Source organism: Streptomyces sp. NRRL WC-3618, from assembly GCF_001280005.1.
Classification (GTDB): domain Bacteria; phylum Actinomycetota; class Actinomycetes; order Streptomycetales; family Streptomycetaceae; genus Streptomyces.
Genome location: NZ_LGDW01000445.1, coordinates 1 through 55,262 on the forward strand (window position 1 = coordinate 1; position 55,262 = coordinate 55,262).

Annotated in this window: 48 protein-coding genes and 5 pseudogenes; 26 read left to right on the forward strand and 27 right to left on the reverse strand. The window is 71.5% G+C overall.

Features of this window, described 5'->3' with window-relative positions; genetic code table 11:
- Positions 1–374: 374 nt before the first annotated feature.
- The 5 genes from ADL01_RS29490 to ADL01_RS29510 are packed head-to-tail and all read right to left on the reverse strand — an operon-like array spanning position 375 to position 5,365.
- The gene (locus ADL01_RS29490; protein WP_053745047.1) at positions 375–1,256 is read right to left on the reverse strand and encodes an SDR family oxidoreductase; all 882 of its coding nucleotides are present in this window, start codon (positions 1,254–1,256) and stop codon (positions 375–377) included.
- Positions 1,253–2,317: an acyl-CoA dehydrogenase family protein gene (locus ADL01_RS29495; RefSeq protein WP_053745048.1), complete on the reverse strand. Its 1,065-nt coding sequence runs from the start codon at positions 2,315–2,317 to the stop codon at positions 1,253–1,255. The genes ADL01_RS29490 and ADL01_RS29495 overlap by 4 nt, the downstream gene beginning before the upstream one ends.
- A 9-nt stretch (positions 2,318–2,326) precedes the next feature.
- Positions 2,327–3,457 carry an acyl-CoA dehydrogenase family protein gene (locus ADL01_RS29500; RefSeq protein WP_053745049.1) on the reverse strand — a complete coding sequence of 377 codons (1,131 nt, stop codon included), beginning with the start codon at positions 3,455–3,457 and terminating at the stop codon, positions 2,327–2,329.
- Between the two features lie 4 nt (positions 3,458–3,461).
- Positions 3,462–4,226, reverse strand: coding sequence for an enoyl-CoA hydratase family protein (locus tag ADL01_RS29505; protein ID WP_053745086.1), 765 nt, complete (start codon positions 4,224–4,226; stop codon positions 3,462–3,464).
- Positions 4,227–4,273: 47 nt separating this feature from the next.
- Positions 4,274–5,365 carry an NAD(P)H-dependent flavin oxidoreductase gene (locus ADL01_RS29510; protein ID WP_053745050.1) on the reverse strand — a complete coding sequence of 364 codons (1,092 nt, stop codon included), beginning with the start codon at positions 5,363–5,365 and terminating at the stop codon, positions 4,274–4,276.
- A gap of 134 nt (positions 5,366–5,499) precedes the next feature.
- Here ADL01_RS29510 and ADL01_RS29515 point away from each other — a divergent pair, with 134 nt between their 5' ends.
- Complete coding sequence (locus tag ADL01_RS29515) at positions 5,500–6,378, forward strand: CoA transferase subunit A (protein WP_053745051.1); 879 nt, start codon at positions 5,500–5,502, stop codon at positions 6,376–6,378.
- Entirely contained in the window at positions 6,375–7,139 is a 765-nt protein-coding gene (locus ADL01_RS29520; RefSeq protein WP_053745052.1) for a CoA-transferase subunit beta, read from the forward strand. The genes ADL01_RS29515 and ADL01_RS29520 overlap by 4 nt, the downstream gene beginning before the upstream one ends.
- 46 nt (positions 7,140–7,185) lie before the next feature.
- Here the strand turns inward: ADL01_RS29520 and ADL01_RS29525 are convergent, their stop codons facing one another.
- Complete coding sequence (locus ADL01_RS29525) at positions 7,186–8,085, reverse strand: amidohydrolase family protein (protein ID WP_053745053.1); 900 nt, start codon at positions 8,083–8,085, stop codon at positions 7,186–7,188.
- 391 nt (positions 8,086–8,476) lie between these two features.
- On the opposite strand from ADL01_RS29525, the gene ADL01_RS29530 reads away from it, so the two are divergent.
- Entirely contained in the window at positions 8,477–12,352 is a 3,876-nt protein-coding gene (locus ADL01_RS29530) for a glycoside hydrolase family 2 TIM barrel-domain containing protein (RefSeq protein WP_053745054.1), read from the forward strand.
- Positions 12,353–12,370: 18 nt separating this feature from the next.
- On the opposite strand, the gene ADL01_RS29535 is transcribed toward ADL01_RS29530, so the two are convergent.
- On the reverse strand, positions 12,371–14,140 hold the full coding sequence (locus ADL01_RS29535; RefSeq protein ID WP_053745055.1) for a SpoIIE family protein phosphatase: 1,770 nt from the start codon (positions 14,138–14,140) through the stop codon (positions 12,371–12,373).
- 121 nt (positions 14,141–14,261) lie between these two features.
- A complete protein-coding gene (locus ADL01_RS29540) occupies positions 14,262–14,666 on the reverse strand; it encodes a DUF5997 family protein (RefSeq protein ID WP_053745056.1) in 405 nt (134 codons plus the stop codon).
- 67 nt (positions 14,667–14,733) lie between these two features.
- Here ADL01_RS29540 and ADL01_RS29545 point away from each other — a divergent pair, with 67 nt between their 5' ends.
- On the forward strand, positions 14,734–15,543 hold the full coding sequence (locus ADL01_RS29545) for a LysR substrate-binding domain-containing protein (protein ID WP_053745057.1): 810 nt from the start codon (positions 14,734–14,736) through the stop codon (positions 15,541–15,543).
- Between the two features lie 42 nt (positions 15,544–15,585).
- On the opposite strand, the gene ADL01_RS29550 is transcribed toward ADL01_RS29545, so the two are convergent.
- Entirely contained in the window at positions 15,586–16,989 is a 1,404-nt protein-coding gene (locus tag ADL01_RS29550) for an esterase/lipase family protein (protein WP_053745058.1), read from the reverse strand.
- 365 nt (positions 16,990–17,354) lie between these two features.
- Here ADL01_RS29550 and ADL01_RS46755 point away from each other — a divergent pair, with 365 nt between their 5' ends.
- Positions 17,355–19,187, forward strand: a complete 1,833-nt coding sequence (locus ADL01_RS46755) for a helix-turn-helix domain-containing protein (protein WP_053745059.1) — start codon at positions 17,355–17,357, stop codon at positions 19,185–19,187.
- A gap of 223 nt (positions 19,188–19,410) precedes the next feature.
- Here ADL01_RS46755 and ADL01_RS46760 read toward each other — a convergent pair.
- Together ADL01_RS46760 and ADL01_RS29560 are read right to left on the reverse strand one after the other, a co-directional pair.
- A pseudogene (locus tag ADL01_RS46760) lies at positions 19,411–19,677 on the reverse strand (HAD family hydrolase); the annotation flags it as partial.
- Positions 19,678–19,705: 28 nt separating this feature from the next.
- Positions 19,706–20,182 carry an Lrp/AsnC family transcriptional regulator gene (locus ADL01_RS29560; RefSeq protein ID WP_053745060.1) on the reverse strand — a complete coding sequence of 159 codons (477 nt, stop codon included), beginning with the start codon at positions 20,180–20,182 and terminating at the stop codon, positions 19,706–19,708.
- 201 nt (positions 20,183–20,383) lie between these two features.
- On the opposite strand from ADL01_RS29560, the gene ADL01_RS29565 reads away from it, so the two are divergent.
- Positions 20,384–21,895: an FUSC family protein gene (locus ADL01_RS29565; protein ID WP_053745061.1), complete on the forward strand. Its 1,512-nt coding sequence runs from the start codon at positions 20,384–20,386 to the stop codon at positions 21,893–21,895.
- Positions 21,896–21,980: 85 nt separating this feature from the next.
- Positions 21,981–23,006: a lactonase family protein gene (locus tag ADL01_RS29570; RefSeq protein WP_053745062.1), complete on the forward strand. Its 1,026-nt coding sequence runs from the start codon at positions 21,981–21,983 to the stop codon at positions 23,004–23,006.
- A 112-nt stretch (positions 23,007–23,118) separates the two neighbouring features.
- Here ADL01_RS29570 and ADL01_RS29575 read toward each other — a convergent pair whose 3' ends face one another.
- Positions 23,119–24,039, reverse strand: a complete 921-nt coding sequence (locus ADL01_RS29575) for a sirohydrochlorin chelatase (protein WP_107091024.1) — start codon at positions 24,037–24,039, stop codon at positions 23,119–23,121.
- A 463-nt stretch (positions 24,040–24,502) separates the two neighbouring features.
- On the opposite strand from ADL01_RS29575, the pseudogene ADL01_RS42755 reads away from it, so the two are divergent.
- Positions 24,503–25,177, forward strand: a pseudogene (locus ADL01_RS42755) (uracil-DNA glycosylase); the annotation flags it as partial.
- Here the strand turns inward: ADL01_RS42755 and ADL01_RS46765 are convergent.
- Both ADL01_RS46765 and ADL01_RS29580 read right to left on the reverse strand, forming a co-directional pair.
- A pseudogene (locus ADL01_RS46765) lies at positions 25,173–25,289 on the reverse strand (uracil-DNA glycosylase); the annotation flags it as partial. The pseudogenes ADL01_RS42755 and ADL01_RS46765 sit on opposite strands and share 5 nt — an antisense overlap.
- A 46-nt stretch (positions 25,290–25,335) precedes the next feature.
- Positions 25,336–26,421, reverse strand: coding sequence for a WD40/YVTN/BNR-like repeat-containing protein (locus ADL01_RS29580; RefSeq protein ID WP_053745064.1), 1,086 nt, complete (start codon positions 26,419–26,421; stop codon positions 25,336–25,338).
- Between the two features lie 212 nt (positions 26,422–26,633).
- On the opposite strand from ADL01_RS29580, the gene ADL01_RS29585 reads away from it, so the two are divergent.
- Both ADL01_RS29585 and ADL01_RS29590 read left to right on the forward strand, forming a co-directional pair.
- Entirely contained in the window at positions 26,634–27,200 is a 567-nt protein-coding gene (locus tag ADL01_RS29585) for a hypothetical protein (protein WP_053745065.1), read from the forward strand.
- 767 nt (positions 27,201–27,967) lie between these two features.
- Complete coding sequence (locus ADL01_RS29590; protein WP_053745087.1) at positions 27,968–29,260, forward strand: SGNH/GDSL hydrolase family protein; 1,293 nt, start codon at positions 27,968–27,970, stop codon at positions 29,258–29,260.
- A 61-nt stretch (positions 29,261–29,321) separates the two neighbouring features.
- Here ADL01_RS29590 and ADL01_RS29595 read toward each other — a convergent pair whose 3' ends face one another.
- A complete protein-coding gene (locus tag ADL01_RS29595; protein ID WP_053745066.1) occupies positions 29,322–30,401 on the reverse strand; it encodes an NADH:flavin oxidoreductase/NADH oxidase in 1,080 nt (359 codons plus the stop codon).
- Between the two features lie 154 nt (positions 30,402–30,555).
- Between ADL01_RS29595 and ADL01_RS29600 the strand changes: the two genes are divergently transcribed.
- Positions 30,556–30,924 (forward strand): ArsR/SmtB family transcription factor, encoded by a 369-nt coding sequence (locus tag ADL01_RS29600; RefSeq protein ID WP_053745067.1) that lies wholly within the window; start codon positions 30,556–30,558, stop codon positions 30,922–30,924.
- Here ADL01_RS29600 and ADL01_RS29605 read toward each other — a convergent pair.
- Both ADL01_RS29605 and ADL01_RS29610 read right to left on the reverse strand, forming a co-directional pair.
- Positions 30,835–31,793, reverse strand: a pseudogene (locus ADL01_RS29605) (nucleobase:cation symporter-2 family protein); the annotation flags it as partial. The gene ADL01_RS29600 and the pseudogene ADL01_RS29605 sit on opposite strands and share 90 nt — an antisense overlap.
- 26 nt (positions 31,794–31,819) lie before the next feature.
- Entirely contained in the window at positions 31,820–33,172 is a 1,353-nt protein-coding gene (locus ADL01_RS29610) for an FAD-dependent oxidoreductase (protein WP_053745088.1), read from the reverse strand.
- A 203-nt stretch (positions 33,173–33,375) separates the two neighbouring features.
- Here ADL01_RS29610 and ADL01_RS29615 point away from each other — a divergent pair, with 203 nt between their 5' ends.
- On the forward strand, positions 33,376–33,849 hold the full coding sequence (locus tag ADL01_RS29615) for a DUF6214 family protein (RefSeq protein ID WP_053745089.1): 474 nt from the start codon (positions 33,376–33,378) through the stop codon (positions 33,847–33,849).
- A 44-nt stretch (positions 33,850–33,893) separates the two neighbouring features.
- Here the strand turns inward: ADL01_RS29615 and ADL01_RS29620 are convergent, their stop codons facing one another.
- Entirely contained in the window at positions 33,894–34,550 is a 657-nt protein-coding gene (locus ADL01_RS29620; protein WP_053745068.1) for a DUF305 domain-containing protein, read from the reverse strand.
- Positions 34,551–34,742: 192 nt separating this feature from the next.
- Between ADL01_RS29620 and ADL01_RS29625 the strand changes: the two genes are divergently transcribed.
- Positions 34,743–36,245, forward strand: coding sequence for an LVIVD repeat-containing protein (locus ADL01_RS29625; protein WP_053745069.1), 1,503 nt, complete (start codon positions 34,743–34,745; stop codon positions 36,243–36,245).
- A gap of 260 nt (positions 36,246–36,505) precedes the next feature.
- Here ADL01_RS29625 and ADL01_RS29630 read toward each other — a convergent pair whose 3' ends face one another.
- From ADL01_RS29630 to ADL01_RS29650, 5 genes are all read right to left on the reverse strand, one after another.
- Positions 36,506–37,195 (reverse strand): HAD family hydrolase, encoded by a 690-nt coding sequence (locus tag ADL01_RS29630; RefSeq protein ID WP_053745070.1) that lies wholly within the window; start codon positions 37,193–37,195, stop codon positions 36,506–36,508.
- Positions 37,196–37,205: 10 nt separating this feature from the next.
- Positions 37,206–37,955 (reverse strand): phosphatase PAP2 family protein, encoded by a 750-nt coding sequence (locus ADL01_RS29635; RefSeq protein ID WP_078960819.1) that lies wholly within the window; start codon positions 37,953–37,955, stop codon positions 37,206–37,208.
- Positions 37,956–38,091: 136 nt separating this feature from the next.
- Positions 38,092–39,027, reverse strand: coding sequence for a M56 family metallopeptidase (locus tag ADL01_RS29640; protein WP_053745071.1), 936 nt, complete (start codon positions 39,025–39,027; stop codon positions 38,092–38,094).
- Positions 39,028–39,106: 79 nt separating this feature from the next.
- Positions 39,107–39,667: a DUF5134 domain-containing protein gene (locus ADL01_RS29645; protein WP_053745090.1), complete on the reverse strand. Its 561-nt coding sequence runs from the start codon at positions 39,665–39,667 to the stop codon at positions 39,107–39,109.
- Between the two features lie 193 nt (positions 39,668–39,860).
- A complete protein-coding gene (locus ADL01_RS29650; RefSeq protein WP_053745072.1) occupies positions 39,861–40,253 on the reverse strand; it encodes a VOC family protein in 393 nt (130 codons plus the stop codon).
- Between the two features lie 69 nt (positions 40,254–40,322).
- Here ADL01_RS29650 and ADL01_RS29655 point away from each other — a divergent pair.
- A pseudogene (locus ADL01_RS29655) lies at positions 40,323–40,886 on the forward strand (GNAT family N-acetyltransferase); the annotation flags it as partial.
- Between the two features lie 15 nt (positions 40,887–40,901).
- Here ADL01_RS29655 and ADL01_RS29660 read toward each other — a convergent pair.
- The gene (locus ADL01_RS29660; protein WP_053745091.1) at positions 40,902–41,585 is read right to left on the reverse strand and encodes a glycerophosphodiester phosphodiesterase; all 684 of its coding nucleotides are present in this window, start codon (positions 41,583–41,585) and stop codon (positions 40,902–40,904) included.
- 290 nt (positions 41,586–41,875) lie between these two features.
- Here ADL01_RS29660 and ADL01_RS29665 point away from each other — a divergent pair, with 290 nt between their 5' ends.
- From ADL01_RS29665 to ADL01_RS29685, 5 genes are all read left to right on the forward strand, one after another.
- The gene (locus ADL01_RS29665; protein WP_053745074.1) at positions 41,876–43,273 is read left to right on the forward strand and encodes a DUF6421 family protein; all 1,398 of its coding nucleotides are present in this window, start codon (positions 41,876–41,878) and stop codon (positions 43,271–43,273) included.
- Positions 43,274–43,314: 41 nt separating this feature from the next.
- Positions 43,315–44,070, forward strand: coding sequence for an SDR family NAD(P)-dependent oxidoreductase (locus ADL01_RS29670; protein WP_053745092.1), 756 nt, complete (start codon positions 43,315–43,317; stop codon positions 44,068–44,070).
- Entirely contained in the window at positions 44,067–45,137 is a 1,071-nt protein-coding gene (locus tag ADL01_RS29675; RefSeq protein WP_053745075.1) for a threonine aldolase family protein, read from the forward strand. Before ADL01_RS29670 ends, ADL01_RS29675 begins: the two co-directional genes overlap by 4 nt.
- 83 nt (positions 45,138–45,220) lie before the next feature.
- Positions 45,221–45,814, forward strand: a complete 594-nt coding sequence (locus tag ADL01_RS29680; protein WP_053745076.1) for a transglutaminase domain-containing protein — start codon at positions 45,221–45,223, stop codon at positions 45,812–45,814.
- Between the two features lie 8 nt (positions 45,815–45,822).
- The gene (locus ADL01_RS29685) at positions 45,823–46,515 is read left to right on the forward strand and encodes a B3/4 domain-containing protein (RefSeq protein ID WP_053745077.1); all 693 of its coding nucleotides are present in this window, start codon (positions 45,823–45,825) and stop codon (positions 46,513–46,515) included.
- A 229-nt stretch (positions 46,516–46,744) separates the two neighbouring features.
- Here ADL01_RS29685 and ADL01_RS29690 read toward each other — a convergent pair whose 3' ends face one another.
- Both ADL01_RS29690 and ADL01_RS29695 read right to left on the reverse strand, forming a co-directional pair.
- On the reverse strand, positions 46,745–47,473 hold the full coding sequence (locus ADL01_RS29690; RefSeq protein WP_053745078.1) for a lysophospholipid acyltransferase family protein: 729 nt from the start codon (positions 47,471–47,473) through the stop codon (positions 46,745–46,747).
- Between the two features lie 191 nt (positions 47,474–47,664).
- Entirely contained in the window at positions 47,665–48,081 is a 417-nt protein-coding gene (locus tag ADL01_RS29695) for a DUF4395 domain-containing protein (RefSeq protein WP_053745079.1), read from the reverse strand.
- A 75-nt stretch (positions 48,082–48,156) separates the two neighbouring features.
- Between ADL01_RS29695 and ADL01_RS29700 the strand changes: the two genes are divergently transcribed.
- The 5 genes from ADL01_RS29700 (at position 48,157) to ADL01_RS29715 (ending at position 51,396) form a co-directional block, all read left to right on the forward strand.
- Positions 48,157–48,570 (forward strand): thioredoxin family protein, encoded by a 414-nt coding sequence (locus ADL01_RS29700; protein ID WP_053745080.1) that lies wholly within the window; start codon positions 48,157–48,159, stop codon positions 48,568–48,570.
- 106 nt (positions 48,571–48,676) lie between these two features.
- Positions 48,677–48,757, forward strand: coding sequence for a putative leader peptide (locus ADL01_RS47930; RefSeq protein WP_420719747.1), 81 nt, complete (start codon positions 48,677–48,679; stop codon positions 48,755–48,757).
- Positions 48,758–48,801: 44 nt separating this feature from the next.
- Positions 48,802–49,320 carry a flavin reductase family protein gene (locus tag ADL01_RS29705; protein WP_053745081.1) on the forward strand — a complete coding sequence of 173 codons (519 nt, stop codon included), beginning with the start codon at positions 48,802–48,804 and terminating at the stop codon, positions 49,318–49,320.
- A gap of 247 nt (positions 49,321–49,567) precedes the next feature.
- Positions 49,568–50,353, forward strand: a complete 786-nt coding sequence (locus ADL01_RS29710; protein WP_053745082.1) for an electron transfer flavoprotein subunit beta/FixA family protein — start codon at positions 49,568–49,570, stop codon at positions 50,351–50,353.
- An 80-nt stretch (positions 50,354–50,433) separates the two neighbouring features.
- On the forward strand, positions 50,434–51,396 hold the full coding sequence (locus tag ADL01_RS29715; RefSeq protein WP_053745083.1) for an electron transfer flavoprotein subunit alpha/FixB family protein: 963 nt from the start codon (positions 50,434–50,436) through the stop codon (positions 51,394–51,396).
- Positions 51,397–51,464: 68 nt separating this feature from the next.
- On the opposite strand, the gene ADL01_RS29720 is transcribed toward ADL01_RS29715, so the two are convergent.
- Positions 51,465–52,370, reverse strand: coding sequence for an endonuclease/exonuclease/phosphatase family protein (locus tag ADL01_RS29720; protein WP_053745084.1), 906 nt, complete (start codon positions 52,368–52,370; stop codon positions 51,465–51,467).
- A 203-nt stretch (positions 52,371–52,573) separates the two neighbouring features.
- Between ADL01_RS29720 and ADL01_RS29725 the strand changes: the two genes are divergently transcribed.
- The gene (locus ADL01_RS29725; protein ID WP_053745085.1) at positions 52,574–53,896 is read left to right on the forward strand and encodes a DUF6986 family protein; all 1,323 of its coding nucleotides are present in this window, start codon (positions 52,574–52,576) and stop codon (positions 53,894–53,896) included.
- A 267-nt stretch (positions 53,897–54,163) separates the two neighbouring features.
- Positions 54,164–55,262 (forward strand): serine/threonine-protein kinase (locus ADL01_RS29730; RefSeq protein WP_234354843.1); only part of this gene is annotated, 1,099 nt, incomplete at its 3' end.

Below are 55,262 nucleotides of genomic sequence, written 5' to 3' on the forward strand. Positions count from 1 at the left end.
GCCGGTGGGCCGGTGGGCCGGTGGGCCGGTGGGCCGGTGGGCCGGTGGGCCGGTGGGCCGGTGGGCCGGTGGGCCGGTGGCGGCCACTGATCCGCCGCGGGCCCTGGCCCGCTCAACAACCGTCGGGGTCACCCGGGCCCGCTGTCGGACGTCACAGTGGCGGCCACCGGTACCCGCACCCGCGCCGGCACCTCGGGATCCGCCTGCGACACGGACCGCGTGGCGACCCGGAGACCGCGTCGAGGCGCCGGCTGCTGGGGCTGCTGGGCCACTGCGGGAGGGGCCGTGGTCGAACGCCCCACGATCACCCCCCTCGCCCGGCCCCGCCCCGCCCACGCGGCCGAGCGTCAACGCCGACCACCCGAGGGCCGCTCTCAGGCGCCGTACACCGGTGCCGGCGGGGGCGCTTCCGTGAGCAGGCCGCGTACCGCAGGGCCGATCTCAGCCGGGGTCCAGCGGCGGTCGCGTACCCGCTGGGGGCCGTGCTGCCAGCCGTCGGCGACGCCGATCACACCGCCCTCGGCCTCGAACACGCGTCCGGAGACGTCGCCCGACTCGGCGGAGGCCAGCCACACCACCAACGGGGAGACGTTCGCCGGGTGCGGGGCGTCGAAGCCGGACTCCGGTGCGCGCATCTGCTCGGCGAACGCCTCGACCGCCTCGGTCATCGGCGTACGGGCAGAGGGGGCGATCGCGTTCACGGTGACGCCGTACCGGGCCAGTTCGGCGGCGGCGATCACGGTGAGCGCCGCGATACCCGCCTTCGCGGCGCCGTAGTTGCCCTGGCCGACGCTGCCCAACAGCCCGGCGCCCGACGTGGTGTTGACGATCCGGGCGTCGACCGGCCGGCCCTGCTTGCTCAACTCCCGCCAGTACGCGGCGGCGTGCCGCAACGGTGCCGCGTGGCCCTTCAGGTCGACCTTCAGGACCAGGTCCCAGTCCGCCTCGGTCATGGAGACCAGCATCCGGTCGCGATTGACGCCCGCGTTGTTCACCAGCGCGTGCAACGCGCCGAACTCGGCTATGGCCCGCCCGATCAGCCGCTCCGCGTAGCCCCAGTCGCTGACGTCACCGAGGTCGGCGACAGCGATGCCACCGGCCGCCGTGATCTCCTCGGCCACCGCCTTCGCGGCCTCACCGAGGTCGTTGACGACCACGCGGGCTCCTTCAGCGGCCAGCGCGAGGGCGTGTTCGCGTCCAAGGCCCTGTCCTGCCCCGGTGACGATGACGGTCCGGTCGTGGCAGATTCCGCTCATGTGCCCGCCCCTTCGCTCACGATGTCCGCCACCCCGGTGAGCCCGAGCTGCCGCGCGATGAACTCCCGGTGCTCTGCGGGACTTCCCCAGTCCGCGGCCAGGGCCCAGGTCCGTTTGACGTACAGGTGGAGGTCGTACTCCGTGGTGCAGCCCATGGCGCCATGGCACTGGATCGCCGTACGAGCCGTCCGCCGGGCCGCCTCCGAGGCGAGCACCTTGGCCATCGACGTCCGTACGGCGGCCTCCGGATCCCCCGCCGCCTGCGCCCAGCCCGCCGCGAGGACCGCCGGCCGGGCGAACCGTACCGCCAACTCCACATCGGCCAAGGCGTGCTTGACCGCCTGGAACGAGCCGACCGGGACACCGAACTGGTGCCGCTCCCGGACATGGGCCACGGTCAGTTCGAGCATCCGCGCGCTGAGCCCGACCAGGAGAGCGGCCGTGGCCAGCACACCGCGTCGGTAGGCGACGGCGAGCTCGACGGGCCCTTCGGCCAGCAGCAGCCCGCCGCCCGCCGGAGCGTGCACCCGGGCCAGCCGCCGGGATCCGTCCACCGAGTCGACCGGCTCGGTCTCCACCTCGTCGCGTGAGTACAGGCGCAGCCCGTCGCGGACACGTACGGCGATCAGGTCGGCGCGGGTGGCGAAGGGAACCGGGGCAGCACGGGTGAGGGACACCGTGAACAGTGCTGATCCCCCTAGCACAGCTGGGAGTTGAGGTGCGGCTGCAGCGGTGAGCAGGGGGGCGCCCACCGCTATGGTCTCGGCGGCGGGCACCGGCAGACCGCTGCGGCCCAGGGTTTCCATCAGCGGCACAAGCGCGTTCTCGTCGAGGCCGAGGCCGAGGCCGAGGGGGGGACCGACACCGGTGCCCTCCGCGTTCTCGGGGATCAGCGCGCCGGTGATACCGACCCCGGCCAGGGTGCGCCACACGGCGTCGACGCTCTCGGTGCGGCCACCCGGCCATCCGGCCCGGATCTGTTCGGCGCCGACCTGTTTGGCCAGCACCTCACCGGCGGCCTCGGCGAGAGCCGCGTCCCGTTCGGCTACGGCGAAGCGCATCGCGTCCGGTCACCTCCTCGGCAGGCCGAGCAGCCGCTCGGCGACGATGTTGCGCTGGATCTCGTTGGTCCCGGCGTAGATGGGCCCCGCCAGCGAGAAGAGGAAGCCCCGGCTCCAGGGCCCGTCGACCTCGGCCTCGGGACCGAGCAGTTCGGCGGCCGTCTCGTGCAGCGCGATGTCGAGCTGGGACCAGAACAGCTTGTTCAGACTGGACTCGGCGCCGACCTGCCGCCCTTCGACGATCGAGGTGACCTGTTCCAGGGTGAACAACTCGTAGGCCTGGGCCTCGATCCACGCCTGCACGACCTGGTCCCGATGCGCCCCCGCCCCCTTCGCCCGCGCCAGGTCGAGCAGCCGGTCGGCGGTGTGCAGGAAGCGGCCGGGGGAGCGCAGCGTCAGCCCGCGCTCGGAGCCGGTCGTCGCCATCGCGACCCGCCAGCCCTCCCCGACCCCGCCGAGCACATCGGTGTCGGACACGAGGACGTCGTCGAGGAAGACCTCGGCGAACCCCTCGTCCCCGTCGAGCCGTTCGAAGCCGCGCACCGTGACCCCGGGCGCGTCCAGCGGCACGAGGAAGTACGTGAGCCCGCGATGGCGCTCCGCCTCCGGGTCCGTACGGAAGAGCCCGAACAGGTGCGTGCAGAAGGCGCCACGGGTCGTCCAGGTCTTCTGACCGGTCAGCCGCCAGCCACCGGCCGCCTCGTCACGGACACCCCGACTGCGGATGCCGGCGAGGTCGCTGCCCGCGCCGGGCTCGGACCAGCCCTGCGCCCACAGGTCCTGGGCGGCGGCCATCCTCGGCAGGATGCGCCGCTGCTGCTCCTCCGTACCGAACGCGAAGACGGTGGGGGCGAGCAGGAAGATGCCGTTCTGGGTGACCCGGGCGGGCGCCCCGGCCCGGTGGTATTCGTCCTCGAAGACCAGCCACTGCCACAGCGACGCGCCCCGTCCGCCGTACGCCTCGGGCCAGGACACGACCGACCAGCGGGCCTCGAACAGAGCACGCTCCCAGTCCAGATGGACCGCGAACCCCGCACGGGTGTCACCGGACGGCAGCGGGTCCCTGGGCACGTTCGCCGCGAGCCACTCGCGCGCCTCCTGCTGGAACGACTCCTCCGCAGAACTCCAGGTCAGATCCACGGGCTCAGCCCTCCCCGTCCGTACGGCCGCCGAAGGTGTCGCGGACCTCGGCGGCGACACCCGAGAGGTTGATCTCGAACGTGAAGCCCTGTTCGTAGCGGTAACTGCGCTTGACGTCCCACAGGTCGATGCCGTTGAAGGCCTCCTTGGCGGCACGGATCACCACCGGGTTCTTCGCGGCGATGTCGGCGGCGATCTCCAGGGCCCGGTCCCGCAGCCGGCCGGCCGGGACGACGTCGAACACCGAACCGAAGGCGTGCAGTTCGGCGGCGGAGGCGGTGGCGCAGGTGTACATCATCGCCCTGGCCCGGTGCTGCGGGACGAGACGGGACAGATGCGTCGCGGCGCCCAGCGCGCCCCGGTCCACCTCGGGCAGCCCGAAGTAGGCGTCCTCGGCCGCGACGATCACGTCCGAGTTGCCGACCAGGCCGATCCCGCCGCCCAGACAGAAGCCGTGCACAGCGGTGACCACCGGCACCGCGCAGTCGTAGACCGCGGCGAACGCGGCGTAGCAGCCCCGGTTCACCCCGATGACAGCGGCGTGCCCGGTGTCGGCCCGCAACTCCTTGACGTCCACCCCGGCGTTGAAACCGCGTCCCTCGGCGCGCAGCAGCACCACCCGCACATCCGGGTCGCGGCCGAGTCGTTCGACCGTCTCCGCCAGCCCGTACCAGCCCGCCACCGGCAGGGCGTTGACCGGCGGACAGTCGACGACGACCTCGGCGATGCCCCGCCCGTCCACGGTGGCCTTGATGATGTCGGTGCCCATGGGCTCTCCCTGTGTCGCGGGCCGGTTCGCGGCGCGGTCGGCCGTGGTCACCGTTTCGCTCCGGCGGTGGTCAGGCGGGTGAGGACGGTGTCGGCCTCCATGACGATGCGTTCGACGAGGTCGGCGCAGCTGGGCAGGTCGTCGATGACGCCCGCGACCTGGCCGGAGGCGAGGGTGCCCAGGTCCGTCCGGCCGTCGACCATGCTCGCGCGCAGCATCATCGGGGTGTTCGCCGCCATCACGACCTGGGACCAGCCCAGTTCATGGCTACGGCGCATGGCGAGGCCCTCGCGGACCAGGTCGGACCACGGCGTGCCGGACACCTTCCGGAACGCGACAGCGTGCCGCAGGGAACGGACCAGTCGCGCGGGCGCCCGTTCCCGCAGCAGCCGTTCCACCGCTTCGGTCCGCAGGACGCGCTGGGGGATGCCGTCGAGGGCCGGGGTGACGACGGTGTCGGCGACGCCCCGCTCGAGGTACTCGGCCTTGACGGAGTCGCGCACGGTGCTGTCGCTGGTCAGCAGGAATCGCGTGCCCATCGCGATGCCCACGGCCCCCTGGGCGAGCGCGGCGACCAGCCCCCGCCCGTCGCGAAACCCGCCGGCCGCGATGACCGGGATGCCGACGGCGTCCACGACCTGCGGGAGCAGGATCGACGTGGGCACGGCCCCCGTGTGGCCGCCGCCCTCGGCGCCCTGCGCGACGACCGCGTCCACCCCCCACGCCTGGACCTTCTCGGCGTGCCGGCGTGCGCCGACGGAGGGGATGACGACCAGCCCGGAGTCCTTGAGCTCGCGGATGACACGTTCGGTGGGCGCGAGGGCGAAGGACGCGATCTTCACGCCTTCGCGCACCAGAAGGGCGCCGCGCTCCAGCACATCGGGGGAGTCGCCGCGTATGTTCACGCCGAACGGCGCGTCGGTGCGCTCCCGGACGGCGCGGATGGCGTCACGAGTCTCGTCGAGGGAGAGCGTCGCACTGGCCAATATGCCCAGCCCGCCGGCCGCTGCGGTGGCCGCCGTCAGTTCCGGGCCGGACACGTACCCCATGCCGGTCTGCACGATCGGGTAGCGGACGCCGACCAGGTCGCACAGCGCGGTGTGCAGCGCGGGATGGACGGGTGAGGTGGGGGCGCTCATGCCGGTCTCCTTCTCGCGCCGTTCGCCGGGTCGGGAGTCCCGGCTGCCGAGGGGTTGTCGGTCCAGCCAACGTAACCTAACAATTGTTTGCTAGGTAAGACTCCGAACGGGTGGCAGCGCGGGAGGAACAGCCCATGGGTGACAAGTCGATGTCCCTGGAGGACTTCGCCACAACCGTCGAGTCGGGCATGACGATCGGTATCGGCGGGTGGGGATCGCGACGCAAACCGATGGCGCTCGTGCGCGGGCTCCTGCGGGCCGGTGTGCGCGACCTGACCGTGGTCACGTTCGGCGGCCCGGACGTCGGACTGCTGTGCGCGGCGGGCCGGGTCCGCAAGCTCGTCTACGGCTTCGTCTCGCTGGACAGCATCGCCCTCGACCCGCACTTCCGCGCCGTACGGGAGCAGGGCGCCGTGGAGACCGCCGAGTACGACGAGGGCATGTTCGTCACCGGCCTGCGGGCCGCCGCGAGCCGCCTCTCCTTCCTGCCCACCCGCGCCGGCCTCGGCTCCGACGTCCTCACGATGAACCCCGACCTGGTCACGATCGCCTCCCCGTACGCCGACGAGGAGTACGTCGCGATGCGGGCACTGCGGCTCGACGTGGCCCTGGTGCACGTCAACCGAGCCGACCGGGCGGGCAACGCCCAGTACCTCGGCCCGGACCCGTACTTCGACGATCTGTTCGCGATGGCGGCCGACCGCTGCTACGTCAGCACGGAGCGGATCGTGGAACCGGAGGACCTGCTCGCCGCCGGACCCGCCCAGTCACTGCTGATCAGCCGGCTCTTCGTCAACGGCGTGATCGAGACACCCCGTGGCGCCCACTTCACCTCCTGCGCCCCCGACTACGCGCGGGACGAGGCCTTCCAGGCGCACTACGCGTCGGCGGCGCGGGACGCCGACTCCTGGAAGCTGTTCCACAAGACGTTCCTCGACGGCGACGAACAGGCGTACCACGAGGCCGTGGCGGAGTTCCACGCGCGCCGCGACGGACAGGGGGAGGGGCGATGACGGCCGTCACCCGCGCCGAGGTGTGCGCCGCTGCCTGCGCCGACGCGTGGCGCGACGCCGGGGAGGTGCTCGCGCACACGGCCGGGGTGCTGCCCTCGATCGGCGCGCGGCTCGCCCGTCTGACGACCAGCCCCGACCTGGTACTGACCGACGGTGAGGCCTACTTCATGAGCGATCCGCCGCCCCTCGGCCGGACAGCGGCCGACGGAGGCGTCGTCGAGGGCTGGGTGCCCTACCGGCGGGTCTTCGACATCGTCGCCAGTGGCCGGCGGCAGAGCATGATGGGGGCCAGTCAGCTCGACCGGTACGGGAACCAGAACATCTCCCTCATCGGCGACTGGCGCCGTCCCACGCGCCAGCTCATCGGCGTACGTGGCGCCCCGGGCAACACCGCCAACCACCGCACCGACTACTGGGTGGCCCGGCACACCCCGAAGGTCTTCGTCGAGAAGGTCGACGTGGTCTGCGGTGTGGGCAACGACCGGGCGCGCGGCGGGAAGGGGCTGAGGTTCCACGACCTGGGCGTGGTGATCACCAACCTCGCCGTCCTCGACTACGGGGACGACGGACGGCTGCGTGTGCGTTCGCTGCATCCCGGTGTCACCCCGGCGGAGGTCCACGCGAACACCGGCTTCGCACTCGACGCGACCGGCGCCCCCGAGACCCGGCTGCCCGACGCGACCGAACTGCGGCTCATCCGCGAGGTCGTCGACCCGCGAGGACTGCGCGACCGGGAGGTGAGCCGGGGCACCGGGTCGTAGGACCTGGCACCCCGGCACGGCCTGCCCTCAGGCACGGCCGGCGCCGTCATCTCCCGGTCAGCAGCCGCCGCGGATTGGTGATCCGGAAGGCGTACGCGGCCGCTCCGCCCAGCCCGAAGCCGGGATGCAGCGGCGGCTGCGCGTACGGCCGGTCCGAGCCCTGGACGACGGCGCCGGCGCCCAGGGCGCGGACGATCGCGTCGACGGCGCGGGGACCGTACGACGACGTGTCGACGAAGACGCCCGAATCACCGTCCGCCTCCCCGTCACCGCCCCGGGCGGCGAAGCGCTCCCCGTGCAGCGGGGCGAGCCCGGCCAGCAGGGCGAAGCACACGCGCAGACCGGGATGGCGTGGCCGGCCGAACGCGCGGAAGGCGAACCAGGCGGCGTGCATCTGCTGGACGTACGGGACCATCGCCGGCCACCAGATCGGACCCGCCGCCCCGCCGGGCGCCGGCCCGGGGTGGACGAGCAGCGGCAGGCCGCGTTCCTCGAGCAGGTCGAGGAGCGGGGCGCACCGCGCGTAACCGGTGGCGTCGCCAAGGGCGTTCGCCGGGAGCTGGAGGCCGGCGAACCCGTGGTCGAGGTCCTTGGCCGCCGCCTTCGGGTCGATCTCCCGCACGCAGGCGGCGGCCCAGGCGTCGAACGGTCTCGGAAGCGCGGCCGAGCCCTCGTGGTACGCGTCCAGCAGGGGCCGGGCCTCGGCGGCGGGCAGCCACTCCACGCCGATCGGGGCGGACAGCGAGACGAGCACCCGGCCCAGGCCGTCGTCGGCGGCGAGTTCCGCGCGGCGGGCGATGTCGTGGTCGGCGGGCGGGACCTCGTAGGGCGGCTCACCGCGCAGGTGCAGGGTCCAGCCGTCCAGGAACGGTGGCTCGCGGCGGGCGCGCAGGGCCGCCACCAGCGAGGGGGTCCACAGATGCTGGTGCACGTCGACGCTGGTCATGACGTTCCTCCCGCCGGGACTGACGATTCTCCCAGCAGCGCGCGCAGTGCGCCCCGGACGTCGTCGGACCCCAGGATGCCGTGACGCACCGCCTCCCCGTCCACCCCGCGGCGCGGGCGCCTGCCGAGTCATCAGGATCCAACAGAGTCCGACAAGATCCTTGCTTCGTCTGTGTGCGGAGTCCTAGGGTGAGCCTGGCTCGGCAGCTCCCACAGTCCCCAGTAGCTGTGTGCCAGCGCCATAGCAACTCCCGCACCGCCCAGGTGGGTTGAGACACCACCGATGACCACAGCGCTGCCGGATTCCGGGTCGGTTTGTCAACAGTAACGAACATGATCTGACGCGCCCTCAGTCCGTACAGCGCACTGTCGTACCGAGGAAGGCCACGGGCATGCCGCACCCCCACGAGTTCGCCGTCAGCCGCCGCCGTCTCCTGGAAGGAGGAGCCGCCGTTCTCGGCGCGCTCGCCCTGTCCGGTCCGGCCGCCGCCCACCGGGCCGCCGCCGAGGGCGCGGCCGGGGCCACCCCCGAGTGGAACGGCCACATCGACGTCTTCCGCGTCGGCACCGAACCCGCGCACACCACGCTGATGCCCTACGCGACGCTCGCACAGGCCCTCGCCGCCGACCGCACCCGCTCCCCGTACCGGCTGAACCTCGACGGCACCTGGAAGTTCGCGTACGTGGACCGCCCCGACGACCGGGCGACGGACTTCTACCGCACCGACCTCGACGACCGCGCCTGGGACACCATCCCCGTCCCCTCCGTCTGGCAGCTGCACGGGTACGACAGCCCGATCTACGTCAACAGCGACTACCCCTGGTGGGGCGCCAACGGCCGGGGCGAGGACGTGCGGCCGCCGGCCGCCCCGACCCGCCACAACCCCGTGGGCCAGTACCGCCGTACCTTCACCCTTCCGCGCGACTGGTCGGGACGGCGTACGTTCCTCCACTTCGAGGGCGTCAAGTCGGCCCACTACGTGTGGATCAACGGCACGCTGGTCGGCTACCACGAGGACTCCTACGACCCCTCCGAGTACGACATCACCCCGCATCTCAAGCCGGGCACCAACCAGATAGCCGTGGAGGTCTACCGCTTCTCCGACGGCGACTGGCTGGAGGACCAGGACATGATCCGGCTGAGCGGCATCTTCCGCTCGGTCTACCTCTACTCCACCCCGGCCGTGCGCCTGCGCGACTTCCGCCTCGACACCCCGCTGAGCGACGAGTACACGGCGGCCGAACTGTCGGTCACGGCGAACGTACGGGACTACGGCGGTACGGGCGCCGGCAGCTACTCCGTCGAGACCCAGCTGTACGACGCCGGCGGGCACCCGGTCTGGTCGCGTCCGCTCCAGCAGACCGTCGCGCTCGGCGCCGGCGAGGAGAAGTCCGTACAGGCCGCGAAGGCCGTGCCCGCACCGCGTCTGTGGTCGGCCGAACACCCGAACCTCTACACGGCCGTGCTCCGCCTGCGCGATCCGGCCGGCAAGGTGATCGAGACCCTCTCCCACCGGGTCGGCCTGCGCGAGTTCGCCCTCAAGGACGGGCTGATGCGCATCAACGGCAAGCCGATCTCCCTCCGCGGCACCAACCGGCACGAGATGCACCCGCTCCGCGGCTCGGCTCTCACCCGCGGGGACATGGTCGAGGACATCGGCATCATCAAACGGCTCAACATCAACACCGTCCGCACCTCGCACTACCCGAACAACCCGCTGTGGCTGGAACTCGCTGACGAGTACGGCCTGTACCTCGTGGACGAGACCAACCTCGAGACCCACGGCATCAGGGGCGAGTACCCCGGAAACCACGCCGAGTGGACCACGGCGTGCGTGGCCCGCGCCCAGAACATGGTCCACCGGGACAAGAACCACGCCTCGGTCATCATCTGGTCGCTCGGCAACGAGGCGGGCGGTGGCAGCACCTTCAACGCCATGCACGACTGGATCCGCTCCTACGACACCACCCGCGTCATCCAGTACGAGGGCGACGACCGCCCCGGGATCAGCGACATCCGCTCCGAGATGTACGACAGCCCCGCCCGCGTCGAGCAACGGGCGAAGGACACCGGCGACACCCGGCCGTACGTGATGATCGAGTACTCGCACGCGATGGGGAACTCCAGCGGCAACTTCAAGAAGTACTGGGACCTCGTCCGCCGCTACCCGGTCCTCCAGGGCGGTTGGATCTGGGACTTCGTCGACCAGGCCCTCAGCTGGCCCACCCCGACCCGCAAGCTGCTCACCGAGACCGGACCCAGCACGCTCCACGGCGAGATCATCGCCCCCGCCGGCACCTTCACCCGCGACAAGGGCCTCTCCGGCGGCACCGTCTTCGCCCGCGACAAGAGCCTCGACCTCACCGGCTCGCTGACGCTGGAGGCGTGGATCACCCCGCACTTCCTCGGCTACCACCAGCCCGTCATCGCCAAGGGCGACACGCAGTACGCCCTGAAGCAGTCGGACGGGGGCCTGGAGTTCTTCATCTACGGCGGCGGCCAGTGGATCAGCGCGTACTGGTCGCTGCCCGACGACTGGACCGGCAAGGAGCACCACGTCGCAGGCGTCTTCGACGCGACGGCCGGCACGCTGACCCTCCACGTCGACGGCGTGGCGCGGGCCACCAAGGCCACCACCCAGCGGCCCAGCAACAACACCGCGCCCCTCGCCCTGGCCACCGACGTCGACAACCCCACCCGCGAGTTCAGTGGCACCATCCGACGGGCCCGTGTCTACGCCCGCGCGCTGAGCGCGGCCGACCTCGCCTCCGACAGCCGGGGACCCGGCGACGACGGCGTACGGTTCTGGTTCGACGCCGCCACCGTCGGCCTCACCGAGAAGCGGCCCCGCGACAAGACGTTCTACGCCTACGGCGGCGACTGGGGCGACAACCCCAACGACGGGGCCTTCGCCGGGGACGGCCTCATCACCGCCGACCGCAGGCTCACCGGCAAGTCCGCCGAGATCAAGCGGATCTACCAGGCGGTGCAGATCGCGTCGGGCACGACGCCGGGCACGGTCACCCTCACCAACGAGTACCTCTTCACCAACCTCCGCGAATTCGACGGACGGTGGGAACTGGTCGCCGACGGAGAAGTGGTCCGGCGCGGAAAGCTGACCCGGGCCCAGCTGGACGTGGCGCCCTTGTCCGGCAAGACCATCACCGTGCCCTTCGAACTGCCGGACGACCCGGCGCCCGGCGCGGAGTACTTCCTGGAACTGTCCTTCACCACCAGGCAGAGCACGAAGTGGGCCAAGGCAGGCTTCGAGGTGGCCCGGCAGCAGCTCGCCCTCGACGCGGGCAGCCCAGCCGTCACCCCCGCACCGCTGGCCGGCGTCCCGGCGCTCCGGCACGAGGACGGCGCCACGTCGGTCACCGTCAGGGGCAAGGGCTTCTCGGTCACCGTCGACAAGGCGACCGGCGTCATCACGTCGTACAAGGCGGGCGGCGCCCAGCTGATCGAGGCCGGGCCCACCCCCAACTTCTGGCGGGCACCCACCGACAACGACCGGGGCAACGGCCAGCACACCCGCAACGAGACCTGGCGCGACGCGGGCACCGGACGAGCGGTGAGCGGCGTGAACGTCCGCGCCCTGCGGGACCGGGCCGTCGAGATCAAGGTCGCCGGCACCCTGCCCACGACACCCGCGTCGACGTACACCACCACCTACACCGTCCTCGGCAACGGTGAGATCAAGGTCGACAACACCCTCCACCCGGGCGCCGCCTCGCTGCCGTACATCCCGGAGGTCGGCACCCTGCTCCTGCTGCCCGGCCGCCTGGACAGGCTGCGCTACTACGGCCGCGGCCCCGAGGAGAACCACTGGGACCGCAACAACGCCACCGACGTGGGCCTCTACTCGGGCACCGTCGACGGGCAGTGGAGCGGCTATCTGCGCCCGCAGGAGAACGGCAACAGGACCGACGTCCGCTGGATCGCTCTGACCGACCGCAAGGGTGCCGGCCTGCTGGTCTCGGCCGACCCGCTACTGGAGGTCAACGCCTCGCACTTCACCCCGGAGGACCTGTCCGTCGGGGCCCGCCACGACTACCAGCTCACCCCGCGCGACGCGGTCGTCCTGCGCCTGAGCCACCGGCAGATGGGTGTCGGCGGCGACAACAGCTGGGGCGCGCACACCCACGACGAGTACAAGCTGTTCGCGAACCGTGACTACGCGTACAGCTACCGCCTGCGTCCCCTGACGGACGTCGACGACGCGATGTCGGCCGCCCGCAGGCCCACGGCGGTGACGTTCACCGAGTAGAGGTCAGGGCCAGGGGCGTCACCCTTTGTCGGGGGTGGCGCCCTGGCCCGGCCGCGAACGGGCCGCAAGTACGGCGATGTCGTCCTCGGCGGGGGCGTCCGCGAGCTGTGCCAGTACGTCGTCGAGGATGACGTCCAGGGAGGCGCGTGGCGACAGGCGGAGCCGGGTGAGGCGGCGCAGCGACACGTCGATGTCCTCGCCGCGCCGCTCCACCAGGCCGTCCGTGTAGAGGAGAAGCACACCGTCCGGGACCGTCGGGCTGGTGAGCGTCGTGTAGCTGCCGAATCCCGTGCCCAGGGGCGGGCCGGACGGGACGTCGACGAGAGCGACCGTGCCGTCCGGGGAGAGGACGGCGGGCGGGAGATGGCCGGCGTTCGCGTAGGACACCGTCTGGTGGGCGGGATCCTCCAGGGCCAGCAGACAGGTGGCGACCCGGTCGAACCCGGAGTCGGCCACCGTACGGTCGGCGTGCGTGAGCAGCAGATGCGGGTCGAGGCCCGCCATGGCCAGGGCGCGCAGCGCGGAACGGTAGTGGCTCATGGCGACGGCCGCCTCGACCCCGTGCCCCATGACGTCCCCGATGACCAGCAGATTCCGGCCGTCGGGGAGGGGCAGGCTGTCGAACCAGTCGCCGCCGATGAGGGCCACGTCGTCGGCGGGCAGATAGCGGGACGCGGTCGGTGCGTGCGGGTTCGGCGGCGCGGAGGTGTCGTTGAGCAGCGCATGCTGGAGCTCGAGGGCCATGCTGTGCTCGCGGGTGTGCAGGGCGGCCCGCTCCAGGGCGCCGGCGGCCCGCTGCGCCAGTTCGAGGGCCACTGACACATCGTCGACCGTGAAGCCGGGGGAGTCGAACGCCCGTACGAGGGAGAGGGTGCCCAGGAGGCGCCTGCCCGCGATCAGGGGCAGGACGAGGGCCGAGTGGACGCCGACGCCCGGGTAGGCGTCGGTCCCGTCCGCGCGGAGCACCCCGGACTGCCATTCCTGCCCGGCGACGCCGTTGCTCAGCCAGGGGAGGCCGGCGTCCAGGCACGCCCGGACCTCCGTACCCGGCGGATAGTCCAGCGTGTCGCCGACACCGGGCAGGGCGAACACGGCGTCCTTGATGCCCGGCACCGCCACGAGGGCGGCCCGGCGCACGCGCAGCACTCCCGGGGGCGGCCGATGCGGGCCGGCCTTCACATCGAGGTTCAGCTCGACACCGGCCGCGTCCGCCAGGTCCGGCACCATGAACCGGGCCAGCTCGACGCAGGTCGCCTGCACGTCCGAGGTGGTGCCGATGCGCGCGGTGGCCGTGTCCACCAGAGTCATCCGGCGGTGCGCGCGCTCCAGCTCGTCGACGTGCTGCTGCGGGGCGCTGATCTCCAGGAAGATCCCGGCGAGACCGACCACCCGGCCCCGCTCGTCCTGGAGCCGGTGGTAGGTGGCGTGCCAGGCGCGGCGGGTGAAGGGCGAGTCCGCGCGGGTGTGCCCTGTCCCCACGAGCTCACGGGGCTTCCCGTCGTGCAGCACCTGCCGCAGCACGCCCTCGGGCCGGTCGACCCCGGGCGACGCCTCGGACAGCGTCCGCCCCAGAAGTTCCTCCGCCGACAGGCCGCTGATCCGGACCATGTGCGGATTGACGTAGCGGAAGCGCAGGTCCGGGTCGAGGATGACCACCCCGGCGGCAGTCCCCTCGACGAGCTGACGCAGCAGGCCGTACTCCTCGACCAGCCGAGGCATGTCCCCGGCGGCCGACCCGGCGAGCAGCGCCTCGACGTCGTCGAAGAGCAGCGGCCGGATAGCGTCCATGGCCACCGCACCTCTCGTCGTCGTAGCGCTTGCCGTACGGCAGAGACAATGATCGGCGAGACGGGGGTGTCGCGCACGTCGGAACCGTCGACGTGGGCATCCGGTATCCGGACCGTTTCGCCTACCTGCCCTGGTTCTGCCGCTTCTCCTGCTGCTCCTTGTGCAGCTCCTTGACGCGCGCCGCTTCCTTGCGCACGTCGACCTGCACGGAGCGTTCCTGGCGGAGCCACTCGGGGTCGTCCTGCTTCAGGGCGTCGATCTGCTCGGTGGTGAGGGCCTCGGTGATTCCGCCACGGGCGAGCCCCGCGATGGACACGCCCAGCTTCGACGCGACCACCGGACGGGGGTGCGGGCCGTCGCGCCGCAGGTCGCGCAGCCAGGCCGGCGGGTCGGCCTGCAACGCGGTCAGCTCGGCGCGCGTGACGACACCCTCCTGGAACTCTGCGGGGGTGGCCTGGAGGTACACACCCAGCTTCTTCGCCGCGGTCGCGGGCTTCATGGTCTGGGAGGTCTGGTGCGTCGTCATGACGTCAAGGGTATCGAGCGTATGAACCGGCGCCGACCACGGCCGACAGGGCAGGTAGCCTGGCGCGGTGACTGGCTCGGAAGATTCCCCCGCGTTCCGGCTCGCGTACGTCCCGGGAGTGATCCCCGCCAAGTGGGTGCGGATCTGGAACGAGCGGCGCACCGACGTCCCCCTGACCCTGCTCCAGGTGTCCGCCGCCGAGGCGGGCGGCCTGCTGCTGGCCCAGGACGCCGACGCGGCCCTCGTACGCCTCCCGGTCGACCGTACGGTGCTCAGCGCGATCCCCCTCTACACCGAGACCTCGGTGGTCGTGGTCCCCAAGGACCATGTCGTGACCGCCGTCGAGGAGGTGACCGCCGAGGACCTCGCCGACGAGATCGTGCTGCACCCCCTCGACGACACCCTCGCCTGGGAGAACCTCCCCGGCCGCCCCGCGATCGAGCGCCCGGCGACCACCGAGGACGCCATCGAACTGGTGGCGGCCGGGATCGGGGTCCTCGTCGTCCCCCAGTCCCTGGCCCGCCTCCACCACCGCAAGGACCTCACCTACCGCACGGTCACCGACGCGCCCGAGTCCCAGGTCGCCCTCTCCTGGCCGGAGGAGCGCACGACCGACCTGGTCGAGGACTTCATCGGCATCGTGCGGGGCCGCACCGTCAACAGCTCCCGTGGCCGCCGCGAGGAGCCGAAGGCGGAGCAGCCGAAGGCCAAGAAGCGCGGCGGAACAGAGGGCACAGCACGCAAGCCCGCCGCAGGACGGTCGGCCGGCCGGGGCGCCGGAGCCGGAAAGGGCGGCGCGGCGGGCAAGGGCGCCCGCAGCGGCGGTTCGGGTCGCTCGGGCGGCGCCCGCCCGGGCAAGCCCCGCCGCAAGTCGTAGCACCGGCCGGGCCCTGACGCCTACGAACCGCCCACGAACCGTTCACGAAGCGGCGCGCGGCAGGACCGCGAAGCAGTCCTGGACCGCTTCCGGCACTGGTGAACCCGAGTCCGCGCCGATCTCGACGTCGTACAGCCCGGCCGACAGAGCGCTCCGCACCTCGTACCGGGCGGGCGCGACCTCGAGCAGGACGAGGGAGAGCGTCTCGCCGTCCTCCCGGGTCACCGTCGCGAGCAGTCGCCGCGGTGGCCGGGCGGCGCCCACGACCCGGGCGCGCAGGGTCGCCGGTTCCTCGCCCGCGTACGCGTCGTCGACCTCGCTGCTGATGGCCGGGGCCACCCGGGCGAGCTGGTCCGACGGGCCGCGCACGTCCAGGGGGCCGGGCGACTGGAGGCGCACCAGGAGTTCGAGGAGCCGGCCGGTCAGCACGCGCGGCGACTGGAGGGCGCTGTGTGCCGCCGCCACGAACCGGCAGCGGTCCTCCGGCAGCGCGGGCGGCATCGCCGAGACCCGGGGAACCACGCCGTCCCCGTCCGCCAGGACCGGTGGGACCAGCGCTCCCGGGGGTTCGGCCGAGCAGACCACCCTGTGCCCGTTCCAGCGCGCCGACTGGAGCGTGCCGCTCTGCCGGGTGCCCACAAGAGGGAGCGTCACATGCTGGTGCGTGTACGCGGGAAAGCTCTCGGCGTTGTACGCCGCTGCCGCCGCGATCTCCCGGTGGAAGCCCAGGCCGTCGCCGACGAGATCCGGGCGCACCCCGGGCAGCGGCGCCGCGTCCTCGATCCGGATGTGCCCCGCCCCGGTGTCGATGACCGAGTACACCGGCAGGAGCTGGTGTACGGAGGGAAACCCGCGCGTCAGGGTGCGTACGCCGGGCAGGTGCCGGAAGCCGCCGGTGAGCGTGTCGAGCGCGCGCACCGAGCCGCGGTGCGGGGTGCCCAGGGTGATCAGCGCCCGGCAGTCGCGCCAGCCGCCCAGCACCTCGACGTAGTAGCGGGCGATCAGGCCGCCCATGCCGTGGGCGATGACGACGGCCTTCGCGTCCGCGGTGCCCGTCCGCTCCCGGAACTCGGCGACATGCAGGTCGATCACCTCGGCCAGCCTGCGGGCGTGCACCCGGTTGTCCAGCCGCCAGTCGTACGGGAACGTCAGCAGCCCGCCGCCCGGGGCCTCCGTCACGGCGAAGTGCTCGCGCACCCAGCCGACGGTCCGCGCGTAGCCCGTGGTCCGCAACAGGCCCGGCAGCACCGCGACGTCGGGAAACAGCCGTGACGCTCTGACCGACGACGTGTCACCGGGCAGCGTCAGCGGATGCCGGGCGGTGTCCGGATCCCTCAGCTCCGCCAGGGTCTGGAGCAACGGTTTGCCGGGCGCCCACAGCGGGCCCGTCGGCCCGTCCAGGACACTGCCCAGGAATCCCGGGACCAGGACGATCGGATGTCTCACCGGGCAACGCACGGCTCTGCCCCCGGAAGCCGGACAGTAATCCGGACATTGAGGTCCCAGGTGCCCACCCCCGTGGAGCACCCGGGACCTCCGCCTCGACACCTCGGACCAGTACCGAGGAGACATGAGAGACAGAGGAGCCGGGGGCCAGGAAGGGGGGAGGAGCCCCCTCGGGTCCGGCCCGGCGACTCCCTTCGCCCGATCCTGATCCTCAATGCTCTCTCCCTGCGTTCGACGGGACGCCCCGTACGCCTTTCGGGTCAGCTTTGTCCGATCTCGCCGAGAGAGGGAGAGATCCGGTGTTGCCAGGGCATATTTGGCAACACCGGGCAACAAGCGGGCGAATGCGTGCAGTTGGGGGTCGCATGGACGACACGGCGAACGGCGTGACGCATGAACCGGCGCGGTTCGGCCGGGAGTTACGACGCCGGCGGCTCGCCGCCGGCCTCTCCCTCGCCGACCTGGCAGGGCTCGTGCACTGCAGCCGGGGCTACCTCAGCCGCATCGAGAACGGTCATCGCCGGGTCACCCGTGAACTGGCCGAAGGGTGCGACGACGCACTGGACGCCAAAGGGCAACTGCTGGGCCTCGCCCCCGAGTCACGCAACGGCACCACCGACGCGCCGCCCGTACGAACCCCGGGAGTCCGGCGCGCGGCACCGACCCGCGTCGGCGGCGCTGTCACGGCCCAACCCTCCCGGTTCGGCGCGGAATTCGACCGGTTGCTGCATCGCGGCGACACCAGCTACCTGGCCGGGCGCATGGAGGAGGCGGACGCCTACTACCGCCAGGCCCACCGGTGGGGCGCGGCAGATCCCGAAGCGCAGGCCGTCGCCGTCGTACGGCGGGCCCGGCGCTGGTCCGACCCGGGCCGCGTCGACCACGAACTCCTGCACCTCGTACGGGAAACCCTCGCCGTGCTCAGGACCCGCGAGGGCAGTGAGGCGGCCGGGCTGCGGCTGCGGCTCGGCGCGCATCTGGCGAAGAAGCTCGCCATGTCCGTCAGCGAGGACACCGCCTGGCCGGGCGCCGGACCCGAACGCGGCGCCGAACTGGCCCGACGGACCCTGGAGGGGCTCGCCACCGGCGGCCAGGACGACGAGACGCGCTGCGAAGTGCTCACCGAGTGCCGCTGGGGCCTGTACGACTTCGTCCCGGCCATCGAATCGCTGACCCTCTCCCTCCGGCTGCGGGACTGCGCCCTGCGCGCCCGCTCCCCGTACTTCCTCGGCGAGTCCCTCGTCGCCCTCGCCATCGACCAGCTCCGGGTCGGCCGCGTCCACGGCGCCACGGGGACAGTCGCCGAACACCGCAGGCACGCGGCCCGTACGCGCAGCACCCTGGCGCGCTGGCAGCAGTGCACCCTGGACACCCTGCTCGACCTGTGGTGCGGCCGGTTCGACTCCGCCACCGACTGGATCTTCGGCGAGTCGCGGGAGATCGTCGCCGGCCTGGAGGCGGACCTCGCCGTCCCCGCCGACACGCTGCTGCAGACCCGGCTGGGCCAGGTGTTCTGGCTGCTCAGAGAGCAGGGCAGGATGGCCGAACTCTTCAGCTCCGGGCTCGCCGACGGCGTCGAACGGCACGGCTACTTCCCGGTCTGGCGGGCGGGGTTCGCGCTGGCCCGCTGCGAGGTCGGCGACCATGACGAGGCGGCCGACCGCCTGCTCGCGCTCCTCCGGGAGACCGGCGACTGCGCCTCCCTGCCGCCGCACGGCTGGTCCGTACCGGCGCTGGTCCTGCTCGCGGAGGTGTGCGCCGGACTCGACGCACACGGCGGGTACGAGGCCGAACTCGCCCGCGCCGTACCGGTACTGCGTGAGGCGCTCGCCCGCAGACCGGCGGGCATCGCGCTCGCGGGCTGGCCCGTGGTGCTGGTCGGCCCGACGGAACGGGCCATGGGCCTGCTGGCCCTCGCCGAGGGCGACACCGCGACGGCCCTCGGCCACTTCCGCCAGGCAGAACGCCTGGTCGTCGGCAGCTCACCACCCCAGACGGCCCGCCTCAGAGCGAACGAGGCCCGAGCCCTCCTACGCGAGAAGGGCGCCTCCCACCGGCCCGAGGCGCTGACACTACTGCGCTCGGCCCTGACGGGAGCGGAAGCAAACGGAATGCGCCTACTGGCGACGGAATGCCGGGACCTACTCGCGGACGATCCCCCGACCACCTCCCCAGACCAACCCCGCCCACACGCCTGAACACCCCACACCGGGACCGACTACCGTCCCGGCGACGACGTTGAAGCGCCGGGCCCGCCCCGAAGCGGCCCGACCGACTTGCCCGGTCCGCATCGGCGGGTCCGGTCGGTACCGGCTGATCCACGCCGGAAGCGGCTCGACTGCCCTGTCCGGACCGTATCGGCCTGTCCGGCCGACACCGGCTGGTCCGGTCCCGCACCGCTCGTCCCGCCCGAAGCGGACCGGTGTCGGCCCTGGCCAGCTCCAGATAGTGGCGGTTCTTCTCCGCGAGCAACTCCTCGACCGGTGCGCGCAGCCCGTACCGCTCACGCCAGAGCGTGACCGTCTCCCGCGTGCTGATGCCCACGGACTTCTCCTGGTCCGCCCAGGTGGAACCCATGACGCCGTACGCGGCGAGAGTCCGCCGGCTTGCTTCGAAGTAGTTCGGCTCGCTGTCCACGAGGGTTCCGTCGAGGTCGAAGACGACCGCGGTGGTGCCGAGAGTGCTCATGGCTCTCAGGATGGCGCAGGGCTCACGATCAGGCCGTCACCGTACGGCCGATCGACTCGACCAGGGGCAGCAGCCGGTGCGGGACCCGTTCGCGCAGCGCCACCTCCGTACGGGTGCGGACCACGCCCGGCACGCTGATCAGCGCCTGGATCACGTCCTCCAGGTGGGCGTTGTCGCGGGCCACGACCCGCGCGAGGAGATCACCGCCGCCGGCGATGGAGAACGCCTCGATGATCTCCGGTACGGCGGCCAAAGCGTCCCCGACCTCGTCGAGATGGCCCTGGGTGACCTCGATGTGCACGAACGCGAGCACCGGGTGGCCCAGCGCGACGGGGGAGAGCGCGGGACCCGTACCGGTGATGACACCGTCCCGTTCGAGGCGGTCGAGCCGGGCCTGCAAGGTGCCGCGCGCGACGCCGAGCACCCGTGCGTACTCGCGCACGCTGGTGCGGGGCCGCTCCAGCAGCAGCCGCAGAATGCGGGTGTCCAGTTCGTCCACTGCCATGGCGTCCGACCTCCTCCGTCCCGTACATGGTCCGTTGGCTCGGCGATGGACGCTCGCGGACCGAAATGTCTGTGCCAATGGTTCAGTCTATTCGAGGTCACTTGAGCCAGTGGTGGCGGAGGTGCTGCAATGTCCCCGGTCGATGGCGCTGCGGACTCCGCGGCGCCTTTTTCATGCCGATTTCAGTGGGGTGGGACAGCAGTGCTGAAGAGGGTGTTCATGGCGCCGGACCCGGGTCGCGCACGGTTGCGTTTCGCCGCGCGGGCCGTGCTGGGCATCGCGCTGGCCGTCACCGTCTGCGGCCTCGCCGGGCACTCGCTCACCGGGGCCGTGACCGGCGGCCTCGCCGCGCTGCTGGCCCTCTTCACGGTCACCGACACCACGGTGCGCGGCCAGGCGCTCACCACCGCGCTGCTGCCCGCCGTCGGCCTCCCGGTCCTCGCCGTCGCGGCCGAACTGCACGACCGTCCGCTCGCCCGCGCGCTCGTCCTCCTCTCCGTCGTAGGCGCCGGCGTGTACGCGCGCCGCTGGGGCCCGCGCGGCCACAGCCTGGGCGTCTTCGCGTTCATGACCTTCTTCGTCGCCCAGTTCCTGCACGCGGCACCCCGGCAGCTGCCCGAGTTGGCCGCCGCCGTCGTCCTGTCCGTGCTCACGGCCTCGGCGGTGCGCTTCGGGCTGTGGTGCTACGAACGCCGCACGCCCCCGCCGCCGGCCCCCGTCACCCTGGCCGGCGAACGCGGCCTGGCCCGCGCCACCACACGTCAGGCCGTCCAGGCGACGGTCGCAGCCGGCTTCGCCCTGGTCGTGGGCCACATGGTGTCGGGGGACCGCTGGTACTGGGCCGTCGGCGCCGCCTGGTGGATCTTCGTGAACACCGCCTCGCGCGGCGAGACCTTGGTCCGCGGCTTCCGCCGCATCCTCGGCACGGTGCTCGGCATCGCGCTCGGCCTCGCGGTCGCGGTTCCGGTGGCCGGGGCCGCCGTCCCCACCGCCGTACTCGTCGCCGTATGTGTGTTCGGCATCTTCTACTCGGCCGCGGTCTCGTACACGTGGATGATGCTGTCGGTCACCCTGCTCGCCGAACTCCTGTACGGCCTCCTGGGCGTCCTCGACCCGGCGCTCCTCGCCGTCCGGCTCGCGGAGACCGGCGTCGGCGCCCTGGGCGCTCTGCTGGCCGTGGTGCTTGTGCTGCCGATCACCACGCACGCCACCACCGACGCCTGGATCCAGCGAGCCCTGCACTGTGTCCACGCCTGCACCGCCGAGGCCACCGCCCGGCTCGCCGGCGGACCGGGCATGGACGCGTCCCCCGATCCGGCGTCGCGCGTGGCCGAACTGGAGCTCCTGCTGGGGCGTGTCCGGCTCTCGGTCGCGCCGCTCGTGCATCCACTCAACCCCCGGCGAGCCCGTAAGCGCCGCGCGCGCCGGGTACTCGCGCTCCTCGACGACTGTGCCCGCGAGATCCGAGGTCTGGCCGCCGTGACCACGGGCCCGGAGGCCTCCCACGACGTACGGCTCGCCGCCGCCTGCCGACGCGTGGAGCGTGCGGTGGAAGCGCTCACGGAGGGCCGCACCGACACCGTCACGGCCCCCGTGGACCGGTCCCACGCCACCGAGCCCGCCCTCGCCCATCTGCACGGACTGGAACGGGCCCTGGCCGAGCTGGCCAAGCCGCTGGGCGGCGCCTGGGCCTCTCCGCCGGCCCGAGCCTGAGACTCTCTCGTACGCCCGCAGATGTGGTCTAGACCGATAAGGTAGCGTCGCCCCCGGCCGAACCGGTGACCGGGAGGGGACGACTGTGGGGCAACGGCGAGCGTTCATCGGCTCGTTCACGGCAGCGGGTGGCCCAGGTGCGCTGGTCGCCGCCGTGGACGAGGACAGCGGCGCGCTGACCGCGCTCGGCGCGGCGGACGCCGTACCCGACCCGTCGTATCTCGCCCTCGCCGCCGACGGGAACACGCTCTACGCGGTCAGCGAGACGGCCGCGGGCGCGGTGGCCGCCTACTCGGTGACCGGCGACAAGCCCGAACTCGCCGGGCCGCCCGTCCCCGTCGGCGGCAGCGGGCCCACGCACGTCGGTCTCTTCGCCGGGCACGTGCTGACCGCCAACTACGGCTCCGGCAGCGTCACCACGGTGCCCGTCCGCGCCGACGGCACCCTCGCCACCGCCGCGTCCCACGTGTTCCAGCACACCGGCTCCGGCCCGCACCCGGCACGTCAGCGCGGACCGCACGCCCACCAGGTACAGCCCGACCCGAGCGGTCGATGGGTCGTCTGCGTCGACCTCGGCACGGACTCCGTCCGGGTGGCCGCCCTGCGCGACGGCGGCCTCGTGGCGCACCGCGAGACCGCTCTGCGCCCCGGCTGCGGACCGCGCCATCTGGCCTTCCATCCGGCCGGCTCGTACGCGTACGTGCTGAACGAACTCGCCCCGACCGTCACCGTCTGCCGCTGGGACGCCGCCGAAGGCCTCCTGACCCCCCTGCGCGAGACGCCGGTACTGCAGGGCGCAACGGACGCTGACGCCTACCCGTCGGGCATCGTCGCGTCGCCCGACGGCCGCTTCGTGTGGACCGCGACGCGCGGCCAGGACGTCGTGTCCGTGCTCGCCGTCGACGACGCCGGAGCCACCCTGCGGCTGATGGCCACGGTGCCGTGCGGCGGCCACTGGCCCCGTGCGCTCGCCGCCTCGGACGGATTCCTGTACGTCGCGAACGAGCGCTCCGGGGACGTGACCTGGTTCGCCCTCGACCCCGACACCGGTATCCCGCGCCGGACCGGTGCGATCGTGGTCCCGGCGGCGTCCTGCGTGGTCCTCGGCTGAGCGAACGCCACGGGCCGGACACGCCGAGGGCCCGCTCCTGGAAAGGGGCGGGCCCTTCGGCGTACCAGCTGCTTCGGCGGTCCTGCTTCGCCGTACGGGGATGCTGCCCGGGTCAGCGGACCGGGGACCCCTGCGGCTGCTGCGGGGCGATGCCGAGTGCCGTCGTGTACTTGGCCAGCGCCAGCTTGCCGATGGCCGGGTACGGGCCGAGCGCGTCGGAGGACGCACAGCCCGCCTCCTTGGCCGCGGCCTCCAGCAGACCGGCGTCGATCTCCGGGCCGATCAGGTACGGGGCCAGCGCGAGGTTCTGCGAGCCCGAGGCGCGCAGCTGCTCGGCGATGGCCGCGATCGAGCCGTCCTGGTCGAGGGCGGCCGCCATCACCGGCACGGCGAGGCGCGCGGCGAGCAGCATGCCCGTGATACCGGCCGCCTGCACGGCCTCGTCGCCGCCCACGGAGGCCAGGATGATGCCGTCCGCGGCGGTCGCCACGGTGAACAGCCGGGCCCGGTCGGCGCGCGCGAGGCCCGCCTCGGACAGCCGCACGTGCAGGCCCTCGGCGAGCAGTGGGTGCGGGCCGAGGACATCGGTCAGCTCGGCCGCGATACGGCTCTCCATGACGGCCTGCCGGACCTGGCGCAGCAGCGCGTTGTCCGGACCGGCGAGCAGCGGCACGACGACGGCCACGGGCCCCTCGGGCTGCTTGACGTCCGCACCGGCGGCGAGGGCCTGCTCATAGCGGGCCGTGCGCTCCTGCGCGGCGTGCGTGAGCACGGACTGGAGCGTGGGGAACTCCGCGTCGTCACCGTCGAGGTACCCGATGCGGGCGTCGAGGCCGGGGAGCTCGGAGCGGGCGATGCTCACGACCTCCTCGGCGAGGCTCCGCGTGGCGGGGCTGGGCGCACCCGGGACCGCGAGGACGAGCGCGGGCGCCCCCTCGGGAGCCGCCAGAGGCTCGGGGCGGCGGTGCCGGCCCGGCTGGCGGGGGCGCGGCATTCGTACTGGCAGGCCGGCGGGCCCAGTGGGGGAGCTCATGGCGCCGCATGTTACTGGCTTACTGGGCTCCCTTGTTCGGGGAGGGTGCAGGTGAGCGGTATCCGTCCGCTTTTGTCTGATGAGTTACGTACGGATCGGAAGTGATCGGTACGTGACGACTTCGCTGTCAGGCCGGGGACGGCTTCGCTCGGCAGGGCATTCCGTCGCTGGTCAACCGGCCTTGACCGGTAAGTGCACCTGAGTTGACCGGCGTTGACCGGTGTTGTCCGGCGAAGGACGAGTCGTCTTCTGTCCGGCAATCAGGAATCAGGCTCGCATGTCGGTCATTGTGGTTCGCCGGCTCGGTCGGTATATCCGGATTTTGGTCGTCCGCGTCCCCCTGCCCGGTGACCTTGCCGGTGACCTTGCCAGTGAGGAAGAGTAGCGCCGAGGGCGGTGTCCGCGTGCGGGGGCTTCCCCTGTTCGTGCGGGGCCGCGCTGCGTGCCAGTAGGGTGACGGGCTGTGGCACCACGACCCTTGCATGAACTTGTTGAAGCGGGCTGGGCGAAGGCTCTTGAACCTGCGGCCGAACGCATCGCCGCGATGGGGGACTTCCTCCGGGCCGAGATAGCGGCCGGCCGGACGTACCTTCCGGCTGGGGCGAATGTCCTACGGGCTTTCCAGCAGCCGTTCGACGACGTCCGCGTCCTGATCGTCGGCCAGGATCCCTACCCCACGCCGGGGATGGCGATCGGGCTGAGTTTCGCGGTGGCGCCGGAGGTGCGTTCACTGCCCGGCAGCCTGGAGAACATCTTCCGGGAGCTGCATACGGACTTGGGGCTGCCCAGGCCCTCCAACGGCGATCTGACGCCGTGGACGGAGCAGGGTGTGCTGCTGCTGAACAGGGCGCTCACTACGGCCCCGCGTAGTCCCGCGGCGCACCGGGGCAAGGGGTGGGAGGAAGTCACCGAGCAGGCGATCCGGGCGCTGGCGGCGCGTGGAAAGCCGCTGGTGTCCGTCCTGTGGGGGCGTGACGCGCGCAATCTGCGACCGTTGCTGGGGGACCTGCCCGCGCTCGAGTCAGCCCACCCGTCGCCGATGTCGGCGGACCGCGGGTTCTTCGGCTCACGGCCGTTCAGCCGCGCCAACGACCTGCTCGCCAAGCAGGGCGCCCAGCCGGTGAACTGGCAACTGCCGGAGAGAGCGTCAGCGAGCTCGGCTGCCCTGGGGTCGGATACGGGTCCTGCTCGACAATCAGGACCCGTACGTCGACGAAGGGCTGATGGACGGCCCGTAGGGCGTTCGGTCCAACCCGGGATCCCACCCGTGCACACCGCGCCCTTTGTGACCGGTCCTCAGTCGATCACCGCTGCCCGCACGCACAGCACGTCCGGCAGATGGGACGCCAGCTGCTGCCAGCTGTCGCCGTCGTCCGCCGACGCGTACACCTCGCCGTTGCGGTTGCCGAAGTAGACGCCCGCCGGGTCCGCGTTGTCCGTGCACAGCGCGTCGCGCAGCACCGTGCCGTAGTGGTCTTCCTGGGGCAGCCCGGCCGACAGGGGTTCCCAGCTCCTGCCCGCGTCCGCCGTACGGAAGACGCGGCAGCGGCGTTCGGCGGGGACGCGGTCGGCGTCGGCGTTGATCGGGAAGACGTATGCCGTGTCCCCGCGGTGCGGATGGGCCGCCACCGCGAAACCGAACGTCGAGGGGAGGTCGGCGCCGATGTCCGTCCACTTCCCGCCCGCGTCGTCGCTCCGGTACACCCCCCAGTGGTTCTGCAGGTACAGCCGGTCCGGGTTGGCCGAGTCCTTCGCGACCTTGTGCACGCACTGGCCGAACTCCGGGTTCGGATCCGGCAGGAACACCGCGGAGACACCGGAGTTGGACGGGGCCCAGCTGGTGCCGCCGTCGGCCGTGCGGAACACTCCGGCCGTCGAGATGGCGACCGTCATCGCGCGCGGGTCACGCTGGTCGGTGACGATCGTGTGCAGGCCCTCACCGCCACCGCCCGGCACCCATCGGGAACGGGTGGGGTGTTCCCACAGCGGGCGGACCAGCTCGAAGGACTCACCGCGGTCCTCGGAGCGGTACAGCGCCGCCGGTTCCGTGCCCGCGTACACCACGTCCGCCTCCGCCGTGGAGGGATGGAGCTGCCAGACGCGCTCCAGCGAAGCGCCCGTGTCCTTGGGGAACTTGACGGCGGGCCGCTCCGGTTCGGTCCAGGTCCGGCCCAGGTCGTCGGAGTGGAAGACCGACGGCCCCCAGTGCGCGCTGTCGCCGCCGACCAGCAGCCTCGGGATCTCGCGCCGGGTGTCGATCGCGACCGAGTACACGGCCTGTGCGTTGAAAGAAGGGCTGTCGTCGAACTCCCACGTGCCACCGCGCCGGTGCCCGATGAACAGGCCCTTGCGCGTGCCGACCGTGAGCAGTACCTCGGTCATGCCGATCACCTCCGGGACGTCTATGTCCAGTCATCGGCCAGTCTGCACCCCACCACTGACAGTCACCTCTGGAAACAGCGTCGTCGCAGGTCAGGGCGGTTTGTCGGCGGGATGTGGCGGATACCTCCGGTGAGTCGTGAGCAACGGCGGCGCACCGCGCGTATGGGAGGACGGCAGGGCAAGTCCGTGTGCGCGTGAGGAGGATGCCTTCGATGGCGGCATTCCGTGGTCCGAGGGTGTGGCTGTGGCGTTGGCGGCGCAATCCGCTGAGACGACGGGTGGACGCCGTGGAGGGGTGGGCCGTACTGGCCACCTGGGCGCTCATCGCGCTCACCGGAGTCCTCGTCGGGCTGGTGGCGGCCCACTCCGTCGAACAGGGACTCGCGCGAGAGCGCGCCGAGTGGCGTCCGGTGACGGCGCTGGTCGTCGAGGACGCGCCCGGCACCGTCGGCAGCGAGAAGGTGTGGGCGAAGGTCCGCTGGACCGCCGCCGACGGCACCCGGCACACGGGTCAGGCCCGCGTCGACTCGGGCAGCACCGCGGGCAGCCCGGCGACGGTCTGGACGGATCCGCAGGGCCGCCTGGTGTCGAAGCCCGCCACCGAGTCCGAGGCCCGTCTCAGGGCCGCGCTGGTCGGCGCCCTGGCGGGCGCGAGCGGGGCGACCGTGCCGTACGTCGGCTGGCGTCTCCTGCGCGGCCGGTTGCAGCGGCGGCGGATGGAGGAGTGGGACGAGGCGTGGGAGCGGTTCGACCCGATGTGGGGGCGCAACACGCGCTGACGCGCGCCGACACGGGCTGACACGTGTGGAAGGAGACGGGGAAGCGGGGGCGGGGGAGCAGCGGTGAGGAGCCCTCACCGGGTCCCCGGTTCCCGGTCGTCGCCGACAGCGAGAGCGGTGCGATGTGGTGCGGTGTCCGGCGATGTCGAGCCGGGCCGCCGTCCCCCAGGGCGCACCCTCGGCTGAGCCCGCCTGCGACGGCACGGGCATGTGCGACGCCGCCGGCCATCCGCGAGCAGCCGCAGGGGGAAGGGGGATGGCTGGTTCCCGGCGCCGAATCCGATGGGTGTGTTCTCAGCCGCCCCGCCGTGCTCCCGGGCAGGTCCGCAGCCGCTGAGCGGCGAATATTTTCGACGTGTGGGAGCGCTTCCATGGCGGCCATGCTCATGCCACGATGCGGCGGGCGGCTTCGCAGAGCGGGACTTCCACTTCCGCCACGCGTTACCCCGCGAGCCGTGATCAGGAAGGGACAAGGACGTGTCCACCCCTGCCGGCGACAGCGCGGCGCCGTCCGGCTTCACGCTCAACGCAGCGGTCTGCACGGCCGGTTGAGCACCGCCGGGCGATGACCGGGTGCGTGCCACGAGCGCGCACCCGGTCGTCGCTCCCGCCACCCGACCCGAACCAGCCCCCCAGCCAGATGACGACGCCCGACGGATCCCCAGAAAACGTCCCGGACAGAGAGAGGCACCCGGCCCGTGAAGTCCCCCCATCTCGCGCAGCCGCCCAGGCCCCAGCGGCCGTCCGCCAGAGCAGCGCTCACCCACCTGGTCGCCACCTGTGTGTTCGTGCTGGCCGTAGTGGTGGTGTCCTCCGTCGTGGTGGCCCTGGTCAGGAGCCCGCAGTCGACGGCCGCCGACCCGGGCCGGTCCGCCCTGCGCTGGGTCAACACCTGGACGTCGATGCCACAGCTCACCGAGCCCGGCAACATGCCGCCCGCGCCCTTCACCGGGGAACGCGCCGTCCTCGTCGACACCACCCTGCGCCAGACGGTGCGCGTCACCACCGGCGGTGAGCGCGTCCGGCTCCGCTTCTCCAACGCCTTCGGCACCACCCCGCTGCCCCTGACCGCCGTGACGGTCGCCCTCCCGCTGGAGGGCCGGGCCGGGGTCAGCGCGATCGAACCCGGCACCCTGCGCGAGGTGACGTTCGCCGGACGCCGGTCCACCACCGTCCCCGCCGGTGCCCAGGTCGTCTCCGACCCGCTGGACTTCGGGCTGCGCCCCGCGACCAACCTGACCGTGACGACGTACCTCGCGAACGGCCAGGCCTCGCTCGCGCTCACCTCGCACCCGGGCTCGCGCACCACCTCGTACCTCCGCACCGGCGACGGCACGGCCGAGCAGGATCTGGCCGGAGCCACCCCGGTCAACCACTGGTACCTGCTCAGCGACGTCGAGGTGCTCTCCCCACCGGACACGCGGGCCGTCGCGGTGCTGGGCGACTCACTGTCCGACGGCCGGAGTTCCACGACCAACGGCAACAACCGCTGGCCCGACCAGCTCCTGGACCGGCTCCGGGGCCTTCCGGGCGGCAACCGGATCGCCGTACTCAACCAGGCGGCCGGTGGTAACCGGGTCCTCAACGACGGCCTCGGGCCCAACGCCCTCGCCCGCCTCGACCGGGACATCCTGGCGCACAGCGGCGTCTCCTGGCTGATCGTCTTCGAGGGCGTCAACGACATCGGCACCGCCGAGCCGACCTCGGCCGCCCAGCAGCGCGTCACCGACGACCTCATCGCCGCCTACCGACAGATCGTCGTCCGCGCACACGCCCAGGGCATCCGCGTCTACGGCGCCACGCTGACGCCCTTCCGCGGTAACACGCCGTACGACGATCCGGCGGGCCTGCGCGAGACGACCCGGCAGGCCGTGAACGACTGGATCCGCACCGGTGGCGTCTTCGACGCCGTCGTCGACTTCGACCGAGCGGTCCGCGATCCGGCCGATCCGGGGAGGCTGCGCGCGGACCTCCACGACGGCGACTGGCTGCATCTGAACCCCGAGGGATACCGGAGGCTGGCCGCCGCCGTTCCCGCGCGCTGGTTCGGGAAGAGCTGATCCCGGGTGGATGAACAGGCGCTGACGACAACTCCCCGATTCGCCAGGGGGCTTGCTGGACTCACACCGACCGGTGGTACTGGTTCGGCACATGCACCTCGCCGCCCAGTTCACGGGCCGCCTGCCGGGCCCACGACGGGTTGCGCAGCAACTCGCGGCCCAACAGCACCGCGTCGGCCTCGCCGTTGGCAAGGATCTTCTCGGCCTGCTCCGGGTCGGTGATCATTCCCACGGCGCCGACGGGCAGCGACGTCTCGGCCTTCACCCGTGCGGCAAAGGGGACTTGGTAGCCCGGGCCGGTCGGAATGCGTACGCCGGAGACGTTGCCGCCGGTCGAGACGTCGAGCAGGTCGATGCCGTGGGCGTGGAGGTCGGCGGCGAAGCGGACGGTGTCGTCGGCGCTCCAGCCGCCGTCCGCCAGCCAGTCCGTCGCCGAGATACGGAAGAACAGCGGCTTGTCCGCGGGCCACACCGCCCGTACGGCGTCGACGACTTCGAGCGCGAAGCGGACCCGGTTCTCGTACGAGCCGCCGTAGGCGTCGGTGCGGTGGTTGGAGTGCGGGGACAGGAAACCGTTGATCAGATAGCCGTGTGCGCCGTGGATCTCGGCGACCTCGAAGCCCGCGTCGAGGGCGCGCCGGGCCGCGTCCGCGAACTGGCCGACGACGTCCGTGATCTGATCGACCGTCAACTCGGTCGGGACCGGGTGCTTCTCGTCGAACGGCAGTGGGCTCGCGCCGACCGGCTGCCAGCCGAGCGCGTCCGGGCCGATCGGCGCGCCGCCCTCCCAGGGCAGACCGGTGGACGACTTTCGGCCGGCATGGGCCAGCTGGATCCCCGGAATCGTGCCCTGGGACACCAGGAAGCGGGTGATCCGCCGCAACGCCTCGACCTGCGTGTCGTTCCAGATGCCGAGGTCGTACGGAGTGATCCGGCCCTCCGGGCTGACGGCGGTCGCCTCGACGAGGATCAGGCCGGTGCCTCCGGCGGCGCGTGCCGCGTAGTGCGCGAAGTGCCAGTCGTTCGGGGCGCCGGTCTCCGGGCCCTCGGGCGTCGCGGAGTACTGGCACATCGGCGCCATCCACACGCGGTTGGGGATGGTCAGGTCACGGAGGCGGTAGGGCTCGAAGAGCGCGCTCACGGCGGACTCCCTTTCGTCTCGTCGTACGTCACGAGGTCGCTGGACGACTCATACGATAGGCATCGTAGTACGGTGGATGTCAAACTACGAGAGTTCTCGTACAATGGGATTCCGGAACGCAGACGAACTGACGAACCGACGACCTGGAGCCGCCGTGACCACCGCAGCCACCGCCCCCGGCAGCCGCGCTCTTGCGCACCCTGGGTGCGAGGAGATCCGGCTGGAGGGGGTGCTGCACGCGCTCTCCGACCCGATGCGGCTCCAGGTCGTGCGAGAGCTCGCCGCCACCGACGACGAGCTCTCGTGTTCGCATTTCGTGCTGCCGGTCACCAAGTCCACGACCACGCACCACTTCCGGGTGCTGCGCGAGAGCGGGGTGATCCGCCAGGTCTACCGGGGCACGGCGAAGATGAACGGCCTGCGCCGGGACGACCTAGACGACCTCTTCCCGGGACTTCTCGACAGTGTCCTGACCGCCGCCGTCCGCCAGGCCGACCGCCTCGGCGGAGGCGCCACCGGCTGAACCGCTCCTCCCCGCAAGGTGGTTGAACAGCAGGTTCAGCGGGATCGCCGTCAGGCAGCCCGCGCTGATGCCGCTGTTCATCACCGTCTGGAACCAGTCCCGGAACTTCGCGTACACCGTGGGCACGCCGACCGGCAGCATGCCCACGGGCACCGAGACCGCCACGACCGTCAGATTGTGGTTGTCCCGGAACTCGACCCCGGCAAGCGTCCGCAGCCCGCTCGCGGCGACCGTCCCGAACATCACCAGCCCCGCACCGCCCAGCACCGGCGCCGGTATGGCCGCGACCACGGCGCCGAGCTTGGGCGGCAGGCCGAGCGGCACGAGAATGCCGCCGGCGGCCGCCACGACCCAGCGGCTGCGCACCCGGGTCCCGACGAGGCCCACGTTCTGCGCGTACGCCGTGTACGGGAAGGTGTTGAAGACGCTGCCGAGGACGGTGGAGAAACCGTCGGCGCGCAGCCCGTCGGCGAGGGAGCGCGGCTCGATCTTCCGGCCGGTCATCTCGCCGACCGCGATCAGGTCACCGGTCGTCTCGGTCATCGTCACGAGCGCCACCACCAGCATGGAGATGATCGCCGAGGCCTCGAAGGTGGGCGCCCCGAAATGGAACGGCGTGCTGATGCCGACCCAGTCGGCGTCCCCGACCCCGTCGAAGTCCGTGAAGCCGAAAGGAACGGCCACGGTCAGCCCCACCACGATGCCCGTCAGTACCGCGATCCGGCTCAGGAACACCGGCGCGAACCGCTGCACACCGAGCACGACAGCCAGTACGAAGGCGGCCAGCGCCAGGTTCCTCGGCTCCCCGAACTCCGCCGAACCCACCCCGCCGCCGCCCAGTTGCCCGCCACCGGCAGCAGCGACAGCCCCCTCGGACAGCGCGCTGCGGCGTCCCTTACGGGGCGTCCGCCCCCTGCGCCGCCGCGAGCAGCGACTCCCAGTCGGGGAGCTTCACGGTGCCGCGGCCCAGCGTGGCGCCGAGCTCCGCCTCGGCCCGTTCGATGGCCTGCCAGCCCGCCCAGCCGACCGGCCGGAATCCCGCCGCGCGCAGTTCAATCAGCGGGTCGCCGGGCCTCTCCCGCCGTACGAGTCCGGCGGCGTCCGCGAGCAGGGAGGTCGCCGTCTCCTTGGCGCAGGGGCGGTTGGTGCCGATGACACCGGTCGGGCCGCGTTTGATCCAGCCGGCCACGTACTCGCCCGGGGAGGGTCTGCCGTCCCGCAGGACGCGCCCCGCGAGATGGGGCACCGTGCCCAGGACCGCGTCGAACGGCAGCCCGTCGACCGGGACGCCGCGATAGCCGACCGAGCGGAGCACGAGCTGCGCCTCGATGTCCTCGTACTGCCCGGTGCCCGTCACCCCGCCGGTCCCGTCCGGCACCGTCCGCTCGAAACGCACCGCCCCCACCCGGCCCCCGGCGGCCAGCAGCTCGACCGGACGGCGGAAGAAGCGCAGCCGGATGCGGCGGCCCGCGCCGGTGGGAGGCAGGGCGGCCCAGCCGCGGAGCGCCTCCACGTTGCGGCGTTGCGCGGCGGGCAGGGCGGACGGGTCGGCGTACCCGGGATCGAGCGCCGACTCGGCCTCGTCGACGACGACCTGGGTGTCCGGCAGGGAGCCCAGCTCGCGCAGCTCCTTGGTGGTGAAGCGGGCCTGCGAGGGGCCGCGTCGGCCGACCATGTGGATGTCGGTCACCCGGTTCGCGGTCAGCGCGGTGAGCGCCGCCTGCGGCATGTCGGTGGGGCTCAGTTCGGCCGGGCCGCGCGCCAGCATCCTGGCCACGTCGACCGCCACGTTCCCGACGCCGATGACCACGGCGGTACGCGCCCCGTGGACGAAGGTGTCGGCGACCGCGTCCGGATGGGCGCTGTACCAGGACACGAACTGGGTCGCGGACCAGCTGCCCGGCAGCTCCTCGCCAGGAATCCCCAGGTGGCGGTCGGTGGCGGCGCCCACGCAGTACACCACCGCGTGGTACAGCTCCCGCAGCCGGGCGCCCGGCAGCTCGCCGGGTCCGGAACCGACCGGAACGCCGCCCAGGAAACGCACCCGTTCGTGTTCCAGGACCGTACGCAGACTGTTCTGCAGCGACTTGATCTTCTCGTGGTCGGGCGCCACCCCGTACCGCACCAGACCGTACGGCGCGGGCAGCCGGTCGAGGACGTCGACCAGCACCTCCGGGTCCTGCTGGACCAGGCTCTGGGCGGTGTAGACCCCACTCGGACCCGAACCCACGACGGCGACACGCAGCACGGCGATCCCCTCACTGCGGGACACGACGGAACTCCCTGTTGCTGACACTTTCAGGATCGCACCGCCGGAGCTGCTCTGACAGGGTGCCGAGCCGTCCGGGCGCGCGTGTCCGTTCGTATGGAATGTGATCATGCGGTTACGTTCAGTATGTGCTGGAAGCATCCTTTCTTCATCTTTCCGGTCGCTGCCCGACGCAGGGCACGGTGACGGTGCGGCCCGCCTGGGAAGTGCGGGAACACGAGGGCTCGGCGACGACAGCGTGGTACGAGGTCCGGCTCGCCTTCACCGACGGCGCCCAGGTCGACCTACTCGCCGTGGTCCGCGAGGCGGGCGTCTCCATCGAGGACGTACGGGCGCAGCCGGCGCTGTCGCTCGACGATCTGGCGGCGCTCGCGGACTGGATCGAGGGTCCGCTCTTCGAGACGTGCGGATACGGGCCCGGGGGGAGCGGATCGACTGACGTGTGCCCGCGGCCCCGGCGCGCCCGGCCCGCCTGGCCGCGTGGCGTCGAGGGGCGGTGGCTGGTCGCGGAGGAGTACCGGGCCGCTCAGGAAGAGGGCGCCGACCCTGTTCTCGCCGTGATGTGCGCGACCGGGCACAGCCGGCGCCGGTCCCTCAGGATGATCTCGCAGGCCCGCGACGCCGGATTTCTGACGCCCCGTCATGCCCGGCGCTGAGCGGGGGCCTTGAGGGCGGGCGGGTCCAACGCGGCGTACCCCGGCTACATTCCGCGCATCCTGTTGATCTCGCTCGTCTGCTGAGCGATCACGTCGTCGGCCATCTCCTCGACCCGGACGTTGTTGCCCTGCCCCTTCACCTCGGTGGCCATGGTGACGGCCCCCTCGTGATGCGTGATCATCAACGTGAGGAACAGCTTGTCGAACGCCTTCCCCTTCGCCGCGCGCAGTTGGGCGAGCTGCGCCTCGGTCGCCATGCCGGGCATCGCCCCGTGGCTGTGCCCGGTCATCTTGTCGTCGCTGCCGTGGTCCTTCAACCACCCTTGCATCGAGGCGATTTCAGGGCGCTGAGCGGCGGCGATGCGCTCGGCCAGCCGCTTCACCGATGCCGACGCCGCGCGCTCGGGGACGAGTTCGGTGAGCTCGATCGCCTGGGCATGATGCTCGATCATCCTGCGGGCGTACGAGAGATCCGCCGAGTTGGGCGAGTCGTCGGGCAGCTTGGCCTTCGCCTCCTCGGGGGACAGCGTCTGAGCCGCCTCACCGGGCAGGCCGGGCGCGATCACCGAAGGCCCGCCCGTCTTCGGGGACTTGGCGTCCGAGGATGAGGGCGAGGACGAGTCGCAGGCGCTGAGAGCGAGGGTGAGCGCGAGCGCGGCCAGGACCGGGCGGAAGGTACGGGACGCGCGACGGACGGGCACAACAGCCTCCTGGGTCAGGTGAGTTGAGGGACACCTCGTGAGTGCTGTGTCCGTCCTAGCACGCTTCCATTCGCCCGTGATCAGAAACTTTTATGACAAGTGCATTGCTCACTGTTGATCAGTGCATGATGAAGACGATACTTCGGAGGAACGTGAACCGTTCTGACCCGAACGGCTACCAGGGAGGACGCAGTGACCCTGTTAAACAATCCCCGAACGCGGCCCAGACGTCTGGGAGTCGCCGCCGCGGCGGCCGGACTGCTGGCCGCGCTGCTGACCGCCGGTCCGGCGGCCGCGACCCCCGACCCGGGGGACGGCCCGACGGTGCCGGAGAAGATCTCGAAGAGTGTGCAGGCCCAGGTCAAGAAGGCCCTGGCCGAGGGTGAGATACCCGGCGTGGACGAGATCGTCCACTCCGACAACATCACGCACCTCACGAACATCCCCAAGGACGCGCTGCCCGGCGCCAACACGGACCTCGCCTTCCAGGGGAAGTACGCCTTCGCCGGCAACTACGACGGCTTCCGCATCTTCGACATCAGCAACCCGAAGGCCCCGCAGACCGTCGCCCAGGTGCTGTGCCCCGGCAGCCAGAACGACATCTCGGTCTCCGGGAACCTGCTCTTCCTGTCCACCGACTCCTCGCGCAACGACAGCAGTTGCAAAAGCGTCTCGCAGCCCGCGACCGAGAAGTCGTCGTGGGAGGGCATGAAGGTCTTCGACATCACGGACAAGGCGAACCCGAAGTACGTCGCCGCCGTGGAGACCGACTGCGGCTCGCACACCCACACGCTGGTGCCCAAGCGCAAGAACGTCTACATCTACGTCTCCTCGTACTCGCCGAGCGCCGCCTTCCCCGACTGCCAGCCGCCGCACGACGGCATCTCGGTCATCAAGGTGCCGCGAAAGGCCCCCGAGAAGGCGGCAGTTGTCGGCTTCCCGGTCCTCTTCCCCGGTGAGGGCCCCGACGGCGGCGGCAACCCCGGTTCGCCCACCAACCCGGGCGTCTCCAAGACCACCGGCTGCCACGACATCACCGTGCTGCCCTCGGAGGACCTCGCGGCGGGCGCCTGCATGGGCGACGGCATCCTGTTCTCCATCAAGGACCCCGAGCACCCGAAGGTCATCGACCAGGTCCAGGACAACGTGAACTTCGCGTTCTGGCACTCGGCGACCTTCAACCAGAAGGCCAACAAGGTCGTCTTTACGGACGAGTTGGGCGGCGGCGGAGCGGCCACCTGCAACGCGGAGATCGGTCCGAACCGTGGCGCCGACGGCATCTACGACATCGTTGGCAAGGGCGACAAGCGCAAGCTCGTCTTCCGCAGCTACTTCAAGATCCCCCGCTACCAGGCGGACACCGAGGTCTGCGTGGCCCACAACGGCTCGCTGATCCCGGTCAAGGGCAAGGACATCATGGTCCAGGCCTGGTACCAGGGCGGTGTCTCCGTCTGGGACTTCACCGACTCCTCGAAGCCCAAGGAGATCGGCTTCTTCGAGCGCGGCCCGGTCAGCACCGACCGCGTCACGACGGCCGGCCCGTGGTCGACGTACTACTACAACGGCTACATCTACTCGAACGACATCGCCAAGGGCCTCGACGTCCTGAAGCTCGACGACCGGCGCACGAACCCGGCCAACAAGGTCCGCGTGCCCGAGCTGAACGTCCAGACGCAGCCGGACTACTTCGACTGACCGTCACCTGCGGACCGCTCTCCCACGTCCCGCCGGACACCTCTGTGTCCGGCGGGACACGCATGTCCTGCCAACGCCACAGCAATTCCTCATTGACCGAGGCGCCGCGTGGGGACATGCTGTTACTTCCGCGTTGACTTTTTGTCAGCTGACTGAGGTCGACGCGGCCGGAGCGACCCGTACGGGCCGTTCCGGACGGCCGTCTGTCTGGGGTGACGCGGGGGATCACCTCAGGCCGACGTGCCCTTCCCGCCTAGGTCTCAGCCCGCCAGCTCCAGCACCGGCCGTAGCCCGTCCGGCCGTTGCGACACCGGCAGATGGTCCACGAAGTGCACCGCGCACCCCAACTCCGACGCGCCCCCGTCCGCGCGCCGGTCGTCGCCGACCATGAGCACGTCGTGCGGGGCGACGTCGAGCGCCTCGCAGGCCACCGCGAACAGACGCGGGTCCGGCTTCTGGATGCCGTGCTCGTACGACAGGACGTACGTGTCGATGTACGGGTCCAGCCCGTGCGCCCGGAAGACGGGACGCAGATCCCAGCCGATGTTGCTGACCACCCCGACGGAGATCCCGCGCTCCCGCAGCGCGCCCAGCACCTCGACGGCATCGGCGTACGGGCTCCACGCGGCCGGGGTCATGTGCCGCTCGTACAACGCGTCGTACAACGCCGGGTCGGGCAGCGGCACTTGACGGGCGAGGCCGGTGTACGCGGCCCGGTGCAGCTCGGCGCTCCGATCGCGGATCCCCCACAGGTCGGCCAACGCCTGCGGCAACCGCTCCGGAGAGGCGCCGCCGGGCAGCGCTCCCGCTGACTCCAGCGCCCGCGCCGCCACGGCGACCTCCGGCTCGGGCAGGACGACACCGCGCTCGGCGAGCACGGCGCGCAGCCAGGAGTCGGAGGACTCGATACGGAAGAGGGTCCCGGAGAAGTCGAACAGCACGGCAGCCATGCGCCGGACCTTATCCGGCGTACGGCCCGCCTCGTCCGCTGTCGTGTGTCTCCGCAGTGCAGCGGGAGGTCAGCGCCGCTCGCTTGCCCGCCCGCTCGAACCGCCCGTACGACGCCACTGCCAGCGCCACCACCAGCGCCCCGAGGAGCCAGCCGCCGAGCACGTCCGACGGCCAGTGGACGCCGAGCCAGATCCGGGTCAGGCCGGCGCCCGCGACCGAGAGCACCGCCACGGCGACCGCCGTACGCCACACGGCACGCCCGGCCTCGTACCGGCGCAGCAGCCACAGCAGGAGCCCGCACACCACCGTGGCGGTCATCGCGTGGCCGGAGGGGAAGGCCGCGTAGTGGGCGGAGTCGACGGGATCGGGCCAGACGGGGCGGGCGCGGCCGACCGCCGCCTTCAGTCCCTGCTGGAGCAACGTGCCCAGCGCACAGGTGGCCACCAGCCACAGCGCGAGCCACCACGCCGAGTGCCGCCACACCAGCCACACCGCTACGGCCGCGGCCAGCAGGCGCATCGTCAGCGGGTCCCACACCCAGTCGGTGAGGATCCGGAAGGTGTGCGTGAGCCCGGGTTCGTCGACCGCCCAACGGTGGGTGGTGCGCGCGATGTCACCGTCGAGGGCGATCAACGGGTGCCAGTCCACCGCGACCAGGGTCAGCAGGAGCACGGACGCGAGGGCCAGGGCGACGGCGACGCGGACGGCCTGGAGACGGGCGGGGTGTCGGAGCCGGGAGGTGAGGTGGGGGGAGCGCATGAATCGATCCTCGCCGACCCGCCGGGCCGGAGGCCAACCGGCCCCACCCTGCCCGCGGGCAGTCGTGCCGCTGGGGCGGCACGGGTGGGTGTAGGCGGCACCCGGCAGGTGCCGGCGAGCGGTGACCGGCGACGCGCTACCCGAGCGCCCGCAACCCGGGTGCGAACGCCACCAGTACCGGGATCACCGGAACCAGGGCCGCGGCCGCCGTCAGGCGCAGCCTTCGGCCCGCCGTCAGCCGGTCCGGTGCGGTCAGCAACCTGCGCACCCGCAGAGGGAGATGGGCCTGCGGGGTCGGGGACGGGCCGAACACGCCCCGGTCCTTGTTGAGTTCGACCAGGGCGAGGGCGGTCGTCACACGGCCGAAGCGGCGGGAGGCCATGTCGTCGGCGGCGAGTTCCACCAGCCGGTGCATCTCGTCCCGGAACGAGGCGAAGACGGGCACCTGCGGAAACCCGCCCGCCAGCGCGCCCGAACAGTGCAGCAGCCAGTCGTGGCGGGCCCGCGCGTGCCCCTGCTCGTGCGCGAGAACGGCGTCCAGCTGACGCCCGTTGAGTCGGCGCAGCGCGGCCGTGGTGACGACCAGTCCGGGTGCGGTGCCGGTCAGCCACCAGGCGTCGGCGCGCTCGCCCTCCAGCACCACGAGCCGGTCGGGACGCGGCTCCTCGCCGGGCAACAGCGGGGCGCGGACGAGGAGTTCGGCCCGCCGCAGCCTGCGCCGACGGCGCGCCCGTACGACCTCACGGACGAGCATCGCCGCGGTCCACAGCCCGCCGCAGGCAAGCGTCACGGCCGTCGCCGCGGCCCAGGGGCGGGAGGCGCCGAGGACGTACGCCTCCACGACCGCGTGCGGCGCCGGGGCGAACACATGGCCGCGTACGGCCTGCCAGGCCGCCGCCGCGCTCAGCGTCATCGACAGCACGCAGCACATCAGCACGGCCGCCACCACGCACTGCCATACCCACAGGGCGACCACCGGCTCACGGTCCGGCCAGTCGGCGCGCGCGAGCAGCCGCGGGGCGACGACGGCGGTCAGCGCGCCGAGCAGCAACAGTGCCGCGGGGACCATCATGCGTTCACCCTATGAGCGGGGCGGCGCTCACACCTACGGTCCGTGGCGGCAAAGTGACGCAGACCACGGTTTCGTGGCGTCAGAGCGTGATCAGCATGGCGAGCGTCGCGATCCCCATGGACAACCGGCAGGCGCGCACCAGTTCGGGCCGGTCGCCCCAGCCGGGCGAGCCTGTCGGGCCCCCGCCGCCGGTGGCCAGGACCGGTACGGACACCAGGCGGACGCCGGACAGCAGCACGTACCCGGTGAAGTAGAGGAGCAGTGTCGCCGTCAGCGCAGGGACCCCGGAGCTGCCCGACCCGTGGTGGTGACCGGGGGCGGCGGCCATCGCGGACGCCATGTAGGCCATGGCGAACGCCCCCACGAGGTGGTGCAGATGGTGCGGCCCGGTGCGGGTGGCCCACAGGGCGCGCAGCGCGGCCGTGCCGAACACGGCCGTGTACACCAGCCAGGCCCAGCGCGGCGGGGTCAGTACGGCGGCGGGCACGGCCATCGCGGCCATGCCGAAGCCCATCAGCGCCTCGCCACCCGCGGCCCGGCGCTGTTCCCCGGCGGTGCTGCGCATCCGCAGCAGGCAGTACGCCCCGGTCGCGGCGCACAGCGCGACCAGCAGCCACCCGGGCGAAGCCGGACCGTGCACACGAACCTCCCCCTCGATCCCGGTTCCGGGACCTCCGTCGAAGGGATGCCCACGCCGGGCGGTGCGCATGCGAGCGCAAGGGAGTACGCGGGGGAGCGCGCTCCGGAGCACCGCAGGTGAAGGGGGTTGCGGCATGCCCCGAGGGAGGAACTCACGGCGCCGCCGGGCGAGTTGCGCCTCCGGCTCCGGGGCGTCAGATGCCGGGCCGGTACCGCAGCGGATGGTCGGCCGGTACCTCCACCAGCACGATCCGGGTGCCGTCCGGGTCGGCGATCCACATCTCGACGAGCCCCCACGGCTCCTTCACCGGCGGCCGCACGATCTCGACGCCCCGGGACGCCAACTCGTCGTGGGCGGCAGCCACGTCCGCCACCTGGAGCCACAGCCGTACGGACGGCGACGGGGGTTCCTCGGCCCGCCCCGAGAGCTCCAGGAACCCTCCGCCGAGAAAGTAGACGGTGCCCCGCTCCGGCCCGGTCCCGAACTCGCGGTGGACGGCGAGCCCCAGGCGCTCGCCGTAGAAGATCCGGGAACGCTCCGGGTCGATGGGACGGACAAGGATGCGGCTGCTCAGTACATGCACCATGCACCGGAGCCTAGCGGGAGTGCCCGCGCTCGGCGTTAGGCTCATCGGTGCCCGCGCCGCAGGAGAAACCCGAGAACCCGGAGAACCGCCGCCATGGACAGCGCCGCCATCACACCGACCTTCCGTGACGCCACCGAGGACGACATCGACACGCTGGTCGCGCTCGTCGAGTCCGCCTACCGGGGCGATGCCAGCCGGGCCGGCTGGACCACCGAGGCGGACATCCTCGAAGGGCAGCGGACCGATCCGGAGGGCGTGCGGGACGTCGTCAAGTCGCCCGACAGCCGGCTGCTGACCGTCGAACAGGACGGCCGCGTCGTCGCCTGCTGTCACCTCGAACACCGAGGCGACCACGCCTACTTCGGTATGTTCGCGGTCAGTCCGGCCGTCCAGGGGGCGGGCCTGGGGAAGGTCGTCCTCGCCGAGGCGGAACGCGCGGCGCGCGAGACCTGGGGCGCGCGGGCGATGCACATGACCGTGATCTCCGTACGGAACGACCTGATCGCCTGGTACGAGCGGCGCGGTTACCGCCGTACGGGAGAGATGAGCCCCTTCCCGTACGGCGACGAGCGGTTCGGTGTTCCGCTGCGGGACGATCTGCGGTTCGAACTGCTGGTCAAGGAGCTGGTGTGAACCCCGGCGTGCCCGCTACGCGGTGAAGCGGCCCGTGACCTTGATCTGCGGGTAGTCGGTGGTCGCGCCGTCCAGCTGCAGGGCACGAACGAGGCGTAGCTGGTCCTGGGTGTTCACCACCCAGCCGATGATGCGCAGGTCCGCCTTTCGCGCCCGCTCGACGATCTCCAGCGTGAGACGGCGGATGTCAAGACACACCGTCGAGGCGCCGGAGCGGGTGGCGCGGTGCACGACGTCGGTGCCGTAGCGGGCGGCGATGAGCGCCGTGCTCACCTCGGGGACGAGGCGGGTGACCTCGGCGATCGCGTCCTCGTGGAACGAGGACACTTCGACCCGTCCGGCCAGCTCCCGGCGCTCGATCACCTCGGCCAGCGCCCGCGCCGCCGCCGTGTCCTTGATCTCGGCCTGGAGCGGTGTGCCGACGGCGTCGAGGACCTCCTCGAAGGCCGGGACGCGCTCGCCGCGGCCCGCGTCCAGGGCGCGCAGTTCGGCGAGGGTCAGCTCGGCGACGGGGCCGGTGCCGGTCGTCGTGCGGTCCACGGTGGCGTCGTGCATGACGACGAGGTCGCCGTCCTTGCTGAGCCGCAGATCGAGCTCGATCATGTCGAGGCCCGCCTGCTCGGCGGCGACGAACGACCGGAGGGTGTTCTCGGGCTCCACGCCCATGATTCCCCGGTGCCCGATGGTCAGGAAGTTCAAGGCCAACTCGCTTCCGTCGACGGCGGTTCGGCTGCCGCAGCCTAACCGCCCGGCCCCGCGTTGAACCCGTACGGACGCGCGGCAACGGCCTGGCCGGAATCAGTGATCAGCCGAGGGGTGTGAACCGGCCCGTGTCGGGTAGAGGAAGTCACTGTCGTCATGGTTTCCGGCAGGAAAAATTATGGTGACCATGAGGGTCCGCAGGACAATCTCTTCCAGCACGCCTTGTGATCGGGAACCTCGTACGCATACGGTGTCCTTACGAGAGGTTCTCCCGTGGAGGATGGGACATGACGGAAATTCTTGAGCAGATAGTTTCGGACCAGCGGGTTTCTCCGCTCGCCAGGGTGGTGGAGCACCCGGCCTGGCCCGTGCTCAAGGACGCCGTCGAGCAGATCCGGCCATGGCAGGCCAAGGACGGGTCGATCGACTTCGACCGGGAGGACGCCCCGGACCCCGCGGACGCCGATCTCGCCGTACGCCGGATCGTGGACGCCGTCGCCGAGCTCTCCCCGCTGCTGCCGCACGACAGCGCCTATCACCAGGCCCTCGCCAAGGATCTGCGCCGCTGGTCCGACAGCGGATTCCGGGTGCCGGACTTCCTCGACTCACTGCTGGCCTTCCAGCCCGCCGCGAGCCGCGCGGACGGCCTTCAGCACCTGGTCGTCTTCCCGATGTACACGCAGAACGGCAACCCGGACCGCAACCTCGAAGCGGTCGTCCTGCGCATGGTGTGGCCCGACTGGCTGGCCGAGCTGGAGCGCACCCGCTACGACAACCCGCTGTTCTGCGGCATCACCTTCGAGGACTTCACCGCCGGGTACGACACCAACTCGGCCGTCCTCTTCCCGGAGACCATCGCCGTGCGCGAGGCACCGGAACGGTTCACCTGGGGCGGTATCTTCTGCGACCGCGAGGCCGCCCGCTTCCGCCGGGTCACCGACGCCGCCGTCGACATCCTCGGCCTCGAACTGCCTGAGGACGTCGCCGCGATGGTGCACGACCAGAAGCGCTGCGAAGAGGCGTTCGTCCTGTGGGACATGGTCCACGACCGCACCCACAGCCACGGCGACCTGCCCTTCGACCCCTTCATGATCAAGCAGCGCCAGCCGTTCTGGATGTACGGCCTGGAGGAGCTGCGCTGCGACCTCACCGCCTTCAAGGAGGCCGTGAAGCTCGAGGCGGAAGGCGTCTCCCAGGCCCGTGACGTGCAGTTCGCGGTGCTGTTCGACCGGATGTTCCGCTTCCCGGTCACCGGCGAGCGGGTCCGCAACTACGACGGCCTCGGTGGCCAGCTCCTCTTCGCGTACCTGCACCAGCACAACGTGATCCGCTGGACCGACAACAAACTGCACATCGACTGGCAGCGCGCCCCCCAGGTCACCAACCAGCTCTGCGCCGAGATCGAGACCCTGTACCGCGAGGGCATCGACCGGCCCAAGCTCGTCCACTGGTTCAAGGCGTACGAGCTGGTCTCCGCGTATCTTTCCCCGCACCCCGGCTCCCGCTGGGCCAAGGGTCCCGACGCCCTCGACCTGAGCCAGCCGCCCCGCAAACTCGTCGACGAGGTGCTGCCGGACGAGTTTCCGCTGAGCATGTTCTATGAGGCCCTCTCCAAGAAGCTGAAGAACGTGATCGCCTCCACCAGGGGGATCACCGCGGAGAGTGCCGAGCGGGTCGCCGCATGAGCGGCCGCGCCACCGAAAACACTGCTCAGGAGGCGATGAACATGGGGAACGGGGCTCTCAGCGGTGCGGTGATCGCGGTCGCGGGCGCCGGCGGACCCGCCGGCCGGGCGACACTGCTCAGGCTCGCCGAGGCCGGCGCGACCGTCGTCGGCTCGGACAACGACCCGGAGCGGCTCGCGGAGGCCGTGGACGCGGCCAGCTACGCGCACGGCGGCGCAACCGTCGTCGGCGACACCGTCGACCTGCTCGACCTGCAGTCGACCCGGGACTGGGCCACGCGCGTCGAGAAGGACTTCGGGCGTGTCGACGGCCTGGTCCACCTCGTCGGCGGCTGGCGCGGCAGCGAGACGTTCACCAAGACGGTCCTCGACGACTGGGACCTGCTGGAACTCCTGCTCATCCGCACCGTGCAACACACCTCCCTCGCCTTCCACGAGGCCCTCCAGCGCAGCGACCGCGGCCGGTACGTCCTGACCAGCGCCGCCGGCGCGAGCAACCCCACCGCGGGCAACGCCGCGTACGCCGCCGCCAAGGCCGCCGCCGAGGCGTGGACGCTGGCCATGGCCGACTACTTCCGCAAGGCCGGAGCCGCCGAGGGCGCCGACGGACCGACGTCGGCGGCTGCGATCCTGGTCGTGAAGGCGTTGGTGCACGAAGCGATGCGCGCCGAGCGCCCCAATGCGAAGTTCGCGGGCTTCACCGACGTCAAGGAGCTGGCCGAGGCCATCGCAGACGTCTGGGAGCGGCCCGCCGCCGAAGTGAACGGGAAACGTCTGTGGCTGACCGAGAAGCCGTGAACCCTCCGAAGACCGACGCGGGCCGTCATCACGACCCGGAGAGCCGAGGCTTCGCCAGCGACAACTACGCGGGGGCCCACACCGAGGTGCTCGCCGCCCTGGCCCTGGCCAACGGCGGGCACCAGGTCGCGTACGGCGAGGACGACTACACGGAGAACCTCCAGCGGATCGTCCGCAGCCACTTCGGCGCCACGGCGGAGGCGTTCCCCGTCTTCAACGGCACCGGAGCCAACGTTGTCGCGCTCCAGGCGGTCACCGACCGCTGGGGCGCCGTGATTTGCGCCGAGAGCGCGCACATCAACGTCGACGAGGGCGGCGCCCCCGAGCGCATGGGCGGGCTCAAGCTGCTCACGGTGGCCACACCGGACGGCAAGCTGACCCCCGACCTGATCGACCGGCAGGCGTACGGCTGGGACGACGAGCACCGCGCGATGCCGCAGGTCGTCTCGATCACCCAGAGCACCGAGCTGGGCACCCTCTACACCCCGGACGAGATCCGCGCGATCTGCGACCACGCCCATGCTCACGGCATGAAGGTCCACCTGGACGGCTCCCGTATAGCCAACGCGGCGGCCTCGCTCGACGTCCCGATGCGGACGTTCACCAACGCGGCCGGCGTCGACATCCTCTCCCTCGGCGGGACGAAGAACGGCGCGCTGTTCGGCGAGGCGGTGGTCGTGATCAACCAGGACGCCGTCAGCCACATGAAGCACCTGCGCAAGCTGTCCATGCAGCTCGCCTCCAAGATGCGCTTCGTCTCGGTGCAGTTGGAGGCGCTGCTCGCCAAGGACCTGTGGCTGCGCAACGCCCGCCACGCCAACGAGATGGCTCAGCGGCTGGCGGAGGGCGTACGGGCCGTGCACGGGGTCGAGATCCTCTACCCGGTCCAGGCGAACGCGGTCTTCGCCCGCCTTCCGCGCGATGTGAGCGAACGCCTGCAGAAGCGCTTCCGCTTCTACTTCTGGGACGAGACCGCGGGCGACGTCCGCTGGATGTGCGCCTTCGACACGACCGAGGACGACGTGGACGCGTTCGTGGCGGCGCTGAAGGAGGAGATGGCGCGCTGACGCCCTCCCACTGAATGCATAGGTATGCGGTCACCTGAAAAGTCATTGACTCTTCGGTGATCGCTTTCCTATGCTCTGGAGCCATGGAGCTGATCCAGAACACCTCTGACCTGTCCGCGTATCTGGCCGCTGACGAGGTCATCGACCACCATCACCCGCTGGTACGGGAGACCGCCGCGCAGCTCGCCATGGGTGCGGTGGACTCGTATGCCTATGCGCGAGCTGCGTACGAATTCGTGCGCGACACCATCCCGCACTCCGCCGACAGCGGTGACCCGCGGGTCACCTGGCGGGCCTCGGCGGTCCTGGAGCAGCGCACCGGCATCTGCTACGCCAAGGCCCACGCGCTGGCCGCGCTGCTGCGCGCCGAGGACATCCCCACGGCGCTGTGCTACCAGCGGCTCGCGCACGACGACGGAGGCGGTCACGTCGTGCACGGGCTGGTCGCCGTGCGATTCAACGGCGCCTGGCATCGCCAGGACCCCCGAGGCAACAAGGCGGGCGTGGACGCGCGGTTCTCCCTCGACGGTGAGCGGCTGGCGTGGGTGCCGGATCCGGAGTCCAATGAGGTGGACTATCCAGTACTGTACGCTGAACCGCATCCGGCTGTGCTGGGCGTGCTGAAGGCCGCGCCCGACAGGCCGTATCTCTGGAAGACGCTCCCCACCGCACTCTGAGGCAAGCGATGACTCTCACCCTGACCGTGTCCGACGAGGTGCGCGCGCTCGCACCCGGCTTCACCCATGTCGCCATCGAGGCGCACGGACTCGTCAACGGGCCCAGCACCGACGCCAGTTCGGCACTCCTGGACGACGCGGCCCGCCGGCTCGCCGTACGCCTTGACGGCCGGCCCCCGCACGAGGACCCGCACATGGTCGCCTGGCGGGACACGTACACGGCGTTCGGCTCCAAGCCGTCGCGCACCCGCAACTCGGCCGAGGCGCTCGCCAAGCGGGCGCTGACGGACGCGGGGCTGCCCCGGATCAACGTCCTGGTCGACGTCTACAACGCGATCAGCGTGGCGCACCTGGTCCCGGTCGGCGGCGAGGACCTCGACCACATCCGGGGCGGGATGCGGCTGGTACGCGCCACGGGCACCGAGGACTTCGTGACCGTGGCCGGCGGCGAGGAGACCGTAGAGCACCCCGACGCCGGTGAGGTCGTGTGGTGCGACGAGACGGGAGTGACCTGCCGCCGCTGGAACTGGCGCCAGGGCCCACGCACCCGCCTCACCGAGCAGACCACATCCGCGATCTTCCTCCTGGAGTGCCTCCCCCCGATGGCGCCGGAGCAGTCCCGCAACGCCGCCACCGAACTAGCCGAACTACTGGAGAAGTTCAGCCCTGGGGCAAAAATCACGCTCCGCAACGCGGAGTGAACCGGGGGCGCCCCAAAGGGGCGCGAGGAACTGCGGGCCAAGCCCCCACCGTCCCGCAGGGAGTTCACCCCCCGGGGCGCCCCCCGACAGGGGCGCGAGAAACTGTGCACCAGCCCCCACCGGCCCGCACTGCGGAGTGAAAGCGGGGGCGGCCCCCGACAGGGGCGCGGGGAACTGCGCGCGAAGCCCCCACCGTCCCGCAGACCTTCCCACCCAACCCCCGGAGGGCTCAGCGAGCCTCGGCCTCGCGGACCTCTTCCGGTGTGGGCGCCGTACCGCCAAGGTGGGCCGGCATCCACCACGTGTCGTCCGGCCCCTTGGGACGGACCGGATACGCGCGCTGGGCGGCCTCCAGAAGCTCGTTGACGCGCTCACGCAGCTGCCGGGTGATGGCACCCGCGTACTTGTCCCGGGGAGCCTCCATGGGCTCGCCCACCCGGATCATGATCGGGATGTGGCTGCGCTTGAAGTTGCGCGGGCGACCCTTGGTCCACAGACGCTGCGTACCCCACACGGCCATCGGGATCAGCGGGACGCCCGCCTCCTGAGCCATGCGCGCGGCGCCGGACTTGAAGCTCTTCAGCGTGAACGACTGCGAGATCGTGGCCTCGGGGAAGACGCCGACGATCTCGCCGGAGCGGAGCGAGTCCATTGCGTGCGCGTACGCCAGCTCACCGTTCTTGCGGTCCACGGGGATGTGCTTCATGTTGCGCATCAGCGGGCCGGAGACCTTGTGCCGGAACACCGATTCCTTCGCCATGAAGCGCACCAGCCGCTTCTGCGGGAGCGCCGCGAGACCGTCGAAGATGAAGTCCAGATAGCCGATGTGATTGCTCACCAGCACGGCCCCACCCGAGCGCGGGATGTTCTCCGATCCCTTGCAGTCGATCTTCAGGTCCCAGGCCTTGAACAGTGTCCGGGCGAGACCGATGGCGGGACGGTAGGCAAGCTCAGCCATGGACGGGGATGACCCTTCTCTCTGCTCTGCCTGGGAAGAGGCTCCCGGCGGGAAGTTACGCAGCCGTAGGTTTTACAGCGATGCGCAGATCGTGCCCCAAGAACGGACACGTGGCCAGCCCTCGTGCCCGCGCCGGGCGAGATAATCGTCACGTCACTCGCCTTGATCGACCTCCCGCTTTTAAGCCACCTTTACTCGGTACGTGCCGTCACTCGTCGTACGACCAGGTACATCTCACACCCTAGGCAGTACCCGAACGCCGCGTTCAGGAACGCAGCCGCCAGCGCCGCGCCGGTCGCCGCGAGTCCGAGCCACTCCACACCCAGCGCGTACCCGGCGAGCCCCACAGCCGCGAAGCCGAGCCCGACCGCCTGGGCGAACCGCGGTGGCTCCGGTGCCTCGAACTCCGTCGGCGGCCCGAGCCGCGGACGGACGGCCTTACGGAACAGCCAGCCATAGGGGGAGCGCCCGACCCCGCCCGCCGCGCCCAGCGCGAACGCCAGCGTCTGCCAGGCCAGCAGCCACGCGCTCCCGGTGATCAGTACGACCGCCAGGACGGCGGTCGTCACGGCCGCCCCGAAGCGCGGCCCTCTCACATCGATGTCCATGAAGCGATCATTCCTTAGCAGAAACGTTTCGAGCAGCCGGGAATCTTTGCAGTCTGATGAACGCTGGAGGCGAGGATGACCGGAATCGTGATGTGTGTGGCGGTGCTCGCGGCGGCGAGCGCCTTCGGAGTGCTGCAACGGCGGCGGAGCGGGAGAGTGCGCGTGCGCGGGCGCGACGACGGAAAGAGGCTCGGCGCCGCCGAGTTGGGCCAGGGTCTCGGCGAGCGGGCGACGCTCGTGCAGTTCTCCAGCGCGTTCTGCGCGCCCTGCCGGGCCACCCGGCGTGTCCTCGGCGAGGTGGCCGACATCGTCCCAGGCGTCACCCACGTCGAGATCGACGCCGAGGAACACCTGGACCTCGTACGCAGGCTCGACATTCTCAAGACGCCCACCGTGCTGGTGCTCGACGCCGACGGGCGGATCGTGCGGCGGGCGACCGGGCAGCCGCGCAAGGAAGAGGTCATCGCGGCGCTGGGGGAGGCCGTTTGAGGCCCCGTGATGTCCGGCGACGTCGCTGATGGTGCGTCCGGTGACGCATCTCCCAGTTGCCGGGAGCTACTTGACTGCGCCCGCCATCTATCGTCAGCCTGACCCTATGCCTCCGGAACTCCTTCTCCACGCGCGCGTCCACGTGGATCTGTTGCGCACCGCGAGCGCGCAATGTCCGGGCAGTTGAGCAGCCACCGCCCAGCTCACCGCCTCCCGCAGAAGGACAGGTCCATGACGGCCACGCCCGCCCTCGGCGCCCCTCGGCCCCTCGTTCCCGCCTCTCCCGACCTGCTGCGCTCGGTCTTCCGGCAGCACGCGGCCGGAGTCGCCGTGATCACCGCCCGAGGGAGCGCCGGCCCCGTCGGCTTCACCGCGACCTCCCTCACCTCCGTCTGCGCCGATCCCCCGCTCATCTCCTTCGGCATCAGCACCGGCGCCTCCAGCTGGCCCGCGATATCCGGGGCCGACCATGTCGGCGTACACATACTGGGCGAGCACCAGCAGGAACTGGCCGCGACCTTCGCCCGCAGCGGCGCCGACCGGTTCGGCGCGCCCACCGCCTGGCGTGAGGGCCCCGAAGGGGTACCCGTCCTCGACGGTGTCCTCGCCTGGCTGGTGTGCCGGACCGTGACACGCGTACCGGCCGGGGACCACCGGGTCGTACTGGCCGAGGTCATGGTGGGCGATCCCGCGGGTGCCGGACGGCCGTTGCTCTATCACCAGGGCCGCTTCAACGGGCTCCGCGACTGACTGTCGGTGACCGACCGGTCGCCCACCTGTGATTTTGACTATGCTGCGGGGCTGCCCCGGTTCCGGTTACGCTGCGTTGCGAAGGTCACACGTCAAAGCGCTTGCTCAGTGGGCGTCGAGTGGGTGTACTGGCGAGTAATATTTCGTTCGGAGCGCGGGTCGCCCCCATCGGGATCTGCCGCTTTGAGGCGCCTATGCTGCCTGCAGGAAGGCAGCCCGGAACAGACGATGCAGTAGGAGAGCCGGCGTGAGCTTGAGGATCGTTGTCACTGTGAAGTACGTGCCCGACGCCACTGGCGACCGGCACTTCGCCGATGACCTGACCGTCGACCGTGACGACGTGGACGGTCTGCTCTCGGAGCTCGACGAGTACGCGGTCGAGCAGGCGCTGCAGATCGCCGACGAGGCCGACGACGCGGAGATCACGGTCCTGACCGTCGGCCCCGAGGACGCCAAGGACGCGCTCCGCAAGGCCCTTTCGATGGGCGCCGACAAGGCGATCCACGTCGAGGACGACGACCTGCACGGCACCGACGCCATCGGCACCTCCCTCGTGCTGGCCAAGGCCATCGAGAAGGCCGGCTACGACCTGGTCATCTCCGGCATGGCCTCCACCGACGGCACCATGGGTGTCGTACCGGCGCTGCTCGCCGAGCGGCTGGGCGTCCCGCAGGTCACACTGCTCTCCGAGGTCTCCGTCGAGGACGGTGTCGTCAAGGGCCGCCGCGACGGCGACTCCGCCTCCGAGCAGCTGGAAGCCTCCCTCCCGGCCGTCGTGTCGGTCACCGACCAGTCCGGCGAGGCGCGTTACCCGTCCTTCAAGGGCATCATGGCCGCCAAGAAGAAGCCGGTGGAGGCCTGGGACCTGTCCGACCTGGACCTGGAGGCCGAGGAGGTCGGTCTCGCGGGCGCGTACTCCGTGGTCGACTCCGCGACCGAGCGCCCGGCGCGCACGGCCGGCACGATCGTCAAGGACGAGGGCGAGGGCGGCAAGCAGCTCGCCGAGTTCCTCGCGGGCCAGAAGTTCATCTAGGCCCCGTCCGGGGCTCATCGCCGTGGGTCCCGGCTCGCTGACCGCCCCTCATCTTCCGCAAGCAGGAGAGTAGAAGTCCCATGGCTGAAGTTCTCGTCTACGTCGATCACGTGGACGGTGCCGTCCGCAAGCCCACCCTGGAGCTGCTGACCCTCGCCCGCCGCATCGGTTCGCCGGTCGCGGTGGCCCTGGGTGCCGGCGCGGCCGACACCGCTGCCGTCCTCGGTGAGCACGGCGCCGTCAAGGTCCTCACCCACGAGGCCGCCGAGTACGCCGACTACCTGGTCGTCCCGAAGGTCGACGCCCTCCAGGCCGCGTACGACGCCGTCTCCCCGGCCGCCGTCCTGGTCCCCTCCTCCGCCGAGGGCAAGGAGATCGCCGCCCGTCTCGCGCTGCGCATCGGCTCCGGCATCATCACCGACGCCGTCGACCTCGAGGCCGGCGACGAGGGCCCGGTGGCCACGCAGTCCGCGTTCGCCGCGTCCTTCACCACCAAGACCCGTGTCGCCAAGGGCACCCCGGTCATCACGGTCAAGCCGAACTCGGCCGCCGTCGAGGCCGCCCCGGCCGCCGGCGCCGTCGAGGCGCTCGCCGTCACCTTCTCCGCCCAGGCCACGGGCACCAAGGTCACCGCGCGCACCCCGCGCGAGTCGACCGGCCGCCCGGAGCTGACCGAGGCCGCGATCGTCGTCTCCGGCGGCCGTGGCGTCAACGGCGCCGAGAACTTCCCGATCATCGAGGCGCTCGCCGACTCCCTCGGCGCGGCCGTCGGCGCCTCGCGCGCCGCGGTGGACGCGGGCTGGTACCCGCACACCAACCAGGTCGGCCAGACCGGCAAGTCCGTCTCGCCGCAGCTGTACATCGCCAACGGCATCTCCGGCGCCATCCAGCACCGCGCCGGCATGCAGACCTCGAAGACGATCGTGGCGGTCAACAAGGACGCCGAGGCCCCGATCTTCGACCTCGTCGACTACGGCGTCGTCGGCGACCTCTTCGACGTCGTCCCGCAGCTCACCGAGGAGATCAACGCCCGCAAGGGCTGATCCTCCTGAGCCGTCGAGGCCCCCGCGACCGGTAGCACCTGAGTACGACCGGTCACGGGGGCCTCAGCTCATCCCAGTCTCAACGAGGCCTGCACCGGCAGATGGTCGCTCGGGTACATCCCGTCGACGGAGAAGGTGTTGATCCCCGCCCAGTGCGTGGTCACCCCTGGTGAGGTCAGGATCCAGTCGATGCGCCGGCCGCCGGGCTGGGGCGCCCGGTAGTCGTTGAACGTCCCGTACTGCGGGCTGCGGGCGGCAGCCGCGTCCCAGGTGTCCACGAGCCCGTTCGCGAGCATCAGGTCGTACACCCGGTTCTCGTGCGCGGGCGAGTTGAAGTCGCCGGTGACGATCACCGGCGTCGCCGGGTCCCACTGGGCGATCGTCTCGCCGATGAGCCCTGCGGAGCGCTCCCGGGCGTACTGGCTGACGTTGTCCAGATGAGTGTTGAGGACGTAGAACTCCCGTCTCCCGTCCGCCAGATCGGCGAATTTCACCCAGGTCACCATGCGCAGCCAGTCCGCCTTCCAGGTGTTGGAGGCGATCGTGTACGGGGTGTCGGACAGCCAGAAGTGGTCGTACTCCAGGGGTTCGAGTCTTCGGGTGTCGTAGAAGACCGCCATGAACTCGTCCTTGCTGCCCCCGCCCCGGCCGGTGCCGATCCAGTCGTAGTGCTCGCCGAGATCCTTCTCGATCATGCGCACCTGCTGGTAGAGCCCCTCCTGGGTGCCGAGGACGTGGGGGCGCTCGCGGCGCAGCAACTCCCGCATCACCGGTCGCCGGACGGACCAGCGCGGTGTCTTGTCGACGACGGTCGCGAAGCGCACGTTGAACGTCATGACGTTCAGGGCGCCCGGGTGCTCGCCGGCGACCGCCGGTATCGACGATCCCGCCGTGGTCAGCAGCGGCATGGCGATGGCGGCGGCGGCCACGGACTTGAGTCCGTGGCGACGCGTCACTCCGACCTCTTTCGGCACGTGATCCCCTCCCCTTCGAAGTCAGAATGAACCTTGCCCACTGAATACGGAAAGGACGCCGGGTTCGGCGGTGACCAGAGGGAGAAGATCGGAACTCCCGGTTCGAGCAGGTGTTGACCGGGGTAAAGATCGACGACTAGCTTCGGTAGGCGGATTACTGATTCCGTACTACGGAAAAGGTTACGGAAAGTGGAGGGTTCGGAATGGTGCAGGGCCGGCAGGGAAACGTGACGACGAGCCTCGCGGGTACCGTCAGCGAGGAAATCAGCGCCTCCCTCGCCCCGGTCGACGCGGAGCTGGCGCGCCGCTACCCCGGAGACCCCGGCACCCGCCAGCCCGTCCACACCGTGTACGTCCCCGGGGACGCGTTCGCCGCCGACACCATCCGCTCCTGGGGTGACCAGGCCCTGGCCGCCCTCGACGAACACGCCCCGGACGCCGCCTCCTTCGCCGCCGTCCTCGGTCTCTCCGACGACCTCGCCGAACCCGTCCACGACCGGGTCCGCGCCAAACTGGAGCGCGAGCCCATCGAAGACCTGCGCGTCGACTTCGAGGACGGCTACGGCCCCCGCCCGGACGACGAGGAGGACGAGACGGCGGCCCGCGCGGCCCGTCTGATCGCCGAGGCGTACCAGAAACGCACGGCAGCCCCGTACATGGGCATCCGGATGAAGTGCATGGAGGAGGCCGTGCGCGCCCGGGGCATCCGCACCCTCGACATCTTCCTCACCGGTCTGATGGAGGCCGGCGGACTGCCCGAGGGGCTCGTCCTCACCCTTCCCAAGGTGACGTACGCCGAGCAGGTCACCGCCATGGTCAGGCTCCTCGAGGAGTTCGAGAAGGCGCGCGGTCTCCCACCCGGCCGGATCGGCTTCGAGATCCAGATCGAGACCAGTCAGTCCATCCTCGCCACCGACGGCACGGCCACGGTCGCCCGAATGATCCAGGCCGCCGAGGGCCGCGCCACCGGCCTGCACTACGGCACCTTCGACTACAGCGCCTCCCTGGGCGTCTCCGCCGCCTACCAGGCCAGCGACCACCCGGCCGCCGACCACGCCAAGGCGATCATGCAGGTCGCGGCGGCGGGCACCGGAGTGCGCGTGTCGGACGGCTCCACCAACGTCCTGCCCGTCGGCCCGACCGAGCAGGTCCACGCGGCCTGGCGCCTGCACTACGGTCTCACCCGCCGCGCCCTGGCCCGCGCCTACTACCAGGGCTGGGACATGCACCCCCGGCACATCCCGACCCGGTACGCGGCCGTCTTCGCCTTCTACCGCGAGGGATTCGAACAGGCCGCGGCCCGCCTCTCGCGCTACGCCGACCGGACCGGCGGCGACGTCATGGACGAGCCCGCCACCGCCAAGGCTCTCAGCGGCTATCTGCTGCGCGGCCTGGACTGCGGCGCGCTCGACGTCGCGGAGGTGACCCGGGCGACGAACGGCCTGACCCGGACCGACCTGGACGGCTTCGCCCGGCCCGGACAGGCCCTGGCGCCCTCCGGCACGGCCGGGCGAAAGCCTGCGTGAGATTCCGGTCGGGCAGGAGTCGTGCGGGTTTGAAGGTTCCGCAGTGGAGGGTGACGGCTGTTCACCAGGCTGTGCCGAAGGGCACCTGACCCCGACGTAATCTGTACGAACGCATGAGTGGGTCACAGAAACGGGGCAGTGGTGTCTTCGCCGGAGCACGGACCGACGGCCGGACAGCCGGACGAACAGGCGGCAGAAGCTGCGGCAGAACGGGCCGCAGAAGGGGCGGAGGAATGGGCGGCTGACGGCACGACCGAGACCGGACGTCTGCTGGCCGGCCGCTACCGCGTCGTGGACCGGCTCGGGCGCGGCGGCATGGGCGTCGTCTGGCGAGCGGTCGACGAGGTCCTCGGCCGTGAGGTCGCGGTCAAGGAACTGCGTACGTTCACGGACGCCGGCGCGCCAGAACTGGCCGACCTGCGGCTGCGGATGCAGCGCGAGGCCCGCGCCGCGGCCCGGATCCGCCACCGCGGAGTGGTCGCCGTACACGATGTCACCGAGATCGACGGCCGCCCCCTGATCGTCATGGAACTGGTGGACGGCCGCTCCCTGGACGACATCCTGAGCGAGCGCGGCACCCTGGACCCCCATGAGGCCGCCGGGATCGGCGCCCAGGTCATGGACGCGCTGGCCGCCGCCCACAACGTCGGCGTCCTGCACCGTGACGTGAAGCCCGGCAACATCCTGCTGGAGACCTCGGGCCGGGTCGTCCTGACGGACTTCGGCATCGCCACGATGGAGAACCCCGGCGACGGCTCGGCCACGCACCTCACCCGCAGCGGCGAACTCGTGGGCTCCCTGGACTACCTGGCACCCGAACGGGCCCAGGGCAACGCCCCCGGCCCAGCCTCGGACATCTGGGCCCTGGGCGCCACCCTGTACGCGGCGGTCGAGGGCACCTCACCCTTCCGCCGTACGTCGACCTGGTCCACGCTCACCGCGATCGTGGCCGAACCCCTTCCGGAGCCCCGTAACGCCGGCGCCCTGGGCCCGGTACTGCGGCAGCTGATGGCCAAGGCGCCGGAGGAGCGCCCGGACGCGGAGACGGCGCGGGGACTGCTGGAGTCGGTGGCATCGGCCACGAGCGGAGCCACGGACACACCCACGACGGGGCTGCGGCGCTCCGGGGCGGCCCCCGTCGGCGTGCCTGAGGCCGTGGAGGCCCCGGCGGCGGAGTCCGGTGCGCAGCGCCCGCCGGGATTCGGGCCGGCCGAGCAGACGCCCCCCGGCTTCGGCCCGCCGGAGCCGATGCCCTCCCCGACGCCCGGCTTCGGCCCCGCAGGCCCGGTGCCGACCCCCGGCGCCCCGCACCCCGGCCCCCTCGCGGCCCCGACCCCCTTCTCCGCCCCGGCGCCCACCTCCGCAG

Bases quoted from the DNA above. Each gene is read 5' to 3' on its own strand.
- ADL01_RS29490 (WP_053745047.1), bottom strand. From the start codon at position 1,256: ATGAGCGGAATCTGCCACGACCGGACCGTCATCGTCACCGGGGCAGGA.
- ADL01_RS29495 (WP_053745048.1), bottom strand. From the start codon at position 2,317: ATGCGCTTCGCCGTAGCCGAACGGGACGCGGCTCTCGCCGAGGCCGCC.
- ADL01_RS29505 (WP_053745086.1), bottom strand. From the start codon at position 4,226: ATGGGCACCGACATCATCAAGGCCACCGTGGACGGGCGGGGCATCGCC.
- ADL01_RS29510 (WP_053745050.1), bottom strand. From the start codon at position 5,365: ATGAGCGCCCCCACCTCACCCGTCCATCCCGCGCTGCACACCGCGCTG.
- ADL01_RS29515 (WP_053745051.1), top strand. From the start codon at position 5,500: ATGGGTGACAAGTCGATGTCCCTGGAGGACTTCGCCACAACCGTCGAG.
- ADL01_RS29520 (WP_053745052.1), top strand. From the start codon at position 6,375: ATGACGGCCGTCACCCGCGCCGAGGTGTGCGCCGCTGCCTGCGCCGAC.
- ADL01_RS29525 (WP_053745053.1), bottom strand. From the start codon at position 8,085: ATGACCAGCGTCGACGTGCACCAGCATCTGTGGACCCCCTCGCTGGTG.
- ADL01_RS29530 (WP_053745054.1), top strand. From the start codon at position 8,477: ATGCCGCACCCCCACGAGTTCGCCGTCAGCCGCCGCCGTCTCCTGGAA.
- ADL01_RS29535 (WP_053745055.1), bottom strand. From the start codon at position 14,140: ATGGACGCTATCCGGCCGCTGCTCTTCGACGACGTCGAGGCGCTGCTC.
- ADL01_RS29540 (WP_053745056.1), bottom strand. From the start codon at position 14,666: ATGACGACGCACCAGACCTCCCAGACCATGAAGCCCGCGACCGCGGCG.
- ADL01_RS46755 (WP_053745059.1), top strand. From the start codon at position 17,355: ATGGACGACACGGCGAACGGCGTGACGCATGAACCGGCGCGGTTCGGC.
- ADL01_RS29560 (WP_053745060.1), bottom strand. From the start codon at position 20,182: ATGGCAGTGGACGAACTGGACACCCGCATTCTGCGGCTGCTGCTGGAG.
- ADL01_RS29575 (WP_107091024.1), bottom strand. From the start codon at position 24,039: ATGAGCTCCCCCACTGGGCCCGCCGGCCTGCCAGTACGAATGCCGCGC.
- ADL01_RS29580 (WP_053745064.1), bottom strand. From the start codon at position 26,421: ATGACCGAGGTACTGCTCACGGTCGGCACGCGCAAGGGCCTGTTCATC.
- ADL01_RS29585 (WP_053745065.1), top strand. From the start codon at position 26,634: ATGGCGGCATTCCGTGGTCCGAGGGTGTGGCTGTGGCGTTGGCGGCGC.
- ADL01_RS29630 (WP_053745070.1), bottom strand. From the start codon at position 37,195: ATGGCTGCCGTGCTGTTCGACTTCTCCGGGACCCTCTTCCGTATCGAG.
- ADL01_RS29635 (WP_078960819.1), bottom strand. From the start codon at position 37,955: ATGCGCTCCCCCCACCTCACCTCCCGGCTCCGACACCCCGCCCGTCTC.
- ADL01_RS29640 (WP_053745071.1), bottom strand. From the start codon at position 39,027: ATGATGGTCCCCGCGGCACTGTTGCTGCTCGGCGCGCTGACCGCCGTC.
- ADL01_RS29650 (WP_053745072.1), bottom strand. From the start codon at position 40,253: ATGGTGCATGTACTGAGCAGCCGCATCCTTGTCCGTCCCATCGACCCG.
- ADL01_RS29665 (WP_053745074.1), top strand. From the start codon at position 41,876: ATGACGGAAATTCTTGAGCAGATAGTTTCGGACCAGCGGGTTTCTCCG.
- ADL01_RS29670 (WP_053745092.1), top strand. From the start codon at position 43,315: ATGGGGAACGGGGCTCTCAGCGGTGCGGTGATCGCGGTCGCGGGCGCC.
- ADL01_RS29680 (WP_053745076.1), top strand. From the start codon at position 45,221: ATGGAGCTGATCCAGAACACCTCTGACCTGTCCGCGTATCTGGCCGCT.
- ADL01_RS29685 (WP_053745077.1), top strand. From the start codon at position 45,823: ATGACTCTCACCCTGACCGTGTCCGACGAGGTGCGCGCGCTCGCACCC.
- ADL01_RS29690 (WP_053745078.1), bottom strand. From the start codon at position 47,473: ATGGCTGAGCTTGCCTACCGTCCCGCCATCGGTCTCGCCCGGACACTG.
- ADL01_RS29695 (WP_053745079.1), bottom strand. From the start codon at position 48,081: ATGGACATCGATGTGAGAGGGCCGCGCTTCGGGGCGGCCGTGACGACC.
- ADL01_RS29700 (WP_053745080.1), top strand. From the start codon at position 48,157: ATGACCGGAATCGTGATGTGTGTGGCGGTGCTCGCGGCGGCGAGCGCC.
- ADL01_RS47930 (WP_420719747.1), top strand. From the start codon at position 48,677: ATGCCTCCGGAACTCCTTCTCCACGCGCGCGTCCACGTGGATCTGTTG.
- ADL01_RS29705 (WP_053745081.1), top strand. From the start codon at position 48,802: ATGACGGCCACGCCCGCCCTCGGCGCCCCTCGGCCCCTCGTTCCCGCC.
- ADL01_RS29715 (WP_053745083.1), top strand. From the start codon at position 50,434: ATGGCTGAAGTTCTCGTCTACGTCGATCACGTGGACGGTGCCGTCCGC.
- ADL01_RS29725 (WP_053745085.1), top strand. From the start codon at position 52,574: ATGGTGCAGGGCCGGCAGGGAAACGTGACGACGAGCCTCGCGGGTACC.